At 71.5% G+C, this 57,671-nt stretch carries 42 protein-coding genes, 1 tRNA gene, 1 rRNA gene and 2 pseudogenes; 19 read left to right on the top strand and 27 right to left on the bottom strand.

Features of this window, described 5'->3' with window-relative positions:
• Window positions 1-75 precede the first annotated feature (75 nt).
• Window positions 76-1,311: a hypothetical protein gene (locus ACFYPN_RS06485; protein ID WP_358760783.1), complete on the top strand. Its 1,236-nt coding sequence runs from the start codon at window positions 76-78 to the stop codon at window positions 1,309-1,311.
• A gap of 127 nt (window positions 1,312-1,438) precedes the next feature.
• Here ACFYPN_RS06485 and hflX read toward each other — a convergent pair whose 3' ends face one another.
• From hflX to miaA, 6 genes are all read right to left on the bottom strand, one after another.
• On the bottom strand, window positions 1,439-2,959 hold the full coding sequence (gene hflX / locus ACFYPN_RS06480; RefSeq protein WP_389297020.1) for a GTPase HflX: 1,521 nt from the start codon (window positions 2,957-2,959) through the stop codon (window positions 1,439-1,441).
• A 130-nt stretch (window positions 2,960-3,089) separates the two neighbouring features.
• A complete protein-coding gene (locus ACFYPN_RS06475; protein ID WP_389297018.1) occupies window positions 3,090-4,604 on the bottom strand; it encodes a M1 family metallopeptidase in 1,515 nt (504 codons plus the stop codon).
• Window positions 4,605-4,804: 200 nt separating this feature from the next.
• A complete protein-coding gene (locus ACFYPN_RS06470; RefSeq protein WP_389297016.1) occupies window positions 4,805-6,838 on the bottom strand; it encodes a RelA/SpoT family protein in 2,034 nt (677 codons plus the stop codon).
• A gap of 148 nt (window positions 6,839-6,986) precedes the next feature.
• Window positions 6,987-7,862: a diaminopimelate epimerase gene (gene dapF / locus ACFYPN_RS06465; protein ID WP_358760779.1), complete on the bottom strand. Its 876-nt coding sequence runs from the start codon at window positions 7,860-7,862 to the stop codon at window positions 6,987-6,989.
• Window positions 7,863-7,895: 33 nt separating this feature from the next.
• Window positions 7,896-8,333, bottom strand: coding sequence for a hypothetical protein (locus ACFYPN_RS06460; protein ID WP_358760814.1), 438 nt, complete (start codon window positions 8,331-8,333; stop codon window positions 7,896-7,898).
• 115 nt (window positions 8,334-8,448) lie between these two features.
• Complete coding sequence (gene miaA / locus ACFYPN_RS06455; RefSeq protein WP_389297013.1) at window positions 8,449-9,387, bottom strand: tRNA (adenosine(37)-N6)-dimethylallyltransferase MiaA; 939 nt, start codon at window positions 9,385-9,387, stop codon at window positions 8,449-8,451.
• Between the two features lie 160 nt (window positions 9,388-9,547).
• On the opposite strand from miaA, the gene ACFYPN_RS06450 reads away from it, so the two are divergent.
• On the top strand, window positions 9,548-9,844 hold the full coding sequence (locus ACFYPN_RS06450; RefSeq protein ID WP_358760777.1) for an antitoxin: 297 nt from the start codon (window positions 9,548-9,550) through the stop codon (window positions 9,842-9,844).
• Window positions 9,845-10,050: 206 nt separating this feature from the next.
• Here ACFYPN_RS06450 and ACFYPN_RS06445 read toward each other — a convergent pair whose 3' ends face one another.
• A complete protein-coding gene (locus tag ACFYPN_RS06445; RefSeq protein ID WP_389297011.1) occupies window positions 10,051-10,770 on the bottom strand; it encodes a class III extradiol dioxygenase subunit B-like domain-containing protein in 720 nt (239 codons plus the stop codon).
• A gap of 87 nt (window positions 10,771-10,857) precedes the next feature.
• Window positions 10,858-12,387 carry a tRNA (N6-isopentenyl adenosine(37)-C2)-methylthiotransferase MiaB gene (gene miaB, locus ACFYPN_RS06440; RefSeq protein WP_389297009.1) on the bottom strand — a complete coding sequence of 510 codons (1,530 nt, stop codon included), beginning with the start codon at window positions 12,385-12,387 and terminating at the stop codon, window positions 10,858-10,860.
• A gap of 93 nt (window positions 12,388-12,480) precedes the next feature.
• On the opposite strand from miaB, the gene ACFYPN_RS06435 reads away from it, so the two are divergent.
• The gene (locus tag ACFYPN_RS06435; protein ID WP_358760774.1) at window positions 12,481-13,479 is read left to right on the top strand and encodes a TAXI family TRAP transporter solute-binding subunit; all 999 of its coding nucleotides are present in this window, start codon (window positions 12,481-12,483) and stop codon (window positions 13,477-13,479) included.
• 121 nt (window positions 13,480-13,600) lie between these two features.
• Here the strand turns inward: ACFYPN_RS06435 and ACFYPN_RS06430 are convergent, their stop codons facing one another.
• Together ACFYPN_RS06430 and ACFYPN_RS06425 are read right to left on the bottom strand one after the other, a co-directional pair.
• A complete protein-coding gene (locus ACFYPN_RS06430) occupies window positions 13,601-14,995 on the bottom strand; it encodes an ATP-binding protein (protein WP_389297007.1) in 1,395 nt (464 codons plus the stop codon).
• Between the two features lie 15 nt (window positions 14,996-15,010).
• Window positions 15,011-15,703: a response regulator transcription factor gene (locus tag ACFYPN_RS06425; RefSeq protein ID WP_358760772.1), complete on the bottom strand. Its 693-nt coding sequence runs from the start codon at window positions 15,701-15,703 to the stop codon at window positions 15,011-15,013.
• Between the two features lie 384 nt (window positions 15,704-16,087).
• Here ACFYPN_RS06425 and ACFYPN_RS06420 point away from each other — a divergent pair, with 384 nt between their 5' ends.
• The 10 genes from ACFYPN_RS06420 (at window position 16,088) to ACFYPN_RS06375 (ending at window position 24,261) form a co-directional block, all read left to right on the top strand.
• The gene (locus tag ACFYPN_RS06420) at window positions 16,088-16,873 is read left to right on the top strand and encodes an amino acid ABC transporter ATP-binding protein (protein ID WP_389297005.1); all 786 of its coding nucleotides are present in this window, start codon (window positions 16,088-16,090) and stop codon (window positions 16,871-16,873) included.
• Between the two features lie 32 nt (window positions 16,874-16,905).
• A complete protein-coding gene (locus tag ACFYPN_RS06415; RefSeq protein WP_358760770.1) occupies window positions 16,906-17,829 on the top strand; it encodes a glutamate ABC transporter substrate-binding protein in 924 nt (307 codons plus the stop codon).
• 147 nt (window positions 17,830-17,976) lie between these two features.
• Window positions 17,977-18,624: an amino acid ABC transporter permease gene (locus ACFYPN_RS06410; RefSeq protein ID WP_358760769.1), complete on the top strand. Its 648-nt coding sequence runs from the start codon at window positions 17,977-17,979 to the stop codon at window positions 18,622-18,624.
• Window positions 18,621-19,607 carry an amino acid ABC transporter permease gene (locus tag ACFYPN_RS06405; protein ID WP_358760768.1) on the top strand — a complete coding sequence of 329 codons (987 nt, stop codon included), beginning with the start codon at window positions 18,621-18,623 and terminating at the stop codon, window positions 19,605-19,607. Before ACFYPN_RS06410 ends, ACFYPN_RS06405 begins: the two co-directional genes overlap by 4 nt.
• 170 nt (window positions 19,608-19,777) lie before the next feature.
• Window positions 19,778-21,421 (top strand): FAD-dependent monooxygenase, encoded by a 1,644-nt coding sequence (locus tag ACFYPN_RS06400; protein WP_358760767.1) that lies wholly within the window; start codon window positions 19,778-19,780, stop codon window positions 21,419-21,421.
• Between the two features lie 32 nt (window positions 21,422-21,453).
• Window positions 21,454-21,543, top strand: coding sequence for a putative leader peptide (locus ACFYPN_RS06395; RefSeq protein ID WP_328719044.1), 90 nt, complete (start codon window positions 21,454-21,456; stop codon window positions 21,541-21,543).
• Window positions 21,544-21,721: 178 nt separating this feature from the next.
• A complete protein-coding gene (locus ACFYPN_RS06390; protein ID WP_389297001.1) occupies window positions 21,722-22,276 on the top strand; it encodes a cysteine dioxygenase in 555 nt (184 codons plus the stop codon).
• Window positions 22,273-22,707 (top strand): rhodanese-like domain-containing protein, encoded by a 435-nt coding sequence (locus ACFYPN_RS06385; protein WP_358760766.1) that lies wholly within the window; start codon window positions 22,273-22,275, stop codon window positions 22,705-22,707. Before ACFYPN_RS06390 ends, ACFYPN_RS06385 begins: the two co-directional genes overlap by 4 nt.
• Complete coding sequence (locus ACFYPN_RS06380) at window positions 22,704-23,315, top strand: hypothetical protein (protein WP_389296999.1); 612 nt, start codon at window positions 22,704-22,706, stop codon at window positions 23,313-23,315. The genes ACFYPN_RS06385 and ACFYPN_RS06380 overlap by 4 nt, the downstream gene beginning before the upstream one ends.
• Before the next feature lie 220 nt (window positions 23,316-23,535).
• The gene (locus tag ACFYPN_RS06375) at window positions 23,536-24,261 is read left to right on the top strand and encodes a hypothetical protein (RefSeq protein WP_358760811.1); all 726 of its coding nucleotides are present in this window, start codon (window positions 23,536-23,538) and stop codon (window positions 24,259-24,261) included.
• Between the two features lie 251 nt (window positions 24,262-24,512).
• Here ACFYPN_RS06375 and ACFYPN_RS06370 read toward each other — a convergent pair whose 3' ends face one another.
• The gene (locus ACFYPN_RS06370) at window positions 24,513-25,352 is read right to left on the bottom strand and encodes an NAD(P)H-binding protein (protein ID WP_358760765.1); all 840 of its coding nucleotides are present in this window, start codon (window positions 25,350-25,352) and stop codon (window positions 24,513-24,515) included.
• A gap of 92 nt (window positions 25,353-25,444) precedes the next feature.
• On the opposite strand from ACFYPN_RS06370, the gene ACFYPN_RS06365 reads away from it, so the two are divergent.
• Window positions 25,445-25,816 (top strand): helix-turn-helix domain-containing protein, encoded by a 372-nt coding sequence (locus tag ACFYPN_RS06365; RefSeq protein ID WP_358760764.1) that lies wholly within the window; start codon window positions 25,445-25,447, stop codon window positions 25,814-25,816.
• Between the two features lie 538 nt (window positions 25,817-26,354).
• Here ACFYPN_RS06365 and recX read toward each other — a convergent pair.
• The 4 genes from recX to ACFYPN_RS06345 form a co-directional block, all read right to left on the bottom strand.
• The gene (gene recX / locus ACFYPN_RS06360; RefSeq protein ID WP_389296996.1) at window positions 26,355-27,116 is read right to left on the bottom strand and encodes a recombination regulator RecX; all 762 of its coding nucleotides are present in this window, start codon (window positions 27,114-27,116) and stop codon (window positions 26,355-26,357) included.
• Window positions 27,117-27,120: 4 nt separating this feature from the next.
• The gene (recA, locus tag ACFYPN_RS06355) at window positions 27,121-28,263 is read right to left on the bottom strand and encodes a recombinase RecA (protein WP_358760762.1); all 1,143 of its coding nucleotides are present in this window, start codon (window positions 28,261-28,263) and stop codon (window positions 27,121-27,123) included.
• Between the two features lie 367 nt (window positions 28,264-28,630).
• Window positions 28,631-29,881, bottom strand: a complete 1,251-nt coding sequence (locus ACFYPN_RS06350; RefSeq protein WP_358760810.1) for an AI-2E family transporter — start codon at window positions 29,879-29,881, stop codon at window positions 28,631-28,633.
• 282 nt (window positions 29,882-30,163) lie between these two features.
• Entirely contained in the window at window positions 30,164-30,358 is a 195-nt protein-coding gene (locus ACFYPN_RS06345) for a DUF3046 domain-containing protein (protein ID WP_358760761.1), read from the bottom strand.
• Window positions 30,359-30,437: 79 nt separating this feature from the next.
• On the opposite strand from ACFYPN_RS06345, the gene ACFYPN_RS06340 reads away from it, so the two are divergent.
• From ACFYPN_RS06340 to ACFYPN_RS06330, 3 genes are all read left to right on the top strand, one after another.
• Complete coding sequence (locus tag ACFYPN_RS06340) at window positions 30,438-31,358, top strand: hypothetical protein (protein WP_358760760.1); 921 nt, start codon at window positions 30,438-30,440, stop codon at window positions 31,356-31,358.
• Between the two features lie 97 nt (window positions 31,359-31,455).
• Window positions 31,456-36,147 (top strand): DEAD/DEAH box helicase, encoded by a 4,692-nt coding sequence (locus ACFYPN_RS06335; RefSeq protein WP_358760759.1) that lies wholly within the window; start codon window positions 31,456-31,458, stop codon window positions 36,145-36,147.
• An 80-nt stretch (window positions 36,148-36,227) separates the two neighbouring features.
• The gene (locus ACFYPN_RS06330; RefSeq protein WP_358760758.1) at window positions 36,228-37,031 is read left to right on the top strand and encodes a DNA-formamidopyrimidine glycosylase family protein; all 804 of its coding nucleotides are present in this window, start codon (window positions 36,228-36,230) and stop codon (window positions 37,029-37,031) included.
• Between the two features lie 346 nt (window positions 37,032-37,377).
• Here the strand turns inward: ACFYPN_RS06330 and ACFYPN_RS06325 are convergent.
• Window positions 37,378-37,602 (bottom strand): annotated as a pseudogene (locus ACFYPN_RS06325) (hypothetical protein); the annotation flags it as partial.
• Window positions 37,603-37,895: 293 nt separating this feature from the next.
• On the opposite strand from ACFYPN_RS06325, the gene ACFYPN_RS06320 reads away from it, so the two are divergent.
• Entirely contained in the window at window positions 37,896-38,657 is a 762-nt protein-coding gene (locus ACFYPN_RS06320) for a GNAT family N-acetyltransferase (RefSeq protein ID WP_358760757.1), read from the top strand.
• Between the two features lie 292 nt (window positions 38,658-38,949).
• Here ACFYPN_RS06320 and ACFYPN_RS06315 read toward each other — a convergent pair whose 3' ends face one another.
• The 9 genes and pseudogenes from ACFYPN_RS06315 to ACFYPN_RS06275 all read right to left on the bottom strand — a co-directional run bounded on the left by ACFYPN_RS06315 (window position 38,950) and on the right by ACFYPN_RS06275 (window position 53,784).
• Window positions 38,950-39,420, bottom strand: coding sequence for a DNA starvation/stationary phase protection protein (locus ACFYPN_RS06315; RefSeq protein ID WP_358760756.1), 471 nt, complete (start codon window positions 39,418-39,420; stop codon window positions 38,950-38,952).
• 273 nt (window positions 39,421-39,693) lie between these two features.
• Window positions 39,694-40,077 carry a helix-turn-helix transcriptional regulator gene (locus ACFYPN_RS06310; RefSeq protein ID WP_358760755.1) on the bottom strand — a complete coding sequence of 128 codons (384 nt, stop codon included), beginning with the start codon at window positions 40,075-40,077 and terminating at the stop codon, window positions 39,694-39,696.
• 109 nt (window positions 40,078-40,186) lie between these two features.
• On the bottom strand, window positions 40,187-40,696 hold the full coding sequence (locus ACFYPN_RS06305) for a nicotinamide-nucleotide amidohydrolase family protein (protein ID WP_358760754.1): 510 nt from the start codon (window positions 40,694-40,696) through the stop codon (window positions 40,187-40,189).
• Window positions 40,693-41,583 (bottom strand): CDP-diacylglycerol--glycerol-3-phosphate 3-phosphatidyltransferase, encoded by an 891-nt coding sequence (gene pgsA, locus ACFYPN_RS06300; protein ID WP_358760753.1) that lies wholly within the window; start codon window positions 41,581-41,583, stop codon window positions 40,693-40,695. Before pgsA ends, ACFYPN_RS06305 begins: the two co-directional genes overlap by 4 nt.
• Window positions 41,580-43,058, bottom strand: coding sequence for a 30S ribosomal protein S12 methylthiotransferase RimO (gene rimO, locus ACFYPN_RS06295; protein WP_389296990.1), 1,479 nt, complete (start codon window positions 43,056-43,058; stop codon window positions 41,580-41,582). The genes pgsA and rimO overlap by 4 nt, the downstream gene beginning before the upstream one ends.
• Window positions 43,059-43,263: 205 nt before the next feature.
• On the bottom strand, window positions 43,264-44,064 hold the full coding sequence (locus ACFYPN_RS06290) for a helix-turn-helix domain-containing protein (RefSeq protein WP_389296988.1): 801 nt from the start codon (window positions 44,062-44,064) through the stop codon (window positions 43,264-43,266).
• Between the two features lie 234 nt (window positions 44,065-44,298).
• Window positions 44,299-47,138: pseudogene (locus ACFYPN_RS06285) on the bottom strand (DNA translocase FtsK).
• 253 nt (window positions 47,139-47,391) lie between these two features.
• A complete protein-coding gene (locus ACFYPN_RS06280; protein ID WP_358760750.1) occupies window positions 47,392-48,066 on the bottom strand; it encodes a response regulator in 675 nt (224 codons plus the stop codon).
• A gap of 288 nt (window positions 48,067-48,354) precedes the next feature.
• Complete coding sequence (locus ACFYPN_RS06275) at window positions 48,355-53,784, bottom strand: HAMP domain-containing protein (protein ID WP_358760749.1); 5,430 nt, start codon at window positions 53,782-53,784, stop codon at window positions 48,355-48,357.
• Between the two features lie 519 nt (window positions 53,785-54,303).
• Here ACFYPN_RS06275 and ACFYPN_RS06270 point away from each other — a divergent pair.
• Entirely contained in the window at window positions 54,304-56,928 is a 2,625-nt protein-coding gene (locus ACFYPN_RS06270; protein WP_389296985.1) for a SpoIIE family protein phosphatase, read from the top strand.
• Window positions 56,929-57,030: 102 nt separating this feature from the next.
• On the opposite strand, the gene ACFYPN_RS06265 is transcribed toward ACFYPN_RS06270, so the two are convergent.
• Window positions 57,031-57,103: transfer RNA gene (locus tag ACFYPN_RS06265), tRNA-Thr, on the bottom strand.
• A gap of 307 nt (window positions 57,104-57,410) precedes the next feature.
• Window positions 57,411-57,527, bottom strand: a 5S ribosomal RNA gene (rrf, locus tag ACFYPN_RS06260).
• Window positions 57,528-57,671 lie beyond the last annotated feature (144 nt).

Here is a 57,671-nt window from a genome sequence, read left to right as displayed (position 1 = left end):
GGACAGGCATGGCGCACCGGGTCACCGGGGTGCCGTACGCAGCGACGAACGACGAAGTCCCAGGGGGATCACCAGATGCGACCCATTCACCCGATCGATGCCGCCCGGAACGGGAGGGGCGGGCGCCGCAGGTCTTCGTCCGTACTGGCCGCCGCCGCCCTCGCGACGGTGCTCGCGCTCACGGCTACCGCCTGCGGGCCCGGGGAGGACGATGCGGCCAAGGAGCCCACCGGTTCGGCCGCGGCCTCCTCCGCAGCCTCCTCGGACGGGAAAGTCGTCATTCCGGACGAGTTGAAGAACCGCCTCAAGGAACACGGGATCGATCTCGACAAGTGGCGGAACGGCGAGTGGAAGAACTGGGACAAGGACCAGTGGCTCCGTGAGGCCAAGGACTACGTCAACCCGATCATCGAGAACCTCTGGGATCCGCAGCGGATGCGGGACGCCGACACCTCCCCGGAGCAGCCCGTCGCCGACGACATCTCCGGCGACGAGGGGGTGACCGACCCGACCCCCGCCGTGCGGGAGGCCGCAGAGGCGCCGACGCCGTACCACGACAGCGTCCCGGAGAGCGGCAAGCTGTTGTTCGACGGGCCCGAGGGTTCGATGGTCTGCTCCGCCACCGTGGTGGAGGACCCGGCGCACCCGGGCAAGTCGAACCTGGTGTGGACCGCGGGGCACTGTGTGCACGCGGGCAAGGCGGGCGGCTGGTACCGCAACATCGCCTTCGTCCCGGGGTACAACGACAGCGGCATGGAGACGTCGAAGCTGGAGAGCGCCTCCAAGGAGGAGATAGCTCCGTACGGCGTGTGGTGGAGCGACTGGGCTTCCACCTCGGACCAGTGGATCGCGCAGGGTGCGTCCACCGGCGGCCAGGGCGCCCCGTACGACTTCGCGGTACTGCACGTGACGCCGGAGACCGGTGCGTCGGCCACGTCGCTGGAGGAGACGGTCGGTCACGCACTGCCGGTCGACTTCGACGCCCCCGCGGTGTCCGGCATCTCCTCGCTGACGGCGACCGGCTACCCGGCCGCTCCCCCGTACGACGGGCAGAAGGCGTTCCGCTGCGACGACACCCCGGGCAGGCTCTCGGTCTTCCAGGACCAGCCCACGATGTACCGCATCGGCTGCTCGATGACCGGGGGCGCCTCGGGCGGCGGCTGGGTCGGTGAGGGGGCCGACGGCAAGCCCGCCCTGTTCTCCAACACCTCGATCGGCCCGGTCACGGCGGGCTGGCTCGCCGGACCGCGCCTGGGCAAGGAGGCCCGGAAGGTCTACGACGGGGTGAGCCGCAAGTACGCGGGAGAGTGACGCTCATGCCGGAGGCCCGGCCGTTCCCCGTGGGGGGATCGGCCGGGCCTCCGGCTCGTACCGCTGGTGCGCGGCGCTTTCGCGGTCAGCGGGTCGCGGTAAGCGGGTCGCGGTCAGCGGGTCGCGGTCAGTGAGTCGCGAGGACGAACACCGCGAGCTCCGCGGCGAGTTCCTCGTGGACCCGGGCCTTCAGCAGGGTGCCCTCCGCCGTGTGCTCCTCGGAGATCACCTCGCCGTCGGCGTGCACCCGCGAGACCAGGGCGCCCTGGATGTACGGGACCAGAGCCTCGATCTCCACGGACGGCCGGGGCAGTTCGGCGTCGACCAGCGCGAGCAACTCGTCGATCCCGGCGCCGGTACGGGCCGAGACGGCGATGGCGTGCGGCTCCGCGCGCAGCAGCCGCTGGAGGACCAGCGGGTCCGCCGCGTCCGCCTTGTTGATCACGACGATCTCGGGGACGCCGGTGGCACCGACCTCCCGGATCACCTCGCGCACGGCGGCGAGCTGCTCCTCCGGGACGGGGTGCGAGCCGTCCACCACGTGCAGGATGAGGTCGGAGTCGCCGACCTCCTCCATGGTGGAGCGGAACGCCTCGACCAGGTGGTGCGGCAGGTGTCGTACAAACCCGACGGTGTCGGCCAGGGTGTAGAGCCGGCCGCTGGGCGTCTCGGCCCGGCGGACCGTCGGGTCCAGGGTGGCGAACAGGGAGTTCTCCACCAGGACACCGGCCCCGGTCAGGCGGTTGAGCAGGGACGACTTGCCGGCGTTGGTGTAACCGGCGATGGCGACCGAGGGCACCTTGTTCCGCCTGCGCTCCTGCCGCTTGATCTCGCGGCCGGTCTTCATCTCGGCGATCTCCCGGCGCATCTTCGCCATCTTCTCGCGGATGCGGCGCCGGTCGGTCTCGATCTTGGTCTCACCGGGACCACGCGTGGCCATGCCGCCACCGCCGCTGGAACCGCCGCCACCCATCTGCCGGGAGAGGGACTGGCCCCAGCCCCGCAGCCGCGGCAGCATGTACTGCATCTGTGCCAGGGAGACCTGCGCCTTGCCCTCGCGGGACTTGGCGTGCTGGGCGAAGATGTCGAGGATCAGCGCGGTCCGGTCGACCACCTTGACCTTGACGACGTCTTCCAGGTGGATGAGCTGGCCGGGGCTGAGTTCACCGTCGCAGACGACGGTGTCGGCGCCGGACTCGAGCACGATGTCCCGCAGCTCCAGCGCCTTGCCGGAGCCGATGTAGGTGGCCGGGTCCGGCTTGTCACGGCGCTGGTAGACGGCGTCGAGCACCTGGGCGCCCGCCGTCTCGGCGAGGGCGGCCAGCTCCGCGAGGGAGATCTCGGCGTCGTGCACGGTCCCGGAGGTCCATACACCGACGAGCACCACACGCTCCAGACGGAGCTGCCGGTACTCGACCTCGGTGACGTCCTCGAGCTCGGTGGAGAGTCCGGCCACGCGTCGCAGCGCGGCACGCTCGGACCGGTCGAGCTGCTCGCCGTCCCGCTCTCCGTCGATCTCGTGGCTCCAGGCGACGTCCTCTTCCATCAGGGCGTCGGCCCGAAGGCTCTCGGTGGCACGTCCGGAGTCGGACTCCGTGGCGCTCTGCGCGTCCTGCGCGTCCTGGGGAAGGGAAGAAGAGGAGGTCATTGGATCCTTACGTCGAAGGTTTCTCGTAGTGACAGTCACAACGCGTCACGTCCCCGGATGATTCCCGAAGGATCCACCGGTCCGGCCGCTCTGCCGACCCCTTGATACTGGCACGCGGCCACCGGGCCCGTCATGCGGGTTTCCCCGTGGTGGCGTGGACCGGTGCCGTGGATCCTCCGGCCGGCCGGGCCGCCTTCGGGGCAGTGCCGTGCCAGTCCGGGTGGCCGGGCATCGCGGGGGTCCTCCCCCCGTACAGCCAGCCGTCGAGGAACGCCGAGAGATCGCGTCCGGCCTCGCGCGAGGCGAGCCGGACGAAGTCCCCCGTGGTGGCGGACCCGTCGCGGTACCCCCGCACCCAGGCGCGCTCCAGTCGGCCGAAGGCGTCCTCGCCGATCTCCTGGCGCAGCGCGTAGAGGACCAGGGCACTGCCGTCGTAGACCACCGGCCGGAACAGGTCGAGCTTCTGCCCGGCCGCCGGCGGGGCGGGGCGTGCGGGGGGCCCGCCGGCCGCCCGCCAGCCGTCGGACCGGGTGTAGGCGTCCCGCATGCGGCGCTCCAGCGTGGGGCCGCCCCGCTCCTCGGCGTAGCGGGCCTCGTACCAGCTCGCGTGCCCCTCGTTCAGCCAGAGGTCGGACCAGGACGCCGGGGAGACGCTGTCGCCGAACCACTGGTGCGCCAGCTCGTGGACCATCACCGAGTCGACGTACCACTCGGGGTGGGGGTCCGTGGTGAAGAGCCGGCGTTCGAAGAGCGAGAGTGTCTGGGTCTCCAGTTCAAAGCCGGTGACGGTGTCGGCGACCAGCAGTCCGTAGGTCTCGAAGGGGTAGGGACCGACCTGCCGCTCCATCCACTCCATCTGGGCGGGCGTCCGGCTCAGCCAGGGTTCCAGGACCGCCTCGTCCGCCGCCGGGACGACGTCGCGCAGCGGCAGGCCGCCGGGGCCGCTCCGGTGCGGGACCGCGGAGGTGCCGATGGAGACCTGGGCGAGCTCGGTGGCCATCGGGTGCTCGGTGCGGAAGGTCCGGGTCACCGTGGCACCCCGGCGGCTCACCCCGGTCGGCAGCCCGTTGGCGACGGCGGTGAGCTGCTCGGGGGTGGTGAGGCGGAAGGTGAAGTACGCCTTGTCGGCCGGGTGGTCGTTGCAGGGGAAGACCCGGTGCGCCGCATCGGCCTGGCCCGCGAGGGCGAGGCCGTCACCGGTACGCACCCAGCCGCCGCTGCCCGCGCCCTGGGCGGGGTCGCTGGTGTGCCGGACGGTGATGCGCAGCGGCACCCCCGCCGGCAGCCGTGCGGCCGGCGTGACGATCAGGTCCTCGTCCTCGCCGGTGAACCGGGCGGCCAGTCCGTTGACCGCGACCGAGCGGACCTCTCCCCGGGCGAAGTCGAGATTGATGCGGTCCAGTGGCTCGGTGGTCCGTGCCCTGATGACGGTCACCGCGTCGAGCGGCTCGGTGTTGCGGCCGCCGTAGTCGAGGTCGATGTCGTACGAGAGGACGTCGTACCCGGGGTTCCCGAGCGTCGGGAAGAGCGGGTCCCCGATTCCGAGGGGGCCGCTTCCTGGAGGGGTGGGCGGTGCGGCGGCGATCAGGCCGGCCGACGCGGCGGCCAGCAGGACGGTGCGCAGGCGGCGGGAGGTGGGCGGCATGGATCACCGCTATCAGCGGTGATCGTCCCGGCGCGGGGCGACGCGCTGCCGGGCCACCCGAACGAGATGGCCGGGCGGGCCGCCCGGCGGCAGGGCCCGCCCGAGGGCCGCCGGGCTTCCGGGCGCCGAGACGCTCGGGCACCCGGGCTTCAGGACCTGTGGGCACTCCGGCACGCTCAGCCCCTCAGCCCCGCACAGCCTCAGGCGCGACTGACGTCGTAGACCCCGGCGACGTCCCGCATGGCCCTCACGAGAGCGGGGAGTGCCTCCGCGCCGGCGAGCTGCAAGGTGTAGGTGTGGCGCACCCGTTGCTCGCTGGGCGGCTCCACTGTGGCGGAGACGATGGCGGCGTCCGCGGTGGCGATCGCCTCGGTGAGGTCGGCGAGGAGCCGGGGGCGCCCGAAGGACTCCGCGACGAGGGTGACCAGGCACGCGGGGGCGTCCCCACCCACGTCGCCGCCCCTGTCACCGGCCGCGCCGCCACCCGCACCGCCGTCCGTGTCACCGTCCGGGTCACCGGTCACCGCGGTCGCCCCGGGCTGCTGCCGGGGGTGTGCCGGGGGCCAGCCGGGCCCGCCGTCGTCCCCGTCCTCCGCCCCGGCCGGCCCGTCGGCGTACGGGGCGTACCGGGCGTCCTCGGCGTCCTGCGAGGCGGCGTCCTCCGGGTGGGCGTCGAACCAGCCGGCGATCGCGATGCGCGCGGCGGGGGTACGGGCGTGGTCGAGCCACTCCCGGGACGGGCCGGAGGCGGTGTCGCGGGCGAGCAGGAGCTGCACGGTGTCGCCGTCGCCCAGGGCGGTGGCGAGGGTGGCGAGGCGGCCGTTGACCCGCGCGCCGATGCATCCGTGGGCTCCGTCGCCGTACTGCGCGTAGGCGGCGTCCACGCAGCTGGCGCCTGCCGGGAGGACGAGGGTGCGGCCGTCGGTGCGGAAGACGGTGATCTCGCGGTCCTCGGCCAGATCGGCGCGGAGGGTGCTCCAGAAGGTGTCCGGGTCCGGCGCGGACTCCTGCCAGTCGAGCAGCCGGGAGAGCCACCCGGGCCGGGTGGGGTCGGCGCGTTCGCCGTCGGCCGGTTCGTCCCCGGCGGGTGCGGTGACGTCCGGCGCGTACGGATTGCCGAGGGCGACCACGCCCGCCTCGGCCACCTTGTGCATCCGGTGCGTACGGATGAGGACTTCGGCGACCGCGCCGCCGGGGCCGACGACCGCGGTGTGCAGCGACTGGTACAGGTTGAACTTGGGGGCGGCGACGAAGTCCTTGAACTCGGAGATCACCGGGGTGAAACAGGTGTGGAGTTCACCGAGGACCGCGTAACAGTCCGCGTCCTCACCGACCAGCACGAGGAGCCGGCCGAAGTCGGTGCCGCGCAACTCCCCGCGTTTCATCCGGACCCGGTGGACGGAGACGAAGTGGCGCGGCCTGATGAGGACTTCGGCGGTGATGCCGGCCTCGCGCAGGGTGCTGCGGACGTTCTGCGCGATGGCGGTGAGAGGACTCGGCCCGCTCTCCGACTCGGCGATCAGCGTCTGGGTGTGCGCGTGTTCCTCGGGGCGGAGGATGGCGAAGACGAGGTCTTCCAGTTCGGTCTTCAGCGCCTGCACACCGAGGCGTTCGGCGAGCGGGATCAGCACGTCCCGGGTGACCTTGGCGATCCTCACCTGTTTCTCGGGCCGCATCACCCCGAGGGTGCGCATGTTGTGGAGGCGGTCGGCGAGTTTGATCGACATGACCCGGACGTCGTTGCCGGTGGCGACGAGCATCTTGCGGAAGGTCTCCGGCTCGGCGGCGTCACCGTAGTCGACCTTCTCCAGCTTCGTGACGCCGTCGACGAGGTAGCTGACTTCCTCGCCGAACTCCTCACGCACCTGATCGAGCGTCACCTCGGTGTCCTCGACGGTGTCGTGGAGCAGAGAGGCCGTCAGGGTCGTGGTCTCCGCGCCGAGTTCGGCGAGAATCAGGGTCACGGCGAGCGGGTGGGTGATGTAGGGCTCACCACTCTTGCGCATCTGGCCGCGGTGGGAGCACTCGGCGAGGACGTAAGCCCGGCTCAGCACGGAGAGGTCGGCGTCCGGGTGATGCGCGCGGTGCGCCTCCGCCACATGGCCGATGGCGTCCGGCAGTCTTCCCCGGGAGACCGGCCCGAGGAGCGCCACCCGGCCGAGTCTGCGCAGATCGATCCGGGGACGGGAGCGTTTACGGACGGGAACACCTGGACTGGCGGCCTCTGCACTCATGGGCACCTCCGGCGACGTCGACCGGCGGTGAGAGGCAGACCTTGGTGTCCCCGGGCCGGTGCTTGATGCTACCGACCCCACCACGTACGGCAGTCCGCCTCTCGCGCCGCGTGAAGCGGATCACCCGTTCGAGCGAAACGTGGTCGGGTTATCGTCCGAGCACCGATTCGAGCCACTCCGCGTCGAGGACACCTTCGGCGACGATGACGGCCGAGCCGGTCATCTCGATGGCGCCGTGCGGGTGTTCCGTGATCACCAGCGTGCCGCCGGGCAGGTCGACGGTGTACGTGACGGGCGTGCCGGTCACCGCGGGGTCGATGCCGTCCCGGCGGGCCGAGGCCACCGCGACGGCACAGGCGCCGGTGCCGCAGGAACGGGTCTCGCCGGAACCGCGCTCGTGCACCCGCATCGCGACGTGGTGGGTGCCCCGGCTGACGACGAACTCGATGTTCACGCCCTCGGGGTACACCGGACCGGGGCTGTACGCGGGTTCGGTGAACAGGTTCCCGGCGTGCGCCAGGTCGTCCACGAAGGCGACGGCGTGCGGGTTGCCCATGTTGACGTTGCGCGCTTCCCAGCTGCGGCCGTCGACGGAGACGGTGACTCCCTCGGCGGGCAGCTCGGCCCGCCCCATGGAGACGGTGATGTCACCGTTCTTGGCGAGGTGCACCCTCTTGATCCCACCGCGGGTGGCGATCGCGAGATCCCCCGCCTCGACGTGTCCGGCGCGCTGCAGGTAGCGGGCGAAGACGCGCACGCCGTTGCCGCACATCTCGGCGATCGAGCCGTCGCCGTTGCGGTAGTCCATGAACCATTCGGCCTCGTCCGCCACGGCGCGGGCCTCGGGGTGGGCCGCGGAGCGCACGACGTGCAGCAGCCCGTCACCGCCGATGCCCGCCCGGCGGTCGCAGAGCCGCGCGACGGCCGCGGGCGGCAGGTCGAGGGCGTTGTCCGGGTCCGGAATGATCACGAAGTCGTTCTCGGTGCCGTGACCCTTGAAGAAGGAGATCTGCTCGGTGCTCACAAGGCAACTGTACGGGCGCCGGGGCGGGACCCGTCAGCGCAGGCGGGCCACGCGCCAGACGGCGAGGCCCACCAGGGCGAGAGCGAGCACCCCGTACAGCGCGATCACGCGCCAGTCGGGACGGATGCCGGAGCCCCGCGCGGGCAGGCCCGGCCAGGTGTGTCCCACGCGGCGGGCGGCCATCATGCCCCAGCCCGCGGCGCAGCCGCTGATCAGCAGGCCGAGCATGGCGACGACGGCACCGCCGTCGCCGAACTCGAAGGCGAGCGGGAACGCGAACATCAGCGAACCGATCGCGGCGAGCACCACGATCGGGGCGAGCTGCCAGATCCGCAGCCGGCGGGCCGGTCGGAGTTCGACCTCGACCTCGGGCGTCACGACGCTCTCGTCGGGCAGGTCGGAGTTGAGACGATCGGCGGCGAGTCGCCTCTCCACCGCTTCCCGCTCCGTGTCACGAGGGCCGGCCTCCATCGCCACGCGCCCTCCCCACTCGGAACTCGGACTTCCCTGTATCGATCGATGCTCGATGATGGCACGAACGCGCGGGCGGAAAGGACGCGCGGGGCGTCCCGATGCCATCACGTGATCAGAGTGTGACCGCTCGTTCGACCAACGTCAGTGCCCGGTCCGGGAGTTCCTCCCGGTCCATCTCGCCGCCGCCCAGCCACACGACCCGCGGATCACGCCGGAACCAGGAATCCTGGCGGCGCGCGAAACGCTTGGTGGCACGCACGGTTTCGGCACGGGCCTCGTCCTCGGTGCATTCGCCGGCCAGTGCCGCCAGGACCTGCTGGTAGCCGAGCGCGCGGGAGGCGGTGAGCCCCTCGCGCAGCCCCTGGGCCTCCAGTGTCCGGACCTCGTCCACCAGGCCCGCCTCCCACATCCGGTCGACGCGCAGGGCGATCCGGGCGTCGAGTTCCGGGCGCTCGACGTCCACACCGATCTGCAGGGCGTCGTAGACGGGTTCCTCGCCCGGGAGGTTGGCGGTGAACGGCTTGCCGGTGATCTCGATGACCTCCAGGGCGCGGACGATGCGGCGGCCGTTGCTGGGCAGGATCGCCCGGCCCGCATCCGGGTCGGCGGCGGCGAGCCGCTCGTGGAGGGCGCCGGGGCCCCGCTCCTCCAGCTCCTGTTCGAGCCGGGCGCGCACCTCCGGGTCGGTGCCCGGGAACTCCAGGGCGTCGATGGTGCCCTTCACGTACAGCCCGGAGCCGCCGACCAGGATCGGGGTCCGTCCTTCCGAGAGCAGGCGGTCGATCTCCGCCCGAGCCAGCCGCTGGTACTCCGCGACGCTGGCGGTCCGGGTCACGTCCCAGACGTCCAGGAGATGGTGCGGGACGCCGTCGCGTTCGGGGAGGGTCAGTTTCGCGGTGCCGATGTCCATGCCCCGGTAGAGCTGCATGGAGTCGGCGTTGACCACCTCGCCGTCCAGCCGCTGGGCGAGGAAGACCCCCAGATCGGACTTGCCTGCCGCCGTGGGGCCGACGACGGTGATGACGCGGGGGGCGGGAACTGGTCTGCTCACCGCCCCAGTCTCCCAAACCTCCCGCGCCCCGCCGACCGACCCATTCCATTTGTACGATTACGCGCCTTTTGTCGCTGGCGAGTAAAGTCGGCGGCACCGGACAGGAGTGACGGTGCGGGAGCAGGCTCGGCCCGAGCAACCACGGCACGGAAGGTGACCCATGGGGTTCCTGGACAATCTGAAGGCCCGGCTGGGACCGGCCAAGGACAAGGTCGGCGGCAAGGTCGGTGACCTCGCGCACCAGCACGGGGGCAAGATCGAGCAGGGCCTGGACAAGGCCGCGCGCACGGTCGACCAGCGGACCAAGGGCAAGTACAGCGACAAGATCCAGAGCGGTACGCAGAAGGCCAAGGAGACGGTGGACCGCCTCGGCCACAAGGACGGTCAGGGTCCGGGCCCGACCACGGGCTTCGGCGGCACGGGCGGTACTCCCCCGCCGCCCCCGCCGGCCCGCTGAGGCGTGCCGTACAGCACACCCGTACGGCACGACGGCACGACGGCACGACCGCACACAGCGCCCGAAGGACGGCCGCGGAGCCCGGCTCCGCGGCCGTCACCCGTTCCCCTCACCCGTTCGCGTGGCCCGTCCGGGTGGGACGGTGGCCGGAACGGGCCGGACACCACTCGGACCGGCACCACTCCGGCGACCTCACTCGCGACCGCTCAGGACCAGACGGCGACCGTGTACCCCACTCCGTAGGGCGCGCACTCGTACAGCGACCGCCCACGGAGGCCGACCCCGTCCGCGGCGCCCGCGAGCACTTGCCACGGGGCCCGGCCCGCCGCCTTCAGCTCGTACGCGAGGGGGGCGTCGAGCTCCGCGAGGGCAGACACGTCCGCCGCGCCCAGGGCGCGCGCGGCGACGGCGTCGAACCCCTCGGCGCGGGGGTCCAGATAACCGGGCGCCTTGACGCTGCGGCAGGCGCTGCCGTCGCCCATCACCAGCAGCGCGACCCGGCCGGCGCGCTCCGCGAGGCCCCGTCCTGCCTCGGCGCAACGTTCCGGGGACAGGGGCTCGCCCACGCCGAGCCCTTCGACGGGGGACGCCGTCCAGTCGGTCGTGGCGAGCAGCCAGGCGCCCACGGCGAGCGAGGCGGGCAGCGGCCGGGACGGCAGGGCGTCGTCAGGGGCGGCCGGGCCCAGCCGGACGCCGAGGTCCACGCCGAAGGCGCGGAAGTTCCCGGCACTCCCCGAGGGAAAGACGCCGCGCTCGCCCTCGCCGGCAGGCCCGACCACGATCAGCAGATCGGGGCCGGCCTCCGCCAGGACGGCGAGGACCTCGGCGCAGGCTGCCCGGAGGGGGTCGAGCTCGGGTGCGGCCCCGGCGGCGACTTCGGGGACCAGCAGGGGCGGACAGGGGCTCACGGCGGCGGCGACAAGCATGCCGGTCAGCGTACTGGCCGCCTCCTCGTGGGAGGGCGGGCCCTGCCCGTGGAGCAGGGCGGGGCCCGCCTCCCGTGAGGGGACGGGTCAGTCGCAGCCGCAGCCCGGCGCGGAGGCGGCGGGCAGCGGGGCGGGGGCGCCGACGGCCGGCAGGCCCAGCATCACGCCGGCGGGCTTGGCCGCCGCGGCGGCGTTCCGCTTCTCCCAGGCGTCGCCCGAGCGGGTGGAGCGCACGGCGAGGGTGGGGCCCTCGGCGAGCAGGTGGTGCGGGGCGGCGTAGGTGATCTCGACCGTCACCACGTCACCGGGGCGCACGGTCCCCTCCGGCTTGGTGAAGTGGACGAGGCGGTTGTCGGGGGCGCGGCCGGAGAGGCGGTGGGTGGAGCCGTCCTTGCGGCCCTCGCCCTCCGCGACCATGACCTCCAGGACGCGTCCGACCTGCTTCTTGTTCTCCTCCCAGGAGATCTCCTCCTGGAGGGCGGAGAGGCGCATGTAGCGCTCCTGCACGACCTCCTTGGGGATCTGCCCGTCCATGTCCGCGGCCGGGGTCCCGGGGCGCTTGGAGTACTGGAAGGTGAAGGCGTTGGCGAAGCGGGCCTCGCGCACCGCGTGCATGGTCTGCTCGAAGTCCTCCTCGGTCTCGCCGGGGAAGCCCACGATGATGTCGGTGGAGATGGCGGCGTCCGGCATCGCGGCGCGCACCTTCTCGATGATGCCGAGGAAGCGTTCCTGCCGGTAGGAGCGGCGCATGGCCTTCAGGATGGTGTCCGAGCCGGACTGCATCGGCATGTGGAGCTGCGGCATGACGTTCGGCGTCTCGGCCATCGCGGCGATCACGTCGTCGGTGAAGTCGCGGGGGTGCGGGGAGGTGAAGCGGACGCGCTCCAGGCCCTCGATCTTCCCGCAGGCCCGCAGCAGCTTGGAGAACGCCTCGCGGTCGCCGATGTCGGAGCCGTAGGCGTTGACGTTCTGGCCGAGCAGGGTGATCTCGGAGACGCCCTCGGAGACCAGCGCCTCGATCTCGGCCAGGATGTCGCCGGTGCGGCGGTCCTTCTCCTTGCCGCGCAGGGCGGGCACGATGCAGAAGGTGCAGGTGTTGTTGCAGCCGACCGAGATGGAGACCCACGCCGCGTAGGCGGACTCCCGGCGGGTGGGGAGCGTCGAGGGGAACGCCTCCAGGGACTCGGCGATCTCGATCTGCGCCTCCTCCTGGACACGGGCGCGCTCCAGCAGCACCGGGAGCTTGCCGATGTTGTGCGTGCCGAAGACCACGTCCACCCACGGGGCCCGCTTCACGATGGTGTCGCGGTCCTTCTGCGCGAGACAGCCGCCGACGGCGATCTGCATGCCGGGGCGCTTGGTCTTCATCGGGGCGAGCCGGCCGAGGTTGCCGTAGAGCTTGTTGTCGGCGTTCTCGCGGACCGCGCAGGTGTTGAAGACGACGACGTCGGCGTCGCCGTCGGCGTCCTCGGGTGCGCGGACATAACCGGCGCCCTCCAGCAGGCCCGACAGCCGCTCCGAGTCGTGGACGTTCATCTGGCATCCGTACGTACGGATTTCGTAGCTCTTGCGTTCTTGAACGTCCACTGCGAGGCTCCGGTCGCTGCTGCTGGTCATCCCTCAAGGGTAGGCGCTCCGGGAAAGCCCCCTCCCCCGCCCGCCGCGGCCGGCTCTGGCCAGCCCGGGGCCCCGCCTGGCAGGATCGCGGCCATGTCCCCGACCGGCCCCTCCCCCACCCGCCGCCGCGTGCTGCGCGCGGGCGCCGCCTCGACGGTCTCGCTGGGACTCCTGCTCTGGTGGGTGCTGCCGCTCGACAGCCCTTCGCCCAGCGGCTCCCTGGTCTTCTCCACCGGCGTACGGACCGGGGTGTACCAGCTCTACGGGGAGCGGCTCGAAGGCGCGCTCGCCACGGACATGCCGGGGGTGTCCATACAGCTGCGGACCAGTCAGGGCTCGCAGCAGAACATCGAGCGGGTCGCGGCGGGTGAGGCGGACTTCACCATCGCCACCGCCGACGCGGTGGCGACGTACCTGCGCAGCGGCAGGCCCGGTGCCCGGCGGCTGAGGGGCTGTGTCCGCCTCTACGACGACTACGTACAGCTGATCGTGCCCCGCTCCTCCTCCGTGCGCGGCGTCGCCGACCTGCGGGGCAAGCGGGTGGGCGTCGGGCAGCTCGGGTCCGGGGTGAAGCTGGTCGCCGACCGGCTGATGACCGCAGCCGGGGTCGATCCGGCGAAGGGGGTCACCCCCGTGACGGCCGGGATCGACACCATGCCGTCGCTGCTGGTGGAGGGGAAGCTCGACGCCTTCTTCTGGTCCGGCGGGCTGCCGACCAACGCGGTCAAGGAGCTCGCGCGGCGGACCGACGTCCGGCTGGTGCCCCTGGAGGACGAGCTGATCCGCCGGCTCCAGGCGGCGGGGGGTTCGACCCGCTACTACCGCGCAGCGGTCATGCCGGCGGACGCCTACCCCGAGGTGCAGCGCGGACAGTCCGTGCCGACGGTCGCCGTCGCCAATCTGCTGGTGACGACGGAGCGCACGGACGCGGCGATGACCGAGGCGTTCACCCGTACCGTCATCGACAGCCGGGACCGGATCGGACGGGAGGTGCACTCGGCGCAACTGGTGGACCTGCGGACGGCCATCTACACCGATCCGCTGCCGCTCCACGACGGCGCACAGCAGTACTACCGCTCGGTCAAGCCCTGATCCCATGAGCCCCCGCAGGCCCGGCCACCGGTCCCGACCGCACCACCGGTCCGGGCGCCGACCGTGCGCACGGGACGCCGACCGCGCGGAACGGGTGCGCAGGCCGTGCGGACGAGGCGTGTCAGTCGCGGGGGGCGTCGCGCGGTACGGAGACCGTGACCCGCAGGCCGTGGGGGTCGTTGCGGCCGTAGGCGATCGAGGCGCCACCCGCCGCGAGCAGTACCCGGGAGATGGACAGCCCGAGGCCGGAGCCCCGTACGTTCTGATGGCGGTTGCTCCGCCAGAAGCGGTCGCCCACGCGCGCCAGTTCCTCATCGGTGAGGCCGGGGCCCCGGTCCGCGACGACGATGGTGGAGACGGCGCCCTCCACGGCGACCGACACCGTCACGTCCTCGCCGGGCGGGGTGAACTTCAGCGCGTTGTCGATCACCGCGTCCAGCGCGCTGGAGAGGGCTATCGGGTCGGCCCAGGCGGTGACGGCCGGGGCCCCGTCCTGGGTGAGGCCCACCCCCTTTCCGTCGGCGACCGGATGCCAGGCGGCGACACGTTCGGCGGTGAGGGCGGCGACGTCGGTGAGAGCGAGGTCTGCTTCGGCGTGCTCGGCGAGCGCCAGGTCAAGCAGGTCGTCGAGGACCTGGGCCAGCCGCTTCCCCTCCAACCGCACCGAGGCGATCTCCTCGTTGCCCTCGGGGAGTTCGAGGGCGAGCAGCTCGATCCGCAGCAGCAGCGCGGAGAGCGGATTGCGCAGTTGGTGGGAGGCGTCCGCGACGAACGCCCGCTGCTGTTCCAGGACTTCTTCCACGTTGTCGGCCATCTCGTTGAACGAGCGTGCGAGCCTGCGGAGTTCGGGAGGACCGCCGCCCTCGACCACGCGGGAGCGCATCCGGCCGCGCGCGATGTCGTGGGTGGCGGCATCCAGGGTGCGCACCGGGAGCAGCACCCAGCCGGTGAGCCGGAACGCGGCGCCGACCGCCACCAGCATCGCCGCGGCCTCGCCGAGGGCGATGATCAGCCAGCCGTGCAGGATGCGGGCCCGCATCTCGTCGGTGGGCGAGTCGAGGACGACGACGGCGACGACGTCCCCGTCGCGCACGACGGGCGAGGCGACGACGATCCGGCCGCGCTGCCAGGGCCAGACCTGCGGGGGGTCGTGGGAGCGGCGGCCGAGCAGCGCTTCCTGGAAGGCGGCGCGGCCCTCGCCCTCCTTGGGCAGGTTCCAGGTGAGCGGCGCTTTGGCCAGGTAGCGGTCGTCGCGGTAGAAGATGCCGGCCCGGATTCCGTACACGGTGGCGTAGGCGTCGAGGTCCGCCTGCAGGGTGCGGCGGCGCTCGTCGTCGGGGGCGACCGGTTCGCTGATGAACTGGGCGAGCGCGGCGAAGCGCGCGGTGTCGTCGATCCGGTCGATGACGACCTGCTGCTGCTGGGCGCCGGCCACGCTCATCGCGAGGGGGAAACCGAGCGCGAGCAGCACGGCGGCCATGAGCACGATGAGCAGGGGCAGCAGACGGGTACGCACGGGAGCGGCGAATCCTCAGGCGGCCGGCGGGACGAGCCGGTAACCGACTCCCCGCACGGTCTCGATGAACGCGGGCAGTCCCAGCTTGGCGCGGAGCGAGGCGACGTGCACCTCCAGCGTCCGGCCGGTCCCCTCCCAGCTGGTCTGCCACACCTCGCTGATGATCTGCTCGCGCCTGAAGACCACGCCGGGGCGCTGGGCGAGGAGGGCGAGGAGGTCGAACTCCTTGCGGGTGAGCGGGACTTCCCGGCCATCGACGCTGACCCGCCGGGTGGGCAGTTCGACCCGTACGGCCCCGAGCAGCAGTGCGGCGAGCGGGAGCGGCGCGGTGTCCTCGCCGGCGGTGGTGCGGCGGGCGACGGCGTGGATGCGGGCGAGCAGTTCGCCGGTGTCGTAGGGCTTGGTGACGTAGTCGTCGGCGCCGAGGTTGAGTCCGTGGATGCGTGAGCGCACGTCGGCGCGGGCGGTCACCATGATGACGGGGGTGGAGGTGCGCTTGCGGATTCTGCCGAACACCTCGTAGCCGTCCTGGTCCGGCAGGCCGAGGTCCAGCAGGATGACTCCGAAGGGTTCCCGCTCGGCGGGGAGCAGGGCTCGCAGGGCCTCCTCGCCGCCGCGGGCGTGCACGACCCGGAAGCCGTGGCGGGCGAGCACGGCGGAGAGGGCCGCGGCGACGTGGTTGTCGTCCTCGACGAGCAGCAGTCTCACTGGCCCTCCTCTCCGTGTTCCGTCGGTGCCGGTACCGTCGGCGACCGCTCTGCGGCGCTACGGGGTGTGACCCCTGGTGGAGACGATAGACGGCGTCCGCACTCCTGGGCACGCCCGTGGGACCTGCCGTTGGTCTCCGGTTCACGCCGTCGTTCCCCTGGGCATCAACGCCGACCCGCGGGCCCCAGTCAAGCCCTGGCCCGTTACGACGGGGTTTCCGTTACGCACCCGGTACGCCACCGCCCACCGGACGGCCGTTCCCCCTCACGGGAGGCGTCCGGGGAATGCCGGATCGTTATCCTCAATTCTCGCTCAGATCTGCTGACGGTCATCGCACTGCGTCACTAGTGTCCTAGCCACCCGAGGAGGACGGAGCTAGAGCCGATGAGCGGAGTTTCAGTGACGAAGGCCGCCGAGGACGCGATACCCGAGGCGAGCGACCTTGTCGTACTGAGCGACGTCAACAAGCACTTCGGCGCGCTGCATGTGCTCCAGGACATCGATCTGACCATCGCCCGGGGCGAGGTCGTGGTCGTCATCGGGCCTTCCGGGTCCGGCAAGTCCACGCTGTGCCGCACGATCAACCGCCTGGAGACGGTCGATTCGGGGTCGATCACGATCGACGGCCGGCCGCTTCCGCAGGAAGGCAAGGAACTCGCCCGTCTCCGCGCCGATGTGGGCATGGTCTTCCAGTCGTTCAACCTCTTCGCGCACAAGACCGTGCTGGAGAACGTCGTGATGGGCCAGGTCAAGGTCCGCAAGATCGACAGGAAGACCGCGGAGGAGAAGGCCCGGACGCTGCTCGACCGGGTCGGCGTGGGGGTGCAGGCGGACAAGTATCCGGCTCAGCTCTCCGGCGGTCAGCAGCAACGCGTCGCCATCGCAAGGGCGTTGGCGATGGACCCGAAGGTCATGCTCTTCGACGAGCCCACGTCGGCGCTCGACCCGGAGATGATCAACGAGGTCCTCGAAGTCATGCAGCAGCTGGCGCGGGACGGCATGACGATGATCGTCGTCACCCACGAGATGGGCTTCGCCCGCTCCGCCGCCAACCGCGTCGTCTTCATGGCGGACGGAAAGATCGTCGAAGAGGCCTCGCCCGACCAGTTCTTCAGCAACCCCCGCAGCGACCGGGCCAAGGACTTCCTGTCGAAGATCCTTCACCACTGATGACAACGACCTACGACAGAAGGAAAGTTCAGATGCAGCTCCGCAAGTCGGCCGCCCTCGCGGCCATCGCCGTCATCGCTCTGACCGCCACCGCCTGTGGGGGCAAGGACGGCTCGGCCGGGGACAAGCCCGCCGGTACCAAGCCCGGTGCCTCCGACGCGCCCGCCCTTCCCACGTACACCGTCGCCACCGGGGTGGACCTGGACTCGCCGGCCTTCAAGGAGGCGAAGTCGCGCGGCAAGCTGATCATCGGCGCCAAGGCCGACCAGCCGTACCTGGGCTTCGAGGACCAGTCCACGAAGGAGCGCTCCGGCTTCGACATCGAGATCGCCAAGATGATCGCCGCCGACCTCGGCTTCTCGGCGAAGCAGATCGAGTGGAAGACCGTCGACTCCGGCATCCGCGAGACGGCGATCTCCAAGGGCCAGGTCGACTACTTCGTCGGTACGTACACGATCAACGACAAGCGCAAGCAGCTGGTCGGCTTCGCCGGTCCGTACTACAAGGCGGGCGCCGACCTGCTGGTCCGCAAGGACGAGACGGCCATCACCGGCACGGACACGCTGAAGGGCAAGAAGGTCTGCTCGATCGTGGGCTCCACCCCGCTCCAGGAGATCAAGAAGCCCGAGTACGGCGCGAGCGTCGTCGAGCTGGCCAAGTACTCGGACTGCGTGCAGCAGCTGCTGACCAACCAGGTCGACGCGGTCACCACCGACGACTCGATCCTCAAGGGCTACGCCGCCCAGAACCCCGCGAAGCTGAAGGTCATCGGCAAGCCGTTCACCGAGGAGCCCTACGGCGTCGGCCTGAACAAGGACGACAAGGTGCTGCGGGACGCGATCAACGACTCGCTCGAGAAGCACATCAAGGACGGCTCGTACAAGAAGATCTACGACGCGACCCTGGGCCTGTCCGGCTCGGAGTACACCGCCCCGCCGGCCATCGAGCGCTACTGACGGCGCGCCGTCCGGCGTCACTTCCCCGACGCCGGGCGGCCCCGCCCGCACGACCCGTCCCGTACGCACGCCGCCGCTGCCCAGCGGCCGCGGCGGCGTGCGCGACGCCCCCGCCCCGATGCCGCTGACAGCCGACGCGGAGACCTCATGAACGTACTGCTCGACAATTTCCCGGAGTTCCGCGACGGCTTCATAGGCACGGTGTCGATCACGGCCGTCAGCTCGGTCATCGCACTGGTGCTCGGCGTCGTCCTCGCCGGCATGCGGGTCTCGCCGGTGCCGCCCCTGCGGTTCTTCGGCACGGCCTGGGTGACGCTGCTCCGCAACACCCCGCTGACCCTGCTCTTCCTGATCTTCTTCTTCGTCGTGCCCCAGGTGTTCTTCTCCGGCCTGAGCCCGTTCGTACTCGGCTCGCTGGCGCTGGGCTTCTACACCTCGTCGTTCGTCTGCGAGGCCGTCCGCTCCGGCATCAACACCGTGCCGCTCGGCCAGGCCGAGGCCGCCCGCTCGATCGGCATGTCCTTCCCGCAGACGCTGCGGCTCGTCATCCTCCCGCAGGCCACGCGCTCCGTGATCCCGCCGCTGAGCAGCATCTTCATCGCGCTCACCAAGAACTCCGCCATCGCCGGAGCCTTCAGCGTCACCGAACTGTTCGGCTGGCAGAAGCTCATGAGCGACCGGGGCTACGCGATCACCCCCGTCTTCGTCTGGGTCGCCATCGGCTACCTGGTCGTCACCTTTGTCATCAGCGGTCTCTTCCGGCTGCTGGAGCGCCGTATGGAGGTCGCCCGATGAGTGCCAGCGTTCTCTACGACGCGCCGGGCCCGAAGGCCACCGTGCGCAACCGCGTCTACGCGGTCCTCGGCGCCGTCGCCATCGTGGCGCTGGTCGTCTTCGCCATCAAGCGGCTGTCGGACACCGGCAACCTCGCGGCGGGCATGTGGGACATCTTCAACTACACGGGCATCCGCCAGAACATCGCCGACGGGGTGCTGGCCACGCTCAAGGTCTTCGGCCTGGCCGCGGTCGGCTCGGTCGTCCTCGGCGTGGTGCTCGCGGTCGGCCGCCTCTCCGACCACCGGCCGGTGCGCTGGCTCGCCACCACGTTCATCGAGCTGTTCCGCTCGATCCCCCTGCTCATCACGATCTACGCGATCTGGGTCGGCTTCCTCACCGACTACTCGATGTGGGCGCTGGCGCTGGGCCTCTCCGTCTACAACGGCTGCGTCCAGGCCGAGGTGCTGCGGGCCGGGATCAACTCGGTCCCCCGGGGCCAGAGCGAGGCCGCATACGCGCTGGGCATGAGCAAGACGCAGGTGATGCTCGGCGTGCTCATGCCGCAGGCGGTGCGGGCGATGCTGCCGACGATCATCAGCCAGCTGGTGGTGACCCTCAAGGACACCTCACTCGGCTTCATCATCCTGTACCCGGAGCTGCTCCAGACCGCCCGTCTGATCGCCTCCAACACCCTGGTCGACGGGAGGTACCCGTACGTCTCGACGATCGTCGTCATCGGCGCGATCTACGTGACGATGTGTCTGCTGCTGTCGGCGCTCGCGACCTGGATCGAGAAGCGCGGCCGGCGGGCGAAGACCGGCATCGCCGTGGCGTCGGCCACCCCCGCCGCGGGCATCGACGCGCCCGCCGCGACGCTCGGTGGTCCGGCCCCCCGGCCGGGGGGCGCAGGGGGCGCGGACCTTCCGCCGGCCACTGGCACGGTCGCGGCCGACGGGACCGGAGAGCCCGAAGGGGACACCGGGATCGCCAGGAAGCCGTAACGGACCACCCGGAGCGGAGAGCATTCGAGGCAGCGGCGCGTGCGCCGCTGCCTCGCTCGCTTGACGCGGGCATCCCCAGTGGGTTGCATACGTTCTGTGATCACGCACCGGACTTCGACCGCTTCGACTGCCAGGCTTCGCACGAATGTTCGGGTCGGAGGGTACGCACCGTGGACCCGGTGATCGTCGTAGGCGCCGGACCCGTCGGTCTGACGCTCGCCCTCGCCCTGGCGGCGCACGGCGTCCCCTGCGTGCTCCTCGACGAGGGCCTCGGCAAGGACGAGCCGCGCCCCGCCCGCACGGTGGTGCTGCGTGAGGACACCGCCGGCCTGGTCATGCGGCTCGGCTGCGCCACTCCGGACCGCGCGGCACTGAGCTGGTCCGGCTGGCGTTCGCTCCGCCGGAACCAGCTGGTACGTGAGGTGCCGCTCGGCGAGGGCCCGGGCAGCGGATCGCCGCCCGCCCCCGTCCACCTGCCGCAGCACGCGCTCACCCGCGGCCTGCGGGCCGCCGTGGCCGCGCACGACCTGGTCAGGCTCGTGCCGCTCAGCCGGGTCGACACCCTGGAACAGGACGCCACCGGGGTCACCGTGCACACCAAGGGTCCCGACGCGACCTGGTGGCGCGGAAGCCACCTGGTCGGATGCGACGGAGCCCGCTCCACCGTGCGCAAGCTCCTGGACATCAGGTTCCCGGGCCGGACCGCCGTGGAGCGCCACGCCGTCGCCGCCCTGCGGGTCGAACTCCCCTGGCCGGGCGAGGCGGTGCTGCACCGTCAGCCGCCGTGGCGCACCGCGGGATCCGAGGTGACGGCCCGTCCGTTGCCGGGCGGGGTCTGGCGGCTCGACTGGCTGCTCCCGCCCGACGGTGAACTGGTCACGCCCGAAGCGCTGATCGCCCGCATCCGGGAGACGCTGGCCGGCTGGTGCGGGGAGACCCCGCCGTACGAACTGCTCGACACCGGCGTCTACACGGTCCACCACCGGCTCGCACTGCGCTGGCGGGTGAAGCGGGCGTTCCTCGCCGGGGATGCCGCCCACCTGCTGGGCGCGCTCGGCACCCAGGGCGTGGACGAGGGGTTGCGGGACGCCGAGAACCTCGCGTGGAAACTGGCCCAGGCCTGGCACCACGGCGCGTCCGAGCTGCTGCTCGACAGCTACCAGGCCGAACGCCGGACCGCCGTGGCCGCCCGGCTGCGCGCCGCCGACCAGTCGCTGCCGATACTGCGCGGCGGCGGGGGTCTGCGGACCCTGGTGGCGGGCGGCGCGCGTGGGCACGACACGTTGCTCTTCGACGCGCACCTCGGCTACGGCCCGCTCGGCGCACCCCCCTCGTACGCACACTCCCCCCTCGCACCACAGCACGCCGAGGCGCACATCGTGGTCGGCACGCCCCCCGGTGCGCCGGTCACCGAGGTACGGGCGACCGCTCCGGACGGAACATCCGTACGGCTGCGGGCCCGGCTCGGGCGCGGCCGGTTCCTGGTGGTACTGGTCGCCCCGGGCACGGGCGTCTGGGACCGGCGGCACTGGATGACGGCGGGCGTGATGCCCCGCCTCGCGGAAGCCGTGCACGCCCTCCCGGTGGAGAGCGAACTCCTCGTCACGGAGAGCTACCCGGGCGCGGCGGCCCACACGGTGCTGCTCATCCGGCCGGACGGACACCTGGTGGCCGCGTTCGCCGGGGTGCGGCCCGCGGAACTCTTCGCCGCGGCGGACGCGGCGCGGGGCGGCCCGCCCGGCGCTTCCCCCGCGGACGACGACTCGCCCCCGCCCGCCTCCACGCGCTCCGAGAGGGCCGCCACGGTCAATTGACCCGCGTGGAGCCGCATGGTCTACTCCAGAACATGACCGACGACACCTGCGTACGCCTGTGGCGGAGGGTCCACATGGACCTCGTCCGCTACGCGGGCTGCGTGTGTCGCCCTTCCTGCTGACTCGCCTTCATCGCCGTGCCGTGCCACCCGTGCACCGGCACGCGCCTCCACGCGAACTCCCAGGACGGTCACCGTGTCTGCGCTCCCCGCTTCCTCCTTGTCTGCCCTCCCGGCTTCCTCCTTGTCTGCCGCTTCCCTCGATGCGCTTTTGCCTGCCGACCCAGGTGCCGCCGACGGCGTGCCCGCCCAGGCCGGGCCCACCGCGACCGTGCCGCCCGGGTCCGGCCGGTCCGGCCGGTCCGCCCCGACCGCGGCGGAGCTGCTCGAATTCGCCCGCCGGACCGCCGACGACGCCGAGCTGATCGCCTCTCTGCCGCTCGACCCCGAGGGCCGCACCTGGGTGCGGCTCGACGGACCCGCAGGCAGCGAGGCCTGGCTCATCGGTTGGCCACCGGGCACCGGCACCGGCTGGCACGACCACGCCGACTCGGTCGGCGCGTTCCTCACCGCTTCGGGCGCACTGAGGGAACACTCGCTGGCCGCCCGGCTGCCCACCGACGGGTGGAAGACGCTGGAGCTGACCGAAGGCATCGACCGCAGCCGCACGTTGACGGCAGGTCGGGGCCGCGCGTTCGGCCGCCACCACGTGCACGAGGTACTGAACGAGTCCACCACCGAGCACGCCGTCTCCGTGCACGCCTACTACCCGCCGCTGCCCCGCATCCGCCGCTACAGCCGTACCGGAGCGGTGCTCCGGCTCGAGCAGACCGAGGTTCCGGAGGACTGGCAGTGAGCGACCACCGCAACGGCCGCGCGGCGGACGGCGATTCCTCGACCGCGCCGACAGGCATCGACGAGTTCCTCGAACGGACGAGGGAGGGCTTCGTCCGGATCGGCCCGGAGGAGGCCGCAGAGGAGGCCGCCGAGGGTGCCCTGCTGGTCGACATCCGCTATGCCGCCCTCCGCGAGCGCGACGGGCTGATCCCCGGCGCGCTGGTCGTGGAACGCAACGAACTGGAGTGGCGGCTCGACCCGTGGGGCAGCCACCGCGCGGAGCAGGCGGTGAGCCACAACCTGCGGATCGTGATCGTATGCAACGAGGGGTACGCCTCCAGTCTCGCGGTGGCCTCCCTGCACCGGCTGGGCCTGACCCGCGCCACCGACCTGATCGGCGGCTTCCAGGCGTGGCGGGCGGCCGGGCTTCCGGTGCTCGCCCCGCCGTGAACGAGCCCTTCCGGAGCTACCGCTACGTGGGACCGGCCGGGCTGTGGGCCATGCTCCGGCCCGACGGCATCCTGTCCGACGGTGTGCTGCCCGGCGGTGTCCTGCCCGGCGATGTGCTGTCCGGCGGTGTCCTGCCCGGCGATGTGCTGTCCGGCGGCCCGGGCTGCCGGATCGCCTCGTCGGCCGACTTCGCCGAATGGGTCGCCCTGCGTCCGGCGTCGGAGCTGCGGGAGCCGTTCACCTTCGTCGTCGACGGGGACGGCACGCTGCGGCTGGCCCCGCGCCGCAGCGAACACGTGGCCTGCGCCGGCGGGGAGGCCGTCCTGAGCGCGGGCGAGATCGGGTTCACCCGCGATGCGGGCGGGTGGGTCGTGGACGGGATCAGCAACCAGTCGACCGGCTACTGCCCCGACACCACCTCCTGGCCGGCGGTCGCACGGGCACTGCGCCGCGCGGGCCTCCCCCGCCCGGACGGCTTCACGCACGAGGTGGTGTTCCGGCGCTGCCCCGGCTGCCAGGAGCAGAACATCGTCCGCGAGGACCACTTCGTCTGCGTCTTCTGCGACGGCGAACTGCCCGCGCTCTGGAACGTGGACCTTTCGGCCTGACTGCACCACTGTGCCGCGCCCCACCCCAGCGGCACCCACCCCGGTGCCGCCCGGGACGCCTTTTCCGGTGATGTACTGCGCCGCGGCCCCCCGTTCGCAGGCACACCACCCCCGGACCTACCCGAACGGCCGCTCCCAGGTGGAGGGGTCCCCGCGCAGGCCCGACATTCGGCTCATGCACCACGAGGCCGATGGGTACGGAGATGGCGCGCTGATGGACATGGACTCCCCCGTCCTCACCCCGGACGAACTCGACCTCCATGCCTCCCGACTCCAGGAATCGGAGACCTGGCAGCGGATCGTCACCGGCTGGGACCGCTCGGCCCCCGAACCCGTACGGCTCCACCCCACCCGCATCGATCCCGATCCCGCCCCTGCCGCCCCCACCGAGACCGGCCCTTCCCCGGTCGATTCCACCGGGACCGGGTCCACCCGGGTCGACTCCGCCGAGGCGCTCCCGGCCCGGTCGCCGGAGCACTGGCGCGGGATGCTCTCCGTGCCCATCGACCAACTGGTCGCGGACTCCCTGCGCGCCCTGCCCGCCCCTTCCCCCGTCGAGCGGCGCCTCCCGGGCCGGCTCGGCGCGATGCTGCCGGACCGGCTCCACTCCTGGCGGCGCATCGGCCGGAGTGACGTGCGCCCCTCGGTCCACCTGGCGTACGCGCGGCAGATCCTGACGGAGTGGGGATGGCAGAACACCCCGTACCGGCTGCGCGACGCCCGCGGCGCCCGGTGTCTCTGCGGGGCGATGCTCACGGCGCACCGGCTCGGCTACGGCTCCGCCGAAACCGTGGACCGGGCCGGGGCGTGGATGATCACCGAGCTGCGCTCACAGGGCTGGACCGATCTGATCGGCCCCTGGAACCGGGCACCCGGCCGCACCGCCTCCCAAGCTCTCGCCCTGATCGACGCCACCATCCGGCGTGCCTCCCTGGCCGGTCACTGACCCTCGCCTCCCCGGGACCGTCCCGCCCGCTCCACCGTGTGGCACGGAGACCAGGTAGCACCGACCGGGCAGCACAGGCCGGATTCGGCGGTCGGCTACCGCCGCGGGGACAGCGGGGGCGAGGTATGGGGGCCGGCTTTCGGCGCCTGGCATCGGGACGGGGTAACGCCGGGAACCGCGCCGCCTCGAAGCTGTTGTGCGAAGTCGAGGCTCGCCCAGGGAACCGCAGGCTCGCCCAGGGAACCGCAGTCTCAGCGGAACGCGCTGACGTTACGGGCGGCCCAGTCGGCGAAGGGACGTGGGGCGCGGCCGAGGACCCGTTGGACGTCCGGGCTGACACGCAGTTCGGCCGGTCTCGGGGAGCCGAGGATGTCCAGGGTGTCGTCGGCGAGCTCCGCCGGCATGCTCCGGGTCATGGCGGCCCTTGCCTCCTCGCGGGTGAGCTCGTGGAACTTCACCGGCGAGCCCAGGGCGGCGGCGACGGCCTCGGCCTGCTCGCGCGGAGTGACCACCTGAGGACCGGTCAACTCGTAGACGCCGCCGGTATGCCGGTCGTCCAGCAGGCAGGCTGCCGCGACCGCGGCGATGTCTGCGGGGTCGATGAGCGGTACCCCGATGTCGCCGAAGGGCGCGGCGACGACCTGTCGCGTGCGGACGGACTCGGCCCACCACAGGGCGTTGGAGGCGAAGCCGCCCGGCCGCAGGATGACCCATTGCAGACCGGACTCCCGCAACGTGTCCTCCAGCGCGCGCATCGCGATCCGCGTGGGGCCGGTGGGCCTGGTCACCACGCCCTGCGTGGAGAGCAGGACGACCCGGCGGACCCCGACGGCCGCGGCTTCAGCGATGACGTCTGCGGGGTTGGCTCCTGCGGAGTGCAGGTCGCCGGAGAGCAGCAGGAACAGCGCCTTCGCTCCGGCCAGCGCGGGCGAGAGGCTGAGTGGCCTGGCCAGGTCGGCCACGACGTGGCGGGCGCCGTGGGGCACCGCTGCCGTGTGGCGTGACACCGCCGTCACCTGCTGGCCCGCCTCGGCCAGTACCTGCGTCAACGGCCGGCCGATATTCCCGGTGGCTCCGGTCACCACGATCATCTTCAGCTCCCTTGTCAGAGGTTCTCTCTTGCCCTCACGCTAGGAGAGGGGCTAACTTCTGGTAAGGGCGTACCTCTGGGTAAGCTCATGGCATGACAGAAGGCGTGCAGCGCAGAGGAGTCGGGACAGAGGGGCGGTATGACGTGTTTCACACGGACTGCCCCGCGCGTGGTGTGGTCGACCACGTGACCAGCAGATGGGGGGTCTGGGTCCTGATCTCCCTGCGGAGCGGCAGCCTTCGGTTCTACGAGTTGCGCGAGAGCATCCAGGGCATCAGCGAGAAGATGCTCGCCCAGACACTGCGGGCGCTGGTCCAGGACGGCTTGATCTGGCGGAAGGTCGAGCCGACGACGCCCCCGCAGGTCACCTACGGGCTGACCGCGTTCGGCCGGGACATCGGCGAGCCGTTGACGGAGATGTTCGACCGGATCACACGGCACCTGTCGCCGCAGAGCACCGGATAGCGTGGCGGCGGCCGACGCACACCATGCCGTGATGAACGACCGGCATCCCCGTCCGGGAGCTGCCGGCCGAGGCACCTGGTCCAGCGGCTGCGGCGCGGCTGACGACCACGCGGATCGACGCAGCCTCGAGCGGGCCCGCCGACGCGACATCTCTGACAGGTCCACCGGTGTCCAAGCCGTACTGCACGCCGAGCACCTGGGCGACTTTCCCCGATGACGGTCCGACCGGTCAGCAGTTCGACGACCATGAGCCGCGCCATGGTGGCATCCGATGGGCCGACAAGCTCACCGACGCGAACCGCCGGGCGCCACCGGGGCTGCTTCCGGCCCCCCTGCCACCGCAGCCGCACCGAAGGGCTGTCCCGCGATTCGTGGTGGATCAGCGCGCGGCGTCGGATGCGGTGCATCGCAAGACCGGAGCGGCGTCCGCAGAGGGGATGCATCTGGACGTTCCGACAACGCGACGAGGTGCCGTAGCTGTCGTCGCGCACCCGTCAGCAAGTGCGGGACAGCCCTTAACCTCGGGGCAGCCGGCAGCTCAGAACGGCTCGTCCAGATCCTCGGTCTCTTCCCCCTCGGCCTCCAGCGCCTGGCGCACCACGCGGAGTGCCATGCCTTCTCCGTATCCCTTGCGCGCGAGCATTCCGGCGAGGCGGCGCAGCCGCTTGTCCCGGTCGAGCCCTCGCGTGGACCGGAGTTTGCGCGCGACCAGTTCGCGGGCCGTCTCCTCTTCCCGCGCGGGGTCGAGCTGCCCGACCGCCTCGTCGATCACCGCGGAATCGACGCCTTTCGTGCGGAGTTCACGGGCGAGCGCCCGGCGTGCCAGACCTCGGCCGTGGTGCCTGGTCTCCACCCAGGAGTCTGCGAACGCCGCGTCGTCGATCAGCCCCACGTCCTCGAAGCGCGACAACACCTCCTCCGCCACCTCGTCGGGAATTTCCCGCTTGCGCAGCGCGTCCCCGAGCTGCTTGCGGGTCCGCGGGGTCCCGGTGAGCAGGCGCAGACAGATGGCGCGCGCCTGCTCGACCGGGTCTCGCGGCTCCCCCTTCTCGGCCCTCGACGAGGAAGGGGAGCCGCTGCTTCTGGAACGGGAGCGACGGCCCGCCCCCTCGCCGAATCCTGCACCGCCACCGAACCCCGTCCCCGGGCCCGCCCCCCGACGGGCTCCGGAACGAGATTCCGCCGCGGTGTCAGGTTCCGGCTCCGTCTCCGGTCCACCCGCGAAACCACCCGCCTGCCGCGGGTGGGGCTGCGCACCGAATCCCGGGGTCGGCTCCGACCACTCCGTACGCCGTGTCACGGAATTAGCTCTTGACCGCCGCGGCGGCGGTCTTGGTGGCCTTGGCCTTGGCCGCCGCAGCCGTGGTCGCCGGCTTCGCGGTGGTGTCGGCCGCCCCCGTGGTCGCGGCGTCCGCCGTGTCCGTAGTGGCCGCCGGCGCGTCGATCTCCGGGCGGACACCGATACCGAGCTTCTCCAGGATCTTCCTCTCGATCTCGTTGGCGAGATCGGGGTTGTCCTTGAGGAAGTTGCGGGCGTTCTCCTTGCCCTGGCCGAGCTGGTCGCCCTCGTACGTGTACCAGGCGCCGGCCTTGCGGACGAAGCCGTGATCCACGCCCATGTCGATCAGGCCGCCCTCGCGGCTGATGCCCTGGCCGTAGAGGATGTCGAACTCGGCCTGCTTGAACGGCGGCGCGACCTTGTTCTTGACGACCTTGACGCGGGTACGGTTGCCGACCGCGTCGGTGCCGTCCTTGAGCGTCTCGATGCGGCGGATGTCCAGACGGACCGAGGCGTAGAACTTCAGCGCACGGCCACCGGTCGTGGTCTCCGGCGAGCCGAACATCACGCCGATCTTCTCGCGGAGCTGGTTGATGAAGATCGCGGTGGTCTTGGACTGGTTGAGCGCGCTGGTGATCTTGCGGAGTGCCTGGCTCATCAGGCGGGCCTGGAGACCCACGTGGGAGTCACCCATCTCGCCCTCGATCTCCGCACGGGGCACCAGGGCCGCCACGGAGTCGATGACGATGAGGTCGAGTGCGCCGGAGCGGACCAGCATGTCCACGATTTCCAGCGCCTGCTCGCCGTTGTCCGGCTGGGAGAGGATCAGGTTGTCGATGTCGACGCCGAGCTTCTTGGCGTACTCCGGGTCGAGCGCGTGCTCGGCGTCGATGAACGCCACCTGGCCGCCGAGCCGCTGCGCGTTGGCCACGGCGTGCAGGGTCAGGGTCGTCTTGCCGGAGGACTCCGGGCCGTACACCTCCACGACGCGGCCACGCGGCAGACCGCCGACGCCGAGGGCCACGTCGAGCGCGGTGGATCCGGTGGGGATCACCTCGATGGGCTCGTTCGGCCGCTCGCCGAGGCGCATGACCGCGCCCTTGCCGAATTGGCGCTCGATTTGTGCGAGAGCGGCGTCCAGCGCCTTCTCGCGGTCGTTTCCTGCCATGGGTTCCACCCGATTTGCTTGAGTCGATCGCTTCACGTCAAAGACGCTAACCCCTGCCACTGACAATGGGCCTCGACGTCCTCCCGGCCTGTGGACAACTCCACGGCCGGGCCCGGGAAACCCGGGCCCGGGATGCCATGAGAATAGATGTTCGATTTTGGTGTCAAGCGCACCACGCCGCCCGCGGACGCCCGGCAGCGGACGCCCCGCGCCGCGGCATGCTCCCGCTTTCCGGTGGGCCGGCCGACCCGCCGAGCGTCCGCGACCGTGACCGAAATCATGGAGCGCTGCCGCCGTGAAGCGGCCGGCGGTCGGCAACTGGCAGACGACGGCCGACGGTCGGCGGCCGGCCCGCAGGTGTCACCGGCTACGGCAGGTCCGGGCCCCCGCGTCCCGTAGCGCCGTCCCTGCCGCCCGTACCGTCCTGCCCGTCGGCCTCGCCGGGGTCGTCCGTACCGGCCGCCTCGCGGGGCTCGTCCGCCCACCTGCCGACGCCCCTGTGCGGGCCGGTCACCCGCGTCGGACGGCGCACCCGCGACCAGAACGGCGCGGGGCGCTGCCGGCTGCTTCCGCCGCCCACCCGGGGGTCGTCGGTCACCGCGTACCGCTTCACGTACGCGCCGAGGAACGCCTGGAGCGTGGCCACCGCCGGGATCGCGATCAGCGCGCCGACCGCACCGAGCAGGGCCGTCCCGGCGATCACCGATCCGAAGGCCACCGCCGGGTGGATGTCGACGGTCTTCGACGTCAGCTTGGGCTGCAGCACGTAGTTCTCGAACTGCTGGTAGATCAGGACGAAGCCGAGCACCCAGAGCGCGTACCAGGGATCGATGGTGAACGCGATCAGCATCGGCAGGGCGCCCGCGAGGTACGTGCCGATGGTCGGGATGAACTGGGAGACCAGACCGACCCAGACGGCGAGCGCCGGTGCGTAGGGGACCCCGAGCACGACGAGCAGGATGTAGTGCGCGATGCCGGAGATGAGTGCCATCAGACCGCGCGAGTAGAGGTACCCGCCGGTCTTGTCGACGGCGATCTCCCAGGCGCGCAGCACCTCGGCCTGGCGCGAGGGCGGCAGCACGGAGCAGAGCGCGCGGCGCAGCCTGGGCCCGTCCGCCGCGAAGTAGAAGGAGAACAGGAAGATCGTCAGCAGCCGGAACAGGCCCCCGAGCACGGTCGTGGAGACGTCGAGCACTCCGGTCGCGCTGTTCTGTACGTACCTCTGGAGCCAGTCCGAGTGCAGCAGGCTGTCCTGGACCTCGACCCGGGAGAGTTCGGTGTGGAACGTCTGGTTGACCCACTTGATCACCGAATCGAGGTACTTCGGGAACTCGTCGACCATGTCCACGATCTGCCCGGCGAGCATCGAGCCCAGCAGGACGATGAATCCGAGGCCCAGGGCGAACACGACGATGAAGACGAGGAAGGTCGCCAGGCCGCGCCGCATGCCCCGTCCGGCCATGCGGCCGACCGCGGGCTCTATGGCCAGGGCGAGGAAGAAAGCGATGAGGATGTTGATCAGCAGGCCGATGAGCTGGTCGAACGCCCAGCTGCCGAGACGGAAGCACGCGTAGAGCGCCAGTGCCATGACCACGGCGCGCGGGAGCCAACGGGGCATGCGCGCGGGTCCGTCGTCCACCGGGGTCTCCGGTGGCACGGCAGGGGGGACGGGAGACGCGGCGGACTGCCGCGGGTTCTGCACGGTCTCGTCTGTCGGGGCCACGCCCACCAGTCTCGCCTACGGGTGGGGCCACCGGTCCCCCGGGCTGTCCGACGCCCGAGCGCGGTACTCCCCGGTGCTCCCCGGTGCCGTCGGACCCCGGGTGCCCCCTGGAGCTACCGGCCCCGGGCCCGCCCGGGAGCCCGCGGCTCAGCGGCGCTCAACGGCGTTCAACGGCGCTCAACGGCGGTCGGCCGGGATGCTCATCGCCGTGCAGACCGCACGCCAGACGTCCTTCGTCTCCCACCCCGCGTCGAGCGCCTGATGGACCGTGAGGCCGTCCAGCTCGGACATGACGTGGTCGCGCGCGAAGGAGTCCGCGTATCCGGCGCCGAAGTGGTCGGCCATCCGCTCCCAGAAAATCGTCAACCGCATGATCCCAGTATCCCGCTTCCGGGGGTGCGGTCCCGACGCCGGAGGCATCTCCCGGCGCTTTCCGCTCTACGGTCGGTCCATGCCCGGACCCGCACCCGCAGCACGTCCCCTCGCCCGCGCCGAGCAGTTCATCTGGCTCACGGCCCGTGTACTCGAACAACGGAGGTTCGCCCACGACTTTCTCGACGGAGACGCGGACGCGGTCGAGACCGCGCTCGCCGCCTATCTCAATGAGGACGGCGGTTACGGCCACGCCCTCGAACCCGACCTGCGCGGACCGATCAGCCAGCCCCTGCACACCGCGCACGCCCTGAGCGTCCTCGACTCCGTCGGCCGCTGCCACGGCCCCCGGGTGGACCGCATCTGCCGCTATCTGACGGCCGTCTCCACCAAGGAGGGGGCGCTGCCCGCGCTCTGTCCCTCCCAGCGCGGATATCCCGCCGCGCCCTTCATCCCGATCGTCGACGATCCGCCCGCCGAACTGCTGGCGACCGGTCCGGTCGTCGGCCTGCTGCACCGCAACCAGGTCTGGCACGCGTGGCTGTTCCGCGCGACGGACTTCTGCTGGTCGGCGGTGGAGTCGCTGACCGTCTCGCATCCGTACGAGATCGAGGCGGCGGTCGCCTTCCTGGACGGCGCTCCGGACCGGGAGCGGGCGCGGGCGGCGGCGGAACGGCTGGGCCGGCTGGTGCGGGACCAGCGTCTCGCGGTGCTGGACCCCCGGCGGCGCGAGGAGTACCCGCTGGCGCCCGGCTACGCGCCGGGTGAGTACCACTTCCCGTACGACTACGCCCGTACGCCCGCCTCGCTGGCCTGCGGATGGTTCACCGAGGGCGAGCTGTCGGACTCCCTCGACCATCTCGCGGCCGAGCAGCGGGAGGACGGCGGCTGGCCCCTCACCTGGAGGCAGTGGGCGCCCGGTACGGCTCTGGAGGGCCGCCCTCTCGTCACCCTGCGCGCCCTGCAGATCCTGCGGGCGCACGGCCGTGACCTGGGGTGACCGTGACCGTCCTCAGGACCTGCCGCCGTTCCGGCATTCTCGCAGGTCGGCCCGTGTTCACCGGCCGATGTCGGTGGCGGGGTGCACGATGGTGGGCATGGTCGGCTCTGCCCTGGATTCCTTCTCGCCCGCGACCCGCAGCTGGTTCACGGGTGCCTTCCACGCGCCCACGGCCGCGCAGGAGGGCGCCTGGTCCGCGATCGCGGAGGGGTCGGACGTGCTGGTCGTCGCGCCGACCGGCTCCGGCAAGACCCTGGCGGCCTTCCTGGCCTCCCTCGACCAGCTGGCCTCCGTACCGCCCCCGGCGGAGGCGAGGAAGCGCTGCCGGGTGCTGTACATCTCCCCGCTGAAGGCCCTCGCCGTCGACGTGGAGCGCAACCTCCGTTCGCCGCTGACCGGCATCCGTCAGGAATCCGTACGGCTGGGGCTGCCGGAGCCGGAGGTCCGGGTGGGCATCCGGTCCGGCGACACGCCTCCGGCGGAGCGCCGCGCCATGGTGACGAAACCCCCGGACATCCTCATCACGACCCCCGAGTCGCTCTTCCTGATGCTCACGTCCGCGGCCCGGGACGCCCTCGCCGGGGTGGAGACGGTGATCCTGGACGAGGTGCACGCGGTCGCCGGCACGAAACGCGGCGCCCACCTCGCGCTGAGCCTGGAGCGGCTCGACGAACTGCTGCCGCGCCCCGCCCGCCGGATCGGACTGTCGGCCACGGTCCGGCCGGTCGACGAGGTGGCGCGGTTCCTGTCGCCGCAGCGCCGGGTCGAGATCGTGCAGCCCGCCTCGGCGAAGGAGTTCGACCTCTCCGTGGTCGTACCGGTGGAGGACCTGGGCGAACTGGGCGGCTCACCGGCCACCGACAGCGGCGCCGGCCAGCCCGACAAGCCGTCCATCTGGCCGCAGGTGGAGGAGCGGATCGCCGATCTCATCCAGGCGCACCGCTCGACGATCGTCTTCGCCAACTCCCGCCGCCTCGCCGAGCGCCTCTGCAACCGGCTCAACGAAATCGCGTACGAACGCGCGACCGGCGAGGCCATGCCCGAGGCGCACACCCCCGCCGAGCTGATGGCGCAGTCGGGCGGCGCGAAGGGCGCTCCGGCCCTGCTGGCCCGCGCGCACCACGGCTCGGTCTCCAAGGAGCAGCGGGCCCAGGTGGAGGAGGACCTCAAGGCCGGCCGACTGCCCGCCGTCGTCGCCACCTCCAGCCTGGAGCTCGGCATCGACATGGGCGCCGTCGACCTCGTGATCCAGGTCGAGTCCCCGCCCTCGGTGGCCTCCGGCCTGCAGCGGGTGGGCCGGGCGGGCCACCAGGTGGGGGCCGTGTCGACGGGTGTGGTCTTCCCCAAGTACCGGGGTGACCTCGTGCAGGCGGCCGTGGTCACCGAGCGGATGCGCGTGGGGGCCATCGAGGCGCTGCGCGTCCCGTCCAACCCGCTGGACGTACTGGCACAGCAGCTGGTGGCGATCGTGGCACTCGACGTCCGCCAGGCGGACGACCTGCTGGCGCTCGTCCGCCGCGCGGCGCCGTTCGCCTCGCTGCCCGAGTCGGCTTTCACGGCGGTGCTCGACATGCTGGCGGGCCGTTACCCCTCGGACGCCTTCGCGGAGCTGCGCCCGCGCGTGGTGTGGGACCGGGTGGCGGGCACGGTGACCGGGCGCCCGGGGGCGCAGCGGCTCGCCGTCACCTCCGGGGGCACCATCCCGGACCGGGGGCTGTTCGGCGTCTTCCTCGCCGGGTCCGACCCGAAGAAGGGAGGTGGCCGGGTCGGCGAGCTGGACGAGGAGATGGTGTACGAGTCCCGGGTCGGGGACGTTTTCACGCTCGGCACCACGTCCTGGCGGATCGAGGACATCACCCGCGACCGGGTGCTGGTCTCGCCCGCCCCGGGGGTGCCGGGCCGGCTGCCGTTCTGGAAGGGCGACCAGCTGGGGCGCCCCCTGGAGCTGGGCCGCGCGCTGGGCGCGTTCCTCCGGGAGATCGGGGGGCTCTCCGAGGAGGACGCCCGGCTCCGGCTGCTGGCCGCCGGTCTGGACGCCTGGGCGGCCGGCAACATCCTCTCCTACCTCGACGAGCAGCGGCGTGCCTGCGGCCATGTCCCGGACGACCGGACGATCCTCGTCGAGCGCTTCCGGGACGAGCTGGGCGACTGGCGGGTCGTGGTGCACTCCCCGTTCGGCGCGCAGGTGCACGCCCCGTGGGCGCTCGCCCTCTCCGCCCGCCTGGCCGAGCGGTACGGCATGGACGCGCAGGTCATGCACGCCGACGACGGCATCGTGCTGCGGCTGCCGGACGCGGACCTGATGAGCCTCGACCTTCTCGACTTCGACGCCCCGAAAGGCTCCGGCGGCGAGGACACCGGCAGCGGTGACGGCACGGGGACCGACCGGGGTCCCCTGCTCCCGGACGCCGCCTACGACAGCGCGCAGGCGCCGGTGGGCGCCGCCGACGTCGTCTTCGACAAGGGCGAGGTCCAGCAGATCGTCACCGACCAGGTGGGCGGTTCGGCCCTGTTCGCCTCCCGTTTCCGGGAGTGCGCGGCGAGAGCGCTGCTGCTGCCCCGGCGCAGCCCCGGCAAGCGCACCCCACTCTGGCAGCAGCGTCAGCGGGCCTCCCAACTGCTCCAGGTGGCGTCCGAGTTCGGGTCGTTCCCGATCGTCCTCGAAGCGGTGCGCGAATGCCTCCAGGACGTGTTCGACGTACCCGGACTCACCGAACTCATGGGCGACCTCGAAGCGCGCCGCATCCGGCTGGTGGAGGTCACCACCACCGAGCCCTCGCCCTTCGCCCGTTCCCTGCTCTTCGGTTACGTCGCACAGTTCCTCTACGAGGGCGACTCGCCGCTCGCCGAGCGGCGGGCCGCCGCCCTCTCGCTCGACTCGCATCTGCTGGCGGAGCTGCTCGGCCAGGCGGAGCTGCGCGAACTGCTCGACGCAGACGTCCTGGCCGAGCTGGAGCAGGAGCTCCAGTGGCTGACCGAGGAACGGCGGGTGAAGGACGTCGAGGGCGTCGCCGACCTGCTGCGGGTTCTCGGCCCGCTCACCCCGGCGGAGCTGGCCGAGCGCGGTGCGGAGCCCTCGTGGGCCCCCGAGCTGGAGACGGCCCGCCGGGCCCTGCGGGTCCGTATCGCGGGCGCCGACCACTGGGTCGCCGTCGAGGACGCGGGGCGGCTGCGCGACGCGCTCGGCACCGCCCTTCCGGTCGGCGTACCCGAGGCGTTCACCGAGCCGGTGAAGGACCCGCTCGGCGATCTGCTCGCCCGGTACGCCCGTACGCACGGCCCCTTCACCTCGGCACGGGCGGCGGAGCGCTTCGGACTGGGACCGGCGGTGACGGAAGGTGCCCTGCAGCGCCTGTCCGCTTCCGGACGGGTCGTACTGGGCGAGTTCCATCCGGCGGGCATCGGACAGGAGTGGTGCGACGCCACGGTGCTGCGCCGGCTGCGGCGCCGCTCGCTCGCGGCACTCCGCCACGAGCTGGAGCCGGTGCCGCCCGCCGCCCTGGCGTCGTTCCTGCCCCAGTGGCAGCACCTGGACGGCCACGGGCTGCGGGGCATCGACGGGCTGGCCCGCGCCGTCGAGCAGTTGCAGGGCGCTCCGGTGCCCGCCTCCGCGCTGGAGAGACTGATCCTGCCGGGCCGGGTCGCCGGATACACCCCCGCCCTGCTGGACGAGCTGACCACGACCGGCGAGGTCGTCTGGGCCGGGGCGGGCGCCCTTCCCGGCAAGGACGGCTGGCTCGCTCTCTACCCGGCGGACAACGCCCCCCTGCTGCTTCCCCCGCCCCATCCGCTGGAGCTGACCGCGCTGCACGAGTCGGTCCTGACCGCGCTCCAGGGCGGTTACGGCCTCTTCTTCCGCCAGATCGCCGACCAGGTCCGCGCCACCACGCACCCGTCCGCCTCGGACGCGCAACTGGCGGACGCGCTCTGGGACCTCGCCTGGTCGGGGCGGCTCACCAACGACACGCTGGCGCCGCTGCGCTCGCTCCTCGGTTCGGGGCGCACGGCCGGGGCGACCGCGCACCGGGCCCGGCGTTCGGTGCCGCGCGGCCGGTACGGCTCGCTCACCGCCTCCGCCCGCCCGGCCGCCTCCCGGACGGGCCCGCCCACCGTCTCCGGCCGGTGGGCGCTGCTGCCCGCGAGCGAACCCGAACCCACCCACCGCGCCCATGCGCTGGCCCGCACCCTGCTGGACCGGCACGGCGTGGTCACCCGGGGCGCGGTGCAGGCGGAGGGGGTGGAGGGCGGCTTCTCGGCGACGTACCGCATCCTCGCCGCCTTCGAGGACAACGGGCAGGCGAGGCGCGGTTATGTCGTGGAGGGTCTCGGGGCCGCGCAGTTCGCGATGGACGGTGCCGTGGACCGGCTGCGGGCGGCATCGACCGCCCGGGACCGCCGGGACCCCGGGAGCGTGCCGCGTGCGGTGGTGCTGGCGGCGGCCGACCCCGCCAACGCCTACGGCGCCGCGCTGCCCTGGCCCGAGTCGCCGGACGGCGCGGGCCACAGGCCCGGCCGCAAGGCGGGTTCCCTGGTGGTCCTCGTCGACGGGGAGCTGACGCTGTACATGGAGCGCGGCGGCAAGTCCCTGCTGGCCTGGCCCTCGGACCCCGAGGCCCCGGCCCTGCGCGCCGCGGCCGAGGCGCTCGCGGCGGCGGCGAAGGCCGGGGCCCTCGGCACGGTCACGGTGGAGCGCACCAACGGCGCGTCCTCGTTGACCTCGCCGGTGGGCCGCGTGCTGGAGGCGGCAGGCTTCCTGGCCACGCCGAAGGGGATGCGGCTGCGCGCCTGACGCGGTGGGCCGCGCCCGCGGACGAGTTGCCGTACCGCCGCACCCCGCGCACGGGCGCACCGCTGCCGCATGATGGAGGCATGCCCGAAGGAGACACCGTCGCGCGCACGGCCAAGCATCTGCACGCCGCTCTCGCCGGAAGAGTGCTCACCCACGCCGATCTGCGGGTACCCCGGTTCGCCACCGCCGATCTGAGCGGCCGCACCGTTCTCGACGTGACCCCGAGGGGCAAGCACCTCCTCACCCGGCTGGAGGGGGGCCTCACGCTCCACAGCCATCTGCGGATGGACGGCGCGTGGCGGATCTTCGCCCCCGGGGAGCGGTGGCGCGGCGGTCCGGCGTACGAGATCCGGGCCGTCCTCGGCAACACCGACCACACAGCGGTCGGCTACCGCCTCCCGGTCCTCGAACTCCTGCGGACCCCCGACGAGGAGAAGGTGGTCGGTCATCTGGGCCCCGACCTGCTGGGGCCCGACTGGGACGCGGACAAGGCCCTGACGAACCTGCTCGCCGACCCGGCCCGCCCGCTCGGCGAGGCACTGCTCGACCAGCGCAACCTGGCCGGTATCGGCAACGTCTACAAGTGCGAGCTCTGCTTCCTGGCCCGCGTCACCCCCTGGCTCCCGGTGGGCGAACTGCCCGAGCCCCTCCTCCCCCGGGTGGTGGGCGCCGCCGCGCGGCTGCTGGACGCGAACCGCGACCGCTCCACCCGCACCACCACCGGCCGGATCGCGGCGCTCAGTCGCACCCGTGAGCCGGTGTACGTCTACGGACGAGCGGGCCGCCCCTGTCTCCGCTGCGGCACCCCCATCCGCAAGGCGGACCAGGACGACCGTCCGACGTACTGGTGCCCCCACTGCCAGTCGGGCCCCACCCCGCGCTGACCGCCCGGCTCCTCTCCGCCCCGGCCGCCGATCGTCTCCCACCGGCCGATGCTCCCCTACCGACGCTCCCCTACTGACGCTCCCCTACCGACGCGACGCTCCCCGCCCCGGTCGGTCACCCTCGGCCGGTTCACACGGCCCGATCCGGACCGGTTCCACGGCTCCTACCAGCCCGATCGCACCAGGCCGATCCCATCGGCCCGACCCCACCACCCGATTCCGACGGCCCCACCTCACCCGGCCGACCTCACCGCTGGGGCGGCCTCCGCCGGAGCACGGACCGTCTCCGCCGGCGCAGTGGGGGCCGCCGCACCCCGATGTCCGCGATGCCCGGCCGTCCCTCGCCCCGTACGCCACGCCCCCACCATCGGCGCGCGTACCGGAGGAACGGCCGGCCGGATATGGAGCCGTCGTGCCGAGGAGCCCCGCCGCTCGTCCCGGCCGCCGCCACGTGGACCGGCAGCAGGCTCAGCCCCCAGCCGCCGGCCGCCACCGCGCCCTCCACAGTCCCGGCCTGCCCCGGGACGAGGACGAGCCGCAGCACGGCCCACCACCACAGCCCGCCGCACATCAGGAGTCCGGCGGATATCAGGAACGGCCGCACCCGTCTGCGTATCACTGCGGCCTCCTCCGGCCTATACCCGGCCCGCCGGATGGCGGTGCGGACGGGCCCGCCCGCCTTGTCCGGCAGTCTGCCCCGGTCCGGGCCGCGCTGCATCCAGAGGCGGCCCGGGGCCCACGCTCGGGGCGCGCCGGAGCCCGTACCACCGCCCGGAACCGGACCGCGAGGGGCGGGAGGGACGGGAAGGACGGGAGGGACAGAAATCCGTGGCTCTCCCACCGGTGGCGACCCATGATGGCGGGATGTCGCATCTGCTTGAGCGCGTGACCGCCTTCCGCACCGACTTCGCCCGGCGCCAGGCTGCCGAGACCATCCGGTTGCCCGGCGCCTTCGCCGTCCGCGATCCGGAGTTCCCTCTCTCCCAGGAACACAACCAGCTGTTCGTCGACGCCCCGGACGCCGATCCGACGGCACTGCCGGAGCAGGCCGCGCAGAGTCTCGGGCCGCGGGAGCAGTACCCGATCACGGTGCTGGACGACGCGCTCGGCGAGCGGGCGGCCCCGGTGCTGGCGGCGGCCGGCTACCGCCGGGACATCCATGTGGTGCTGGCACGGGAGACCGCCGGCTGTGCGCTGCCCGGCATCGCCGCGCACCGGGTCGCGGCGGCCCGGATACGGGAAGCGGTCTTCCGCCAGCAGTTGCTCCGGTACCCGGACGAGGAGCTGGCCCGGCAGCTCACCGACCGCCGCGCTGCCCGGTTGCGCGGTGCGGAGGAGGTGCTCTTCCTTGCCGCCCGGACTCCCGCAGGGGGAACAGCGGCCTGGACCGACCTGTATCTCGACCGCGCCGCCGGGCTGGCCCAACTGGAGGACCTGGTCACCGCCGAGCCCCACCGGGGCAGGGGCCACGGCGACACCCTTCTCGCCACGGGTCTGGCGCTGGCCGCCGCCGCCGGTATCCCCCGGCTCTTCCTCGTCGCGGACGAGGCCGACTGGCCGCGCGACTGGTACCTCCGCCGCGGCTTCACCGAGATCGGCCGCAGCCATGCGTTCCTGCGGGGCTGACGGCTTCCTCCCGGGCCAACGGCTACCCGCGGGGCCGACGGTGGGCACGGACCGCGCGGCGCCCAGCACCCCACCGTGCCGTGCCGTGCCACCCGGCACACGCACACGCCACCCCGGCCACCCCGGCCACACCGTCCACGACACGACGGGCGCACGCGCTTCGGCCCCGCCCGGGACGATCCGGAAACGGGGCCGAAGGGTGTACGACCGAAGGGTGTACCGAAGCCGTACGGTTTCTCTCGCACTCGCGATCGGGCCCCGGCGCCGCGTGCGACGCCCGGTCCCGCGCGGTTCAGGCGCTCTCCGCCTGGAACATCCAGGCGTGCTTCTCCAGGTCTGCCGCCACGGCGATCAGGGTGTCCTGGCTCACCGGGTCGGGGTCGGCGGTGACCTCGATGCGCTCGCGCATCCGCCCGATCACGATCTCCAGCGCGTCCACCAGGACCTTCACCGCGTCGGTGTCCTTGATCCAGCCGTCCGGCACGACGTCGATGGCGGTGGTCCGGGCGATGGTCGCGGACCGCCCGTCCGGGTTGACGCCGACGGCCGAGGCACGCTCGGCGACCGTGTCGGAGTGCTGGCGCGCGGTGTCCACGACCTCGTCGAGCTGGAGGTGCACGGAGCGGAAGCGCGGGCCGACGACGTTCCAGTGGACCTGCTTCGCGGCCAACGAGAGGTCGACGAGGTCGACCAGGGCGCCCTGGAGCGCCTCACCGACCGTCTTGAGGTCGGCATCGGAAAGCGGGCTCTTCACGACAGACATGCACTCTCTCCGTTCTGTCGGCGTCCGGGACGGGCGGCGAGGCCCTCTCCCGTGGTGCCGGCGGTGGTGTCGGCTGGTTCGGCAGCCGCTGTCAGCACGCCATCCACGATGGCACATAAGCCGACAAAGCGACCATCCGCAGCCTCGCTCTCCATGTGCCCCGTCAGCCGCCGGGCACACCCCCCGACCCGCGAACCGGGCCCGCACACGACAGAACCCCGGTCCACCCCCGAAGGGGCGGCCGGGGTTCACTGTCGCACCGGACCGTGCGGGTCAGGCAGCGACGACGTCCACCGCTTCCGCGGGCGCCTTGATCGTCACCCGTCCCGCCGGTACGCCCGCCACCGATGCCACGGAGACGGAGTTGAGCATGGGCCGCACCGGTACATGGACCGGATCAGTGGCTGCCGCCGACGCGGCGAGTTCGGCGAGTGACAGCTCATCGCTCACTTCACGCATGAGCTCGGACATCCGTACGTCAAGCGCGTCGCAAATCGCGGAGAGCAGCTCGGAGGATGCCTCCTTCTGCCCCCGCTCCACCTCGGAGAGATAACCGAGCGAGACCCGGGCGGACGAGGAGACTTCGCGCAGAGTACGGCCTTGGCGCTGGCGCTGCCGACGCAGCACGTCACCCAGTAGGCGACGGAGCAGAATCATCGGTGGCTCCCTCCTCGGACCGCGTAGCCGCATCCTTCACGCCCCACCGTACCGCGTAGCGCTGCGGCCGTGCGGGGAGCGATGTCGTGTTCTCTCAGGGCTGCAAACATCAATTCCCCCCGTGCTGTTCCGTATCCTGTGCCCCCGCGTTTTCTGCGAGTACGCCGGAGAGCAGCTCAAGGACACCGAGCACGCTCTCTTTACGGATGTCCGTCCGCTCACCGTTCAACCGCATTGCCGCGACTTTACCGACCCCAAGCGGTCCCGCGACAGCGACGTAGACGGTACCGACCGGCTGACCGTCCTGGGGATCCGGGCCGGCGACCCCCGTGGTCGAGATCCCCCAGTCGGCACCGAGCGCCCGGCGCACACCGGCGGCCATACCGCGCGCGACCTCGGCGTCCACCGCTCCGCGCTCCGCGAGCAGGGTGGCGTCGACCCCCAGCAGCTCGTGCTTCAGCTCGGTCGCGTACGCCGTCACCGACCCCCGGAAGGAGCGGGAGGCTCCAGGGACGGCGGTCAGGTCCGCCGCGACCAGGCCACCGGTCAGCGACTCGGCCACGGCGAGGGTCTCTCCCCGCTCGACGAGCTGCCGCAGTACCCGGGCCGCGAGGGTCACCTCTCGGCCTCGGCGGGGTCGCCGACCACGGCTCCGGGGAGTGGATCGCCGTCGGGCAGCACGGCAGCACCGGGAAGGCCCTCGCCCCCGGCGGCCACCGGCGCCGTCCCGGCCACTGCGGTCGCGCCGGTGACCGCGCCCCGGGCCTCCTCGGCCACCGTCGTCGGCGCGACCGCGTCCGCGACCACACCTGCGTCCGCGTGGGGGTCCAGCGCCAGGGCGACCGCCTCCAGCGCCGCGACCCGCTCGGCGGCGAGCCCCTTCCGGCGCGCCACGACCGCCTGGCGTACGTAGTCGAGTCCGGTGACCACCGTCAGCGCGACGGCGACCATCATCACCCAGAAGCGGAGGGTCGCGAGCGGACCGGTGAGCGCCAGGACGTACATGCCCACGGCCGTTCCCTGCGCCAGCGTTTTCAGCTTGCCACCCCGGCTCGCCGGGATCACGGCGTGCCGGATCACCCAGAACCGCAGGAGCGTGATGCCCAGCTCACGGAAGAGGATCACACCGGTGATCCACCACGGCAGGTCGCCCAGCCACGACAGCGAGATAAGCGCCGCTCCCATGATCGCCTTGTCGGCGATGGGGTCGGCGATCTTCCCGAAGTCGGTGACCAGGTTGTACGTGCGGGCGAGGTGACCGTCGAACAGGTCGGTGATCATCGCAATGGCGAAGGCCGCCCACGCGACGGACCGCCAGGCGGGGTCGTACCCGCCGTCCGCCAGCAGCAGCATCACGAAGCCGGGCACCAGGAGCAGCCGGATCATGGTGAGGATGTTGGCGATGTTCCACAGGCCGGCCTGGTTCACGGCCGGGGTGCCCAGCTTGCCGCCGCGGACCGGCGTGGCGCCGGAACCGCCCGTCGCGGATGCCGGGGCTCCCGTCATCTGGCCGCCTCCGAGAGTGTGAGTTGTTCGGCCACCAGGTCGACTCCCTCGGTGCCCACTGCCTTCGCCTCGACCATAAGGCCGGGGACGAGCCCTTCGCGTGTGGTGAAGACCACCTGGCCGTCCGTTTCGGGTGCCTGGTGCGCGGCGCGGCCGATCGCGACCGGGCCGTCCTCCTCGGACTCCACGGACTCGACCAGCACCTGCAAGGTCTCGCCGACCCGCTCCTCGGCACGCTGGGAGGTGAGTTCCTCGGCGAGCTGGGAGATGTGCGCGAGGCGCTCGGCGATGGTGTCGGCGTCCAGCTTGTTCTCGTAGCCGACCGCTTCGGTGCCTTCCTCGTCGGAGTAGCCGAAGACGCCGATGGCGTCGAGCCGGGCTCCGGTGAGGAAGCGCTCCAGCTCGGCGAGGTCGGCCTCGGTCTCGCCGGGGAAGCCGACGATGAAGTTGGACCGGGCACCGGCCTGCGGGGCCTTGGAGCGGATGGTGTCCAGGAGTTCCAGGAACCGGTCGGTGTCGCCGAAACGGCGCATGGCGCGCAGCACGCCGGGAGCGGAGTGCTGGAAGGACAGGTCGAAGTACGGGGCGACCTTCGGCGTCGAGGTCAGGACGTCGATCAGTCCGGGGCGCATCTCGGCGGGCTGGAGGTAGCTGACCCGGATGCGCTCGATGCCCTCGACGTCGGCGAGCTCCGGCAGCAGGGTCTCCAGCAGGCGGATGTCGCCGAGGTCCTTGCCGTACGAGGTGTTGTTCTCGGAGACCAGCATGACCTCCTTGACGCCCTGTTCGGCCAGCCAGCGGGTCTCGCCCAGCACGTCGGAGGGGCGGCGGGAGATGAAGGAGCCGCGGAAGGACGGGATGGCGCAGAAGGTGCACCGGCGGTCGCAGCCGGAGGCCAGCTTCACCGAGGCGACGGGGCTGGTGCCGAGCCGGCGGCGCAGCGGGGCGCGCGGTCCGGAGACCGGGGCGATGCCGTCCGGGAGGTCGGCGGGGGCCGGGGCGATCTCCTGCGCGTGCCCGGGGAGGGCCACAGCGGCGTCCTGCCGTTCGGCGGGGCTGATCGGGAGGAGCTTGCGCCGGTCGCGCGGGGTGTGCGAGGCGTGGATGCCACCGTTGAGGATGGTCTGGAGGCGGTCGGAGATGTCGGCGTAGTCGTCGAATCCGAGGACTCCGTCCGCTTCTGGCAGGGCCTCGGCGAGGTCCTTGCCGTAGCGCTCGGCCATGCAGCCGACCGCGACGACGGCCTGGGTCCTGCCGTGATCCTTCAGATCATTGGCTTCGAGGAGGGCATCGACGGAGTCCTTCTTGGCGGCTTCGACGAAGCCGCAGGTGTTGACGACGGCGACATCCGCGTCGGAGGCGTCCTCGACGAGCTCCCAGCCGTCCGCTGCCAAGCGGCCTGCAAGCTCCTCCGAGTCCACCTCGTTACGGGCGCAGCCAAGAGTGACGAGGGCGACGGTACGGCGTTCGGGCATGGAATCAAGACTACTTTGTCGTGGCGGGCGCCCTGCCGCGCAGGGTTCCCCGCTACCCCCAGTCACCTCCGCCCACGCGAAGACACGGCGAACGGCCGGCGGCGCGACGGTGCGGAACGCGACGAACGCCCGGCAGCGGGGCCGGGCGTTCGTCGTGATCGGGTGCGGTGCGGGGTGGAGCGGTCGTGCGGGAGGCCGGGCGTTGTCAGCCCGCCTCCGGGTCGCCCTTCGCGTAGGAAAGCCGCTCGACCTGTCCGGGTTCGAACTGGTCCTCGACCTTCTTGCCGTTCACGAAGAGATCGATGGATCCGGCGTTCCCGAGGACGAGGTCGACACGCTCCTCGTCCTGGAACGTCTTCGACTGGCCCTGCAGAAGCAGTCCGTCGAAGAGGATCTGCCCGCTGTGGTCCTTGGCTGAGATCCAGCTCTTGCCCTCGGTGGCACTGAGCTTGACCGTCACCTTGTCCAGCGGAGCCGCCGCGATGGCGCTCTCCGACGGCACGGGCTTGGGGTCGGCGGGCTTGGTGGGGGTGGGTTTGGCGGTGGCCTTCTGGGGCGTGGAGCCCTCGGCCACGTGTGCGGTGCTGGTTCCCTCGTCCTCACCGTTGAAGAGGGTGAAGCCGACGAAACCGACGACGGCGACAATCGCCGCGACCATGGCCGCGGTCCAGTTGGGCCGCCGGGGTTCCGATCGGATGCGTTCCGCTTCGAAGAGCGGAGCCGCCGGCGTCGGCACAGGACGGCCGCCGTGTTCGGCGTCGAACTGCTCGACCAACGGTTCAGGATCGATGCCGACCGCGCGGGCGACGGTACGGATGTGACCGCGCGCGTAGACGTCGCCGCCGCAGCACGAGAAGTCGCCGTTCTCGATCGCGTGCACGATGGGGATGCGCACCCGGGTGGAGCCGCTGACTTCGTCGACCGTCAGACCTGCGGCGATACGAGCCTGCTGAAGCACACGACCGATCGAAGGCCGTTCGTCTTCGGGGGAGTTGCCGATGGACACGGGGGCGCCTTTCGAGCGTGAGCCACCTGCTGGATGTTCAGTCTAGGGGGGGTGCGAAAGGGTGGGGCAACCGGGCGCGACGACTTGTACGCCATCGGGTCCGCCGGACAACCCCTTGGGCTGTATGGCGGGAGCGGCCGCGGCCGCACCCTCCACTTGAACGTGACGTACGACCGGACGCAACGGTTGCCCCCCACCCTCCCGGGAAGAGCATTCGCGATGCTTCCGTGACCATCAAGGAGCTGTTTCCCCCCGGATCAGGGCCAATACCCCGTCGAGTTCGTCGGGCTTCACCATGACGTCACGGGCTTTCGACCCCTCGCTCGGACCGACGATGTTCCGGGACTCCATCAGGTCCATGAGCCTTCCTGCCTTGGCGAAGCCGACCCTCAACTTCCGCTGGAGCATCGAGGTCGAGCCGAACTGTGTCGAGACGACGAGCTCCGCGGCCTGGCAGAGCAGGTCGAGGTCGTCACCGATGTCCTCGTCGATCTCCTTCTTCTGCTTTGTCCCGACCACCACGTCGTCCCGGAAGACGGGGGTCATCTGGTCCTTGCAGTGCTGGACCACGGCGGCGACCTCGGCCTCGGTGACGAAGGCGCCCTGCATACGGGTCGGCTTGTTCGCCCCCATCGGCAGGAACAGACCGTCCCCCTTCCCGATGAGCTTCTCGGCACCGGGCTGGTCCAGGATGACCCGGCTGTCCGCGAGCGAGGACGTCGCGAACGCCAGCCGGGAGGGCACGTTGGCCTTGATCAGTCCGGTGACGACGTCGACGGAGGGCCGCTGCGTCGCGAGCACCAGGTGGATACCGGCGGCCCGTGCCAGCTGCGTGATGCGGACGATGGAGTCCTCCACGTCACGCGGCGCGACCATCATCAGGTCCGCCAGCTCGTCGACGATGACCAGCAGGTACGGGTACGGGGCGAGCTCCCGCTCGCTGCCCTCGGGCGCCTTCACCTTGCCGTCGCGCACCGCGTGGTTGAAGTCGTCGATGTGCCGGAAGCCGTACGCGGCGAGGTCGTCGTAGCGCAGGTCCATCTCCCGCACCACCCACTGGAGCGCCTCGGCCGCCTTCTTCGGGTTGGTGATGATCGGCGTGATCAGGTGCGGGATGCCCTCGTACGCGGTCAGCTCGACCCGCTTGGGGTCGACGAGGACCATGCGCACGTCGTCCGGGGTGGCCCGGACCATGATCGAGGTGATCAGGCAGTTGATGCAGGACGACTTTCCGGAGCCGGTCGCCCCCGCGACCAGCACGTGCGGCATCTGCGCCAGGTTGGCCATCTCATAGCCGCCCTCGACGTTCTTGCCGAGCGCGACCAGCATCGGATGGTCGTCCTCGGCCGCGTCCGCGAGCCGCAGAACGTCGCCGAGGTTGACCATCTCCCGGTCGGAGTTGGGGATCTCGATGCCGACCGCGGACTTGCCGGGGATCGGCGAGATGATCCGGACGTCGGGGCTGGCGACGGCGTAGGCGATGTTCTTGGTGAGGGCGGTGATGCGCTCGACCTTCACCGCCGGCCCGAGCTCCACCTCGTACCGGGTGACCGTCGGGCCCCGGGTGAAGCCGGTGACGGCCGCGTCGACCTTGAACTCCGTGAAGACGTTGGTCAACGAGGCGACGACCACGTCGTTGGCCGCGCTCCGCGTCTTGCCCGGGCCGCCGCGCTCCAGCAGATCGAGGGAGGGCAGCGAGTAGGTGATGTCGCCGGAGAGCTGGAGCTGCTCCGCCCGCGCGGGCAACGGCCGGGTCTGCTCCGGCGCGGGCTTGGTCAGGTCCGGTACGCCGACGGGCGGGGCGCCGGCGGGCTTCCGGCCGGTGCGCTCCTGGCCGGCGTCCTCGGCGGACCGCGCTCCGCGCGCGCCGGGCACGGGGCTGCCGGCCCCCTCCCGCTCGCCGGTGCGGTCCCGGTCGCCGAACACTTTGTGGGTGAGGTCGGCGACCACGGGCGAGGGCGAGATGCCGTTGAGCACCGCTCCGTCCAGCGCGGCGGCGGCGGCCGCGGCGACGTCGACGGCGTCCATCGGCCGGTTCGTCCCGGGCTGCGCCGTCTGCCGCCGGGGCCTGCGACGCCGGGCCGGCGCCTCGGACTCGGCGTCCTCCGCGTCGAACACCCCGTCGGGGCCGCGCCCGGGGGCACGGCGCGTCCGGCCGGGGAGCGCCTCGCGCCACTGGTCGTCGTACCGCTCGTCGTCGCCGGCGTAACGCTCGTAGCCGTCCTCCGGGCCCGCCGGCGCCTCGACGATGCCCAGCTTCACCCCGAGCAGCCGGAGCCTCTGCGGAATCGCGTTGACCGGTGTGGCCGTGACGACCAGAAGCCCGAACACCGTCAGCAGGAGCAGCAGGGGAACGGCGAGCACCTCGCCCATGGCGAAGACGAGCGGGGTGGACGCGCCCCAGCCGATCAGACCGCCCGCGTCCTGTATGGCCTCCGTACCGTCCCCGCGCCCCGGGCTGCCGCAGGCGATGTGGACCTGCCCGAGGATGCCGATGACCAGTGCCGAGAGGCCGATGACGATCCGTCCGTTCGCCTCGGGCCTGTGGGGATAGAGGATCAGCCGCACGGCGACCGCGCCCAGCAGTATCGGTACGAGCAGGTCGAGCCGGCCGAACGCCCCGGTCACCAGCATCTCGACCAGGTCACCGACGGGTCCGCGCAGATTCGACCAGGTGCCCGCGGCGACGATCAGCGCGAGTCCCAGCAGCAGCAGCGCCAGCCCGTCCTTGCGGTGGGCCGGATCGAGTCCCTTGGCGCCTCGCCCTATCGAACGGAACAGTGCGCCGACACCGTGCGCCATGCCGAGCCAGACGGCGCGCACCAGTCGGTACACCCCGTTGGTGGGGGACGCTGCGGGTCTTGGTGCGGGCCTCTTGGCCGCTGCCTTCTTGACCGGCGCCCTGCGCGGGGGCGCCGCTTTCCCCGTCGGCACCTTTTTGGCGGGCGCGACTTTTCTCGCCGGCCCCGGTGTACGGCCGACGCTCTTCGCGGTGCCCGCCGAGCTCTGGGAACCCTTGCCGGACGTACGTGAGGCCATGGGCCGAGGTTACCGGTGTCGACGCGTCGGGACACGTGCCCGTCGGGTTCACCCGACCGTGTCGGTTCGCGGCGGACAGAAACTGACGCCTTCTCACCGTCGAGTGGGGGTGCGCCCTCGCACGCGAATCGCCCGGACGTGTGCGGGACAGCAGCGGCCGGACCAGCGCCGTCAGTTCCGCGCCGTCGGTTCGCAACGGTTCGGTCTGCGGCTTCCGGAACCGTACGGCCGTCAGCTCCGCGGTGCTTGCTCGTCGTTCTCGGTTGCGGTTCCCGGTTGCGCTTCTGGTCAGCTCTGCGACGGCAGGATGCCGGTGGCGCCGTTCGTTCCGGGCTCCAGGGCGTCGAGCGCCCGCCGCAGCCCCGTGAGCTTGCGTTCGAGATGCGCGGCGGTGGCCACGGCCGCCGCGTCCGCGGACTCGTCGTCCAACTGCTTGGAGAGCGCCTCGGCCTGCTCCTCCACCGCGGCCAGGCGTGCCGAGAGCTCGGCCAGCAGTCCGGCCGGCTCCCTGTCCTCGCCGGAGCGCCCGCCGTCGAGCTGAGCCCGCAGCAGGGCCGCCTGCTCGCGCAGCTTGCAGTTCTTCATGTACAGCTCGACGAAGACCGACACCTTGGCACGCAGCACCCAGGGGTCGAAGGGCTTCGAGATGTAGTCGACGGCACCTGCCGCATAACCGCGGAAGGTGTGGTGCGGTCCGTGGTTGATCGCAGTGAGGAAGATGATCGGGATGTCCCGAGTCCGCTCACGGCGCTTGATGTGCGCGGCTGTCTCGAAGCCGTCCATTCCCGGCATCTGGACATCGAGCAGAATGACCGCGAAGTCGTCCGTGAGCAGCGCCTTGAGCGCTTCCTCCCCTGACGATGCCCGCACCAGCGTCTGATCCAGCGCAGAGAGGATGGCCTCCAGCGCCAGCAGATTCTCCGGCCGGTCATCGACCAGGAGGATCTTGGCCTTCTGCATCATGGCCCGCCCTCCTCATCCCGGCATCGCACCGGGTGCCGCCCCAGGGGACGGCTCCGTATCGCCGTCCGTCTTGTGCCGGTCATCGTAGCCGCACCCCGGCCGTCGCCACACCCTGTCACCGCGATGTCACTGTGCACACAACAAGAACGCGGCGGAAGTTCGGAAGGTTCCCGGTCGGACGGTGTCTCCACAATCTCCGGGGGAGCCGAAGCGCGCGCCGGTCCACACACCTGTGCCGAGGGGGGTGCCGTACCCGCGGCACCCGTCGGCACCCCCCTCCTACCCGCGTCACTCCCCGCGCATCCACCTCTCCATGACGCCGAGCAGATAGTCGGGGTCGACCGGCTTGGTGACATAGTCGGAGGCGCCGCAGTCGAGCGCCTTCTCCTTGTCACCCTTCATGGCCTTCGCCGTCAGCGCGACGATCGGGAGAGCGGCGAACTGGGGCATCCGCCGGATCGCCGTCGTCGTGGCATACCCGTCCATCTCGGGCATCATGATGTCCATCAGCACGACCGCCACATCGTCGTGCTGCTCCAGCACTTCGATCCCCTCGCGGCCGTTCTCGGCGTAGAGCACCGAGAGTCCGTGCTGTTCCAGGGCGCTGGTGAGGGCGAAGACGTTGCGGATGTCGTCGTCGACGATCAGCACCTTCTCGCCGCGGAACCGGAACGACTTCCGGGCCTCGGGCGCCCCTGCCCCCTGGACCCAGTCCTCCTGAGCGGCGTTCTCCGGCCCCGCGGCCGCCCCGGCACCGGGACGGTTGGGCGCGGGCAGCGCCGGACGGCGGCGGGGATCGCCGAGCGCCTGTCGCCTGCGCCGGAACACCCCCGCGGAGTTGGCCGGGTCGCCCAGCGGCGCGGAGTCGGCCGGAGAGCCGTACTCCCCGCTGCCGGAGGGCAGTTCGAGGGCGTCCGGTTCCGCCTGCGGGTATCCCTGCGCCGGCAGGTCACCGCGGCGCAGCGGGAGGTAGAGCGTGAAGGTGGAACCGCGGCCCGGCTCGCTCGCCGCGTGGATCTCCCCGCCCAGCAGGCGCGCGATCTCCCGGCTGATGGAGAGGCCGAGGCCGGTACCGCCGTACTTGCGGCTGGTGGTGCCGTCCGCCTGCTTGAACGCCTCGAAGATCACCATCATCTTGCTGGAGGCGATCCCGATCCCGGTGTCGGTGACCGAGAAAGCGATGAGGTCGGCGTCCGCGTCCCGCACCGCCCCCGTCTCCAGGAGGTTCTCCCGGATGGCGTTCGGGACGTCCGGTCCGGCGGGGCGGATCACCAGCTCCACCGCACCGCTGTCGGTGAACTTCACCGCGTTGGAGAGCAGGTTGCGCAGCACCTGGAGCAGTCGCTGCTCGTCGGTGTGGAGCGTCGCGGGGAGTTCGGGCGAGACGCGTACCGAGAAGTCGAGCCCCTTCTCGGCGGTGAGCGGCCGGAAGGTCGCCTCCACGTAGTCGACCAGCTGGACCAGCGCGATGCGGGTCGGGCTGACGTCCATCTTGCCGGCCTCGACCTTGGAGAGGTCGAGGATGTCGTTGATCAGCTGCAGCAGGTCGGAACCAGCCCCGTGGATCGTCTCGGCGAATTCCACCTGCTTCGGCGAGAGGTTCCCCTCGGCGTTGTCCGCCAGCAACTTGGCGAGGATCAGCAGGGAGTTGAGCGGGGTGCGCAGCTCGTGCGACATGTTCGCCAGGAACTCCGACTTGTACCGCATCGAGACGGCGAGCTGCTCGGCCCGCTCCTGGAGGACCTGGCGGGCTTCCTCGATCTCGGTGTTCTTCAGCTCAATGTCCCGGTTCTGACGGGCCAGCAGCGCCGCCTTGTCCTCGAGTTCGGCGTTGGACGCCTGGAGGGCCTTCTGCCGGTTCTCCAACTCCTGCGAGCGGTCCCGGAGCTGCTCGGTCAGCTCCTGCGACTGCTCCAGCAGCTTCTCGGTCCTGGTGTTGACGCTGATGGTGTTGACGCTCGTCGCGATCATCTCGGCGAGCTGGTTCAGGAAGTCCCGCTGGATCTGGGTGAACGGCTGGAAGGAGGCCAGCTCGATCACCCCGAGGACCTTGCCCTCGAAGAGCACCGGCAGCACGATCACATGGGCCGGGGGTGCCTCGCCGAGGCCCGAGGAGATCTTCAGGTAGGCGGGAGGCGCGCTGTCGACCTGGATGGTCCGCTTCTCCGCCGCGGACTGGCCGATGAGCGACTCGCCGGGCCGGAAGGAGGTCGGCATCGAGCCGACCGAGTACCCGTAACTGCCGCGCATCCGCAGCTCGTACGCGTCCTCCGCACCGCCGTCCGCGCCCACCTCGTCGGTGTCGCCCGCGACCATGGCCATGAAGAACGCGCCGTGCTGGGCGGAGACCACCGGGGTCAGCTCGCTCATGATCAGCGAGGCGACGTCGTCGAGGTCGCGGCGGCCCTGCATCAGGCCGGAGATCCGGGCGAGGTTGCCCTTCAGCCAGTCCTGCTCCTTGTTGGCGAGGGTCGTGTCGCGCAGGTTGGCGATCATCGTGTTGATGTTGTCCTGCAGCACCTGGATCTCGCCGGCCGCGTCCACGTCGATCTTGAGGTTCAGATCGCCGCGCGTCACCGCGGTGGCGACGGCCGCGATGGCCCGCACCTGCCGGGTGAGGTTCCCGGCCATCTCGTTCACCGACTCGGTCAGGTCGCGCCAGGTGCCGTCGACGTCCCGCACCCGGGCCTGCCCGCCCAGCTGGCCCTCCGTCCCCACCTCGCGGGCCACCCGGGTCACCTGGTCGGCGAAGGACGACAGCTGGTCGACCATCGTGTTGATGGTGTCCTTCAGCTGCAGGATCTCGCCCTGCGCGTCGATGTCGATCTTCTTGGTGAGGTCGCCCTTGGCGATGGCGGTGGTGACGGTCGCGATCTGCCGTACCTGCCCGGTGAGGTTGGAGGCCATCGAGTTCACGGACTCGGTGAGGTCCTTCCAGGTCCCCGCGACCCCCGGAACCCGCGCCTGACCGCCGAGGATGCCCTCGGTACCGACCTCGCGGGCCACCCGGGTCACCTCGTCGGCGAACGAGGAGAGCGTCGTCACCATGGTGTTGACGGTGTCGGCCAGCTCGGCGACCTCGCCCCGCGCTTCCACCGTGACCTTCTTCGTCAGGTCGCCGTTGGCGACCGCCGACGAGACCCGGGAGATGTTCCGTACCTGGCTCGTCAGGTTGTTGGCCATCAGGTTGACGTTGTCGCTGAGGTCCTTCCAGATGCCCGTCGCGCCGCGCACCCGGGCTTGACCGCCGAGGATGCCCTCGGTACCCACCTCACGGGCCACCCGGGCGACCTCGTCGGCGAAGTTCATCAGCTGGTCGACCATGGTGTTGACGGTCGTGACCAGTTCGAGGATCTCGCCCTTGGCGTCGACGGTGATCTTCTTCGAGAGATCGCCCTTGGCCACCGCGGTCGTGACCTCGGCGATGTTCCGCACCTGGAGAGTGAGGTTGTTGGCCATGCCGTTGACGGACTGGGTGAGGTCCTTCCACGTGCCGGACACCCCCTGCACCTCGGCCTGACCGCCGAGAATGCCCTCGGTACCCACCTCGCGGGCCACCCGGGTCACCTGCTCCGCGAAGTTCGAGAGCTGGTCCACCATCGTGTTGAGGGTGTTCTTCAGCTCCAGGATCTCGCCCCGCGCGTCCACGTCGATCTTCTGCGACAGGTCACCGCGCGCCACCGCGGTGGCGACCTGCGCGATGTTGCGGACCTGGGCGGTGAGGTTGCCGGCCATGCCGTTCACCGAGTCGGTCAGATCGCGCCACACGCCCGCCACGCCGGGCACCTGCGCCTGGCCACCGAGCCGGCCGTCCGTGCCCACCTCGCGGGCGACCCGGGTCACCTGCTCCGCGAACGCGGAGAGCTGGTCGACCATCGTGTTGATGGTGTTCTTCAGCTCCAGGATCTCGCCCCGCGCGTCCACGTCGATCTTCTGCGACAGGTCGCCCCGCGCCACCGCCGTCGTCACCTGGGCGATCTGGCGGACCTGGTCGGTGAGGTTGCCCGCCATGAAGTTGACGGAGTCGGTGAGCTCCTTCCACGTACCGGAGACACCGTCGACGCGGGCCTGACCACCGAGGCGCCCCTCGGTGCCCACGTCGCGCGCCATCCGGGTCACCTGGTCGGCGAACGAGGAGAGCTGCGCCACCATCGTGTTGACGGTGTTCTTCAGCTCCAGCATCTCGCCGGCCACGTCCACGGTGACCTTCTGCGACAGGTCGCCGTTGGCCACCGCCGTCGTCACCTGGGCGATGTCCCGCACCTGGCCGGTGAGGTTACGGAAAGCGGTGTTGACCGAATCGGTCAGGTCCTTCCACGTGCCGGCGGCACCGGGCACCTCGGCCTGACCGCCCAGCCGGCCCTCCACGCCGACCTCCCGCGCGACCCGGGTCACCTCCGAACCGAAGGACTGGAGCTGGTCCACCATCGTGTTGACGGTGTTCTTCAGCTCCAGCATCTCGCCGGCCACGTCGACCGTGACCTTCTGCGTCATGTCACCGCTGGCCACCGCCGTCGTCACCTGGGCGATGTCCCGCACCTGAGTCGTCAGGTTGCGGAAGACGGTGTTGACCGAATCGGTCAGGTCCTTCCACGTGCCGGCGGCACCGGGCACCTGGGCCTGGCCACCGAGCAGCCCCTCGCCGCCGACCTCGCTGGCGACCCGGGTCACCTCGTCCGCGAAGGTACGCAGCGTCTCCGTCATCTGGTTGATCGTCTCGGCGAGCTGCGCGACCTCGCCGCGCGCGCTCACGGTGACCTTCTGCGACAGGTCGCCGTTGGCCACCGCCGTCGTCACCTCGGCGATGCCACGCACCTGGCTGGTGAGGTTTCCCGCCATGGTGTTGACGGAGTCGGTGAGGTCCTTCCACACACCGGCGACACCCGGCACCGTGGCCTGGCCGCCGAGCTCGCCCTCCGTGCCGACCTCGCGGGCGACCCGGGTGACCTCGGACGAGAACGAGGAGAGCTGCTCCACCATCGTGTTGACGGTGTTCTTCAGCTGGAGCATCTCCCCGGACACATGGACGGTGACCTTCCGCGACAGGTCGCCCTTGGCCACCGCCGTCGTCACCAGCGCGATGTCCCGCACCTGGGCGGTGAGCCGGTACGCCATCGTGTTGACGGAGTCCGTGAGGTCCTTCCAGGAACCGGACATGCCACGCACCTGCGCCTGGCCGCCCAGCTTGCCCTCCGTGCCCACCTCGACGGCGACCCGCGTCACCTGTTCGGTGAAGGCCGACAGCTGGTCGACCAGGTTGTTGACCGTACGGGCGACCTTCAGGAACTCCCCGCGCAGCGGGCGTACCGTCTCGTCCGCCGTGTGGGAGCGCAGCTCCATCCGCTGGTCGAGGTCGCCGTCGGCCACCGCGGACAGCACCCGGCCGACCTCGGACACGGGTCGCGCGAGGTCGTCGACCAGTTCGTTGGACGCGTCGATCGCGGCGGCCCAGGCACCTTCGCAGGCACCGGTCTCCAGCCGCTCGGTGAGCTTCCCCTCCCGGCCGACCACCCGGCGGACGCGGGCGAGTTCTCCCGTGAGGTGGAGGTTGCGGTCGGCCACCTCGTTGAAGACGGCGGAGATCTCCGTCAGGGGCCCGTCCCCGGAGACCGTGAGCCGCCGGCGGAAGTTGCCGTCACGCATCGCGAGCAGGGCCGAGAGCAGTCTGTTCAGAGCTGCCGCGTCCACCTCGACAGTTCCTTGACGCTGATTTTTCACGGGCTGTCCGCCTCTTGTACGCGTGCCTGAACCCCGCGCCGCCACGTCAGACTCCACCGTGTCCCTCCCGCAGGGTTGACCGTTTCGCTCGGGTGATTCCGGGAGCTTTCCCAGTTCCGAGGTACCTCACCGCCACAGCCACCGTCGACGGGTGCCCATGGAAACGTCAAATCCTTGAAACGTACCAGGCCGGAACCCGACCGCGGGTATCGATGGGAATCGTCACCCCGACGACACCCCCACCCGCACCGGCCGCACCCGGCGGGAGAGCCGCCCCCACACGCTCGCGTACGCCCATTCCCCCCGTCCGGGGTGAAGTCCGGCCTCGTGTACCCGGCGGCCCCGGCGAGCGTCTAGCCTGGCGGAGGGCCGTCCGGTGGTTCGTCGCGCATCCGCCAGGACCACGGGCAGCTCCCGGGCGGAACGAGTTGGACCAGGCCGGGGCGGGCGAGCCCGGCATGATCCCAACGAAAGGCCCAGGACACGGGCACAGGACTCGGGGAAGCGACGCGACACCATATGGGGAGTGCAGTGATCACCGCGCGTGCGGCCGCCACCTTCGAACCGGCCGGTCGCTCCGTAGCGACAGCCCGCGCCTTCGTCCGGGACACGCTCCAGGGATGGGGCTACACCGACGTCATCGACGACGCGGTCGTCCTCACCAGCGAGCTGGTGACCAACGCGGTCGTGCACGCGGGCACCGCCGCGGACGTCCTCTGCCTGCGCGCGGAGGACGGGGTACGCGTCGAGGTCGCCGACCACTATCCGGAGCGCGAGGTCCCGCTCCAGAGCACGGCGGTGGACTTCGGCAGCCCCGACCGGGAAGGCGGCCGGGGCCTCCTGCTCTGCGCCGCGCTGGCGTCCCGCTGGGGCGTGGAGTACGCCCCCACCCGCAAACACGTCTGGTTCCAGCTGGACCTGCCCGACCGGCCCGTGGGCATCCGCTCCGCCGGCCCGCTGCTCCCCGTCGAGAGCCTGCCGGTCGCCGACCGGCGCATCCGGGTCGCCGTGGTCCAGATCGACATGGCCGGCGCGGTCGCCTCCTGGAACGAGGACGCCTCGTACCTCTTCGGGTACGCCCCCGAGCAGGTCGTGGGCAAGCAGCTCACCGAGTTCGCCGCCTGGCCGCAGACCCCGGGCACCAGCACCGGCATCGCCGCCGCGCTCCAGCTGTCGCGCTGGGAGGGCAGTTACGGCTTCCGGTGCGCGGACGGCCGGGTCATCCCCGTCTACGCCTCCCACCTGCGTGTCCGGGACACGGCGGGTTCCCCGTCCACGGTCTGTCTGATGGTCCGCGACGACGAGCGAGCGGTGCTGCAGAGCCCGGTGCGGGCCCCGGTCACCGATACCGGCGAGAGCCGCTCGGCCGACCCCTTCGAGGTGTTCATCGGCTCCCCCGCACCCGACGACCTGGACGGCCTGCTCCAGCGGACCGTCGAGCGGGCGCGCGACATGCTCGACGCGGACGCCGCCTTCCTGCTCCTGGCCACGGACGACGAGACCGAACTCGAGGTCCGTGCCACCACCGGCCTGCCCTCCGCCCGCCAGCGCTTCGCCCGGGTCCCCGTCGAGGCGAGTGCCGGCCGATACGGCTCCGCCCGGATGCCCGCCGTCCACGAGGACCTGATGGCCGTGGAGGGCGCCGTCCCGCTGCTGGGCGGCACGGGGATGCGCTCGGTGGTGACGGTCCCGCTGAAGGTGGAAGGCCGGCTCACCGGATCGCTGGGCGTCGCGGCCGAGGCCGCGGGGCGGTACACCAACGAGGAGGCCCTGCGCCTCCAGTTCGCCGCCGACCGCATCGCGCTCGCCGTCGAGTCGGCCCGCCTCGGGGAGCTCGAACGCCTCCGCAGGGGCTCCCTCTCCTTCCTCGTCGAGGCGTCCGACCTGCTGGCCGGGACACTCGACCGGGACCAGACCCTGGCCCTCATGGCCCAGATGACCGTCCCCAAGCTCGCCACCTGGTGCGCCGTCTACACCATCGCCGATCCGGCCTCGGAACCGTTCCTCTCCTTCGTCCTGCACGAGGACGAGGATCTGATCGACGGGCTCAAGGCCCTGCTCTCCCGCATCGACCCGCCCGAGCCCGTGCCCTCCCCCGGCGCCCGGGTGTGGGGCGCGCCGAGCAAGGCCGCCCACGAGGCCGCACTGCGCACGTCGATGCGGAGCCTGAGCAGCGACGCCCCGCTGAGCATGGCCAACTCCACCCGTACGACGCTGGCCACGGCCGCTGCCGTGGGCGGCGAGACGGTCGTACTCCCCCTCGTCGCCCGCAACCGTGTCATCGGCATGCTGACGCTCGGCAAGCCGTCGGACGACCACTTCCGCCAGGAGATCCTGGAACTCGCGGAGGACCTGTCCCGGCGGGCCGCCCTCGCGCTGGACAACGCCCGGCTCTACTCCGAGCGCACGGCCATCAGCCAGGCCCTCCAGCGCAGCCTGCTGCCTCCGAGCCAGCCGGTGGTACCGAACGTCGAGATCGAGGTCATCTACCGCGCCGCGGGTGAGGGCAACGAGGTCGGCGGCGACTTCTACGACGTCTTCCCGATCCGCGACGGCGTCTACGGATTCGCCATCGGCGACGTGTGCGGTACGGGCCCCGAGGCCGCGGCCGTCACGGGTCTCGCCCGGCACGCCCTGCGCCTGCTGGCCCGCGAGGGCTTCGGCGGTCCGGCGGTGCTGGAACGCCTCAACGCGGCCATCCTCGACGAGGGTGCCCGCAGCCGCTTCCTCACGCTCCTGTACGGCGAGCTCCGTCCCCAGGAGGACGGCAGCGCCCTCCTGAAGGTCGTCTGCGCCGGCCACCCCCTGCCGCTCCGTCTCCGTCAGGACGGCACGGTGGAGCCCGCCGCCGAGCCCCAGCCGCTGCTCGGCGTCATCGAGGACCTGGAGCTGTACGAGGAGGAGATCACGCTCGCCCCCGGCGATGTCCTGCTCTGTGTCACGGACGGCATCACCGAGCGGCGCGAGGGGACCCGCATGCTCGGGGACGACGGCCTGGCGGAGGTGCTGGCCAACTGCACGGGGCTGACGGCCGGAGCGGTGGCCGCACGCGTCCTGCGGGCCGTCGAGCGATTCGCAGCCGAGCCGGCCTCGGACGACATGGCCATCCTCGCCATGCGAGTCCCCGAGCCGCAGACGATCTGATCCGGACCGTTTTCCCGGGCCGCTGCCGACGGCCCGGGAAAACGGAAACGGTCCGGAAAGCAGGAAGACCCCCACCGAATGGTGGGGGTCTTCCTCGTGCTGAGCCCCAATGCGGAATCGAACCGCAGACCTTCTCCTTACCATGGAGACGCTCTACCGACTGAGCTATTGGGGCCTTGCTGCGCTGTGCAACGAGATAAGCATACCCCAGTTCCGGGGTAGCCAGAACCATCTGCCACGCGGAATCCCGCGCGGATTCCCGCACTCATGAAAATCGGTCACGGGCCGGCGTTGTCCCGCGCGTTCGCCCGGAAGTCATCACTCCGCAACCGCGACCGCGACTGCCGGCCCTGGACGGCCCCAACCGCACCGGGCCCCGGCCGACGAACCCGGCCCCGGCCCGTTCACGGCTCTCAGCGCACGTACCCTTCAAACGCAGAAAACCCCCGTGCCCAAAGGCACGGGGGTCTCCCGGAAAAATTGTTCGGCGGCGTCCTACTCTCCCACAGGGTCCCCCCTGCAGTACCATCGGCGCTGAAAGGCTTAGCTTCCGGGTTCGGAATGTAACCGGGCGTTTCCCTAACGCAATGACCACCGAAACACTATGAAATTTAACCAACCGGAAAAACACAGCCAATTGTTATTTCAGAACAACACAGTGGACGCGAGCAACTGAGGACAAGCCCTCGGCCTATTAGTACCAGTCAGCTCCACCCGTTACCGGGCTTCCACATCTGGCCTAT

Origin of the sequence: Streptomyces sp. NPDC005576 (assembly GCF_042871745.1) — a bacterium.
In the GTDB taxonomy this organism is placed as follows: Bacteria; Actinomycetota; Actinomycetes; order Streptomycetales; family Streptomycetaceae; genus Streptomyces.
The sequence above is the reverse complement of the archived record's forward strand: the minus strand, read 5'-3'. Positions and strand labels throughout refer to the sequence as shown.

Bases quoted from the DNA above. Each gene is read 5' to 3' on its own strand.
- ACFYPN_RS06280 (WP_358760750.1), bottom strand. From the start codon at position 48,066: ATGATGCAGAAGGCCAAGATCCTCCTGGTCGATGACCGGCCGGAGAAT.
- ACFYPN_RS06420 (WP_389297005.1), top strand. From the start codon at position 16,088: ATGAGCGGAGTTTCAGTGACGAAGGCCGCCGAGGACGCGATACCCGAG.
- ACFYPN_RS06330 (WP_358760758.1), top strand. From the start codon at position 36,228: ATGCCCGAAGGAGACACCGTCGCGCGCACGGCCAAGCATCTGCACGCC.
- ACFYPN_RS06365 (WP_358760764.1), top strand. From the start codon at position 25,445: ATGACAGAAGGCGTGCAGCGCAGAGGAGTCGGGACAGAGGGGCGGTAT.
- ACFYPN_RS06315 (WP_358760756.1), bottom strand. From the start codon at position 39,420: ATGTCTGTCGTGAAGAGCCCGCTTTCCGATGCCGACCTCAAGACGGTC.
- ACFYPN_RS06435 (WP_358760774.1), top strand. From the start codon at position 12,481: ATGTCCCCGACCGGCCCCTCCCCCACCCGCCGCCGCGTGCTGCGCGCG.
- ACFYPN_RS06475 (WP_389297018.1), bottom strand. From the start codon at position 4,604: ATGCCGCCCACCTCCCGCCGCCTGCGCACCGTCCTGCTGGCCGCCGCG.
- ACFYPN_RS06395 (WP_328719044.1), top strand. From the start codon at position 21,454: ATGACCGACGACACCTGCGTACGCCTGTGGCGGAGGGTCCACATGGAC.
- ACFYPN_RS06415 (WP_358760770.1), top strand. From the start codon at position 16,906: ATGCAGCTCCGCAAGTCGGCCGCCCTCGCGGCCATCGCCGTCATCGCT.
- miaB (WP_389297009.1), bottom strand. From the start codon at position 12,387: ATGACCAGCAGCAGCGACCGGAGCCTCGCAGTGGACGTTCAAGAACGC.
- ACFYPN_RS06270 (WP_389296985.1), top strand. From the start codon at position 54,304: ATGGGGAGTGCAGTGATCACCGCGCGTGCGGCCGCCACCTTCGAACCG.
- ACFYPN_RS06370 (WP_358760765.1), bottom strand. From the start codon at position 25,352: ATGATCGTGGTGACCGGAGCCACCGGGAATATCGGCCGGCCGTTGACG.
- ACFYPN_RS06445 (WP_389297011.1), bottom strand. From the start codon at position 10,770: ATGCTTGTCGCCGCCGCCGTGAGCCCCTGTCCGCCCCTGCTGGTCCCC.
- rimO (WP_389296990.1), bottom strand. From the start codon at position 43,058: ATGCCCGAACGCCGTACCGTCGCCCTCGTCACTCTTGGCTGCGCCCGT.
- ACFYPN_RS06470 (WP_389297016.1), bottom strand. From the start codon at position 6,838: ATGAGTGCAGAGGCCGCCAGTCCAGGTGTTCCCGTCCGTAAACGCTCC.
- ACFYPN_RS06375 (WP_358760811.1), top strand. From the start codon at position 23,536: ATGGACTCCCCCGTCCTCACCCCGGACGAACTCGACCTCCATGCCTCC.
- recA (WP_358760762.1), bottom strand. From the start codon at position 28,263: ATGGCAGGAAACGACCGCGAGAAGGCGCTGGACGCCGCTCTCGCACAA.
- pgsA (WP_358760753.1), bottom strand. From the start codon at position 41,583: ATGACGGGAGCCCCGGCATCCGCGACGGGCGGTTCCGGCGCCACGCCG.
- ACFYPN_RS06410 (WP_358760769.1), top strand. From the start codon at position 17,977: ATGAACGTACTGCTCGACAATTTCCCGGAGTTCCGCGACGGCTTCATA.
- ACFYPN_RS06335 (WP_358760759.1), top strand. From the start codon at position 31,456: ATGGTCGGCTCTGCCCTGGATTCCTTCTCGCCCGCGACCCGCAGCTGG.
- ACFYPN_RS06310 (WP_358760755.1), bottom strand. From the start codon at position 40,077: ATGATTCTGCTCCGTCGCCTACTGGGTGACGTGCTGCGTCGGCAGCGC.
- ACFYPN_RS06460 (WP_358760814.1), bottom strand. From the start codon at position 8,333: ATGGAGGCCGGCCCTCGTGACACGGAGCGGGAAGCGGTGGAGAGGCGA.
- ACFYPN_RS06340 (WP_358760760.1), top strand. From the start codon at position 30,438: ATGCCCGGACCCGCACCCGCAGCACGTCCCCTCGCCCGCGCCGAGCAG.
- hflX (WP_389297020.1), bottom strand. From the start codon at position 2,959: ATGACCTCCTCTTCTTCCCTTCCCCAGGACGCGCAGGACGCGCAGAGC.
- ACFYPN_RS06485 (WP_358760783.1), top strand. From the start codon at position 76: ATGCGACCCATTCACCCGATCGATGCCGCCCGGAACGGGAGGGGCGGG.
- ACFYPN_RS06350 (WP_358760810.1), bottom strand. From the start codon at position 29,881: ATGCCCCGTTGGCTCCCGCGCGCCGTGGTCATGGCACTGGCGCTCTAC.
- ACFYPN_RS06345 (WP_358760761.1), bottom strand. From the start codon at position 30,358: ATGCGGTTGACGATTTTCTGGGAGCGGATGGCCGACCACTTCGGCGCC.
- ACFYPN_RS06405 (WP_358760768.1), top strand. From the start codon at position 18,621: ATGAGTGCCAGCGTTCTCTACGACGCGCCGGGCCCGAAGGCCACCGTG.
- ACFYPN_RS06450 (WP_358760777.1), top strand. From the start codon at position 9,548: ATGGGGTTCCTGGACAATCTGAAGGCCCGGCTGGGACCGGCCAAGGAC.
- ACFYPN_RS06320 (WP_358760757.1), top strand. From the start codon at position 37,896: ATGTCGCATCTGCTTGAGCGCGTGACCGCCTTCCGCACCGACTTCGCC.